Genomic DNA, 57,671 nt, shown 5'->3' with positions numbered 1-57,671 from the left:
CAGTGTTGCCCCACGCGATGTTTGAGCGCCGAAGGATGCTAAGCGGTACCAGTGGGTGCTGTGCCCTGTTTTCGATGCCGGCAAAGACGGCAAAGAGCACGACGGCGGCCGCAAGCGCACCGAGCGTGAGGGGATCGGTCCACGAGTGTTCGGCGGCATGGGTGAGCCCGAAGACCAAGGCCAGCAGGCCCGAGGTCACCGTGATGGCGCCGGGGACATCAAGCCGAAGCTTGATGGTTGGCTTGCTTTCAGCGAGTACAACGGGCGCGATGAGGAGCACGGCGGCAGCCACCGGGACGTTGATGAAGAAGGCCCAACGCCAGCTGAGCAGGTCCGTCAGCAGTCCGCCCAGGATGGCGCCGCTGGTGAATCCCGCAGCCATGAGGGCGCCATTCAACCCGAGTGCCTTGTCGCGCAATGGGCCTTCGGGGAACGAAACCAACAGCAGCGAAAGGGCCGCGGGCACCACCATGGCCGTGGCAACGCCTTGGCCCACTCTTGCCAGCAGCAGTAATGCCGGTTCGGTGGCCAAGCCACCCGCCAGGGACGCGGCGCCGAGGAGTGCCATGCCGATCAGGAACACTTTCCGCCGCCCGGCCACGTCGGCCACGCGCCCGAACAGCAGAGTGAGGCCGGCGGCGCACAGGGCGAATGCCGTGGCGACCCACTGGAGGTTTTCCAAGGAGAACCCCACGTCGGCGCCGATGGTGGGCAGGGCAACGTTCAGGATGGAGAAATCGACGGCGAGGGTGAAACCCGCTGTCAGGAGAACCACGAGCGCCAGCCGTTGCTTGCTGGTCATGCCCTTCGGCGTTGTTTCGGCTGAGGGATTTCGGACTTCACTGGTTGATGGCATGGGTTCAGCGTGGACGCGTTTCCGTCCGGCAACCACACCCCGCTGTGGGTACCACTGGCAGTGACAGGACAATCCCGGCCGGTGCCTGAACAATGGGGGCATGGGTACAAACAGTGAACTTGGGGAGTTCCTTCGCGTCCGCCGGGCAGCTTTGCAGCCCCAGGACGTCGGCGTCCTTAATTACGGCTTCCGGCGCGTTCCCGGTTTGCGGCGCGAGGAACTGGCCATGTTGGCCGGTGTCAGCACCACGTACTACACGCGGTTGGAGCAAGGGCTCAGCACAAATGCTTCTGAAGCAGTGATCGGTGCAATCGCGCGTGCCTTGAACCTGGATGCTGCAGAACGCGCCCATCTCTTCAACTTGGCGCGTCCTGTCAAAACCCGGCGACGGGCACCTGCCAAGCCCGACAAGATCAGGGCGGGAACGCTGCGCTTGATCCAGTCCATGTCCGGCACGCCGGCCATCGTCCTGGGACGCCGCAGCGAAGTGCTGGGGTGGAATACGTTGGGACATCGGCTCCTTGCCGGCCACCTCGACTACACCGCACCTGCTGCGCCTTCAACACGTCCGAACCTGACCCGGATGTTGTTCCTCGACCAGCACACCAGGGAGCTTTATGTGCGCTGGCCGGAGGAGGCCCGCCGTGCCGTAGCGTCATTGCGACTTGTCGCAGGAAAGTCCTCCGATGACCAGGAGCTTGCTTCCCTCATTGGGGAACTTTCTTTGGGAAGCGGGGAATTCGCTACGCTCTGGGCCAAGCACCCTGTGGAGAACTGCATGTCCGGACGGAAGTACATGCAGCACCCGGAGGTGGGCTACCTGGAACTGAATTTCGAGGTGCTGACACCGCCCGACGAGTCGGGGCACCGTGTCCTCATGTACGCCGCAGAGCCAGGAACCCCTGGGGCCGAGGCGCTGCAGCTCCTCCACAACACCACTGAAGGAGTGTCAGCTGTTCACCGCGTGCAGCGGACCTGATCGCCGCCAGCGCGAGCGGCGCGCAATCACTTTTTCCACATAGCGCTATTGGGAGCGAAAGATGGCCGACTGTCATGACAGGGTTTAGCCATGGGAATTATCGGGCAGATCGTGGCACGGCGGGCAAGTTCGCCGCGCGCCAATGACCTGCTGAGTCAACCGTCCCTGCGGTCTGTCGGCGGCCCCGCCCGGGTCGCGGCTTTCGAAGGCACGACGGCGGTTGGCACCGTCGCGTTGAGCTCCGAAGACGCTGGGCTGCTTGGCGGACTGGGCACGGAAACCGGGTCCTCGGAAATCGGGGCCTCGGACGTAGGACCCGGTGGAGGCGTGCACTCCGCTGACGTTGCTCCGGGCCTGCGTGTCATTCCGACGGCGGACAGCAAGCGCGTGGCTGGCTTGATTGAAGCGGGCCTGCCTTCTCCTGGAATGGCGGGCGTGTCGCTTGCGCAGGCGGATGAAGCCTTGAGGTCGCTTCGTGAATCGGCCTCGGATGAGGCTTCCGTGTTCGGCTTTGTTGAGGCTGCTGACTTTGCCGGCAAGGTCGAGGAGATTTCCCGATCAGTGGAGTACTTACAGATCGTCGCAGCCCACGCGGTGGAACGGACCCGGATTGAGGCACAAAACTCCCGGCCGGGCTCCTCGGCAGCAGCGCCGGAATGGCGGACGGGCTGGACGGAAGCACCCGAAGAGCCAACGAGTGGAACCGGCACCGGCACAACAGTTCCGGATTCAACGGTTCCGGAGGCACCAGTTTCCGCTGGTGAAGCACGTTCCACCAACGCACTGTCCGTGGATGGGGCCAGGTCCAAGGCCAGTGTTTTGGATGACGGGTACCGGAACGCGGCAGAGTTCCTGCGGGCCCGGTTGCGGATCGGCATCGGCGAGGCCCGTCGCAGGCTTGCCCTCGCCGCCGAGGTCCTCCCCCAAAAGAGCATGACCGGGCAGGAAATCCCGGCCCGCCGCGAAATCCTCGCCGAGGCCCTCGGATCGGCTTTGGTGCCGTCCCGGTCCGCGACCATCATCAGCACCGCCCTGGACAAAGTCCGGAACCTCACCGACGAAGACACCATCACCCGGATGGAACACGCCCTGACCACCACCGCCACCGAATCCGACCCGGACTTCGTCACCACAATGACCAAACGCTGGGCCGACAGGATCGACCACGACGGCCCCGAACCTTCCGAAGAAATCCTCCACCAACTCCAAGGCGCGTTCCTCCGCCGCCGACGCCGCCACGGACTCCACCACCTCGAAATCTTCGCCACCGACGAACAAATCGAAACCCTCACCACCACCATGAACGCCGCCACCAACCCACGACTCACCAACAGCAACAGCACCAGAACCAGCACCAGCACCGGGCCTGGCACCACGGACAACACCGATACCGGGCACGGCCCAGACAACGGCACAGGCACAGGCACCGGCCCGGACCTGGACCGCCGCTCCCGGGCACAGAAACTCCTCGACGGCCTCACCGGCGCCTGCGCCCTCGCCATGACCACCGGGAAACTACCCTCCAACGGCGGACTCCGCCCCCAACTCACCGTCACCATCGACCACCGCGACCTCCTCGAACAACTCACCGGCACCGGCCACCACCAGCCCGGCACCAGGACACAAACCGGCACAGGCATAGGCACCGGCACCGCCACAGGCACCGCCACGTTCATAGGGACAGGCACAGGCACTGGCACCGATCGCTTGAACACAGGCACCGCCACATTCACCGGCCCGATCCACCCGAACACCATCCGCAAAATAGCCTGCGACGCCGACATCATCCCCGTCCTGCTCGGCACCGACTCCCGCGTCCTGGACATCGGCCGCACCACCCGGATCTTCCCACCCCACATCCGCAAAGCCATCACCGCCCGCGACCAAGGCTGCGCCTTCCCCGACTGCACCATGCCCGCACCCTGGTGCGAAGCCCACCACACCACCTACTGGACCCACGGCGGCACCACCGGAACAGAAAACGGCACCCTGCTCTGCAGCCACCACCACCACCTCATCCACAAAGAACAATGGAGGATCGACATGACAACCGGGGTCCCCTGGTTCATCCCCCCACCCCACATCGACCCCCACCAAACACCCCGACGCAACCACCACCACACACCCCACAAAACATGAAGGGTCCTGATCCCGGGCGCGCCTGAAACAGACCCCGATCACGTAGGGATTTGGGCGCTGGCGTGCTGGTCAAGATGGCAAGCCGGTGCCGAACTTAGCGCGACGTCGGCCAGCCCGTGTACGACTCCGCGAGGTAAGCCTTGGCGTGCTCGGAAGTGACCACGGAGTGCAGCTCGCCGAGCTGGCGTGCGCGGTCGAAGTCGTCGGCCCCGGGAACGGTGTGCAGCATGGACGTCATCCAGTACGAGAAGTGCTGGGCCTTCCACACACGGTCCAGGGCGCGGTCGCTGTAGGAATCAAGAAGCGCAGTCGAGCCATTCGAGTAGAAGGAATCGAGCCCCTCGAAGAGGACTTTGACGTCGTGGATCGCCAGGTTGAGGCCCTTGGCTCCCGTGGGCGGCACTGTGTGCGCGGCGTCGCCGGCCAGGAAGAGGTTGCCGTGGCGCATGGGTGTGTGGACGAAACTGCGGAACGGGAGGACCATCTTTTCCAGGACGGGCCCCTCTTTGAGCTCAAACCCATTGCCATTGACGCGCTTCCGGAACTCCGTCCAGATGCGCTCGTCATCCCATTCGGCCACGTTTTCCTTGGGGTCGCACTGGAAATACATGCGCTGAACGGTTTCGGTGCGCTGGCTGATCAGTGCGAAGCCGTTTTCGGAGTTGGCGTAGATCAGTTCGTCGGCGCTGCGTGGGGCTTCGGCGAGGATACCGAACCAAGCGAAGGGGTACTCGTGGAAGTACCACTTGCGGTTGGCTTCGGGAATCTGGAAGCGGCAGTGGCTGCGGGATCCGTCAGCACCCACCAGGAAGTCGGCCTGGATTTCAAAGTCCTGGCCGTCCGCGTCAGTGAACCAGACTTTCGGCTTGCCTTCGAGGTCATGCACCGTGGTGTCCGTGACGCTGTAGCGGACGTCGCCGCCGTCGGCCTCGCGTTTCGCGGCGAGATCCATGAACACGTCGGTCTGTGGGTACAGCCACACTGATTCGCCCACGAGTTCCTTGAAGTTGATGCGGTGGCTTTCGCCGTTGAACCGCAACTCGATGCCATCGTGCCGGTCGCCTTCGCGCAGTACACGATCGGACACGCCGGAATCCACCAACAGGTTCACGGTGCCGTGCTCGAGGATGCCGGCGCGGACAGTCTCCTGGATGTCCTTGCGGCTGCGGATTTCCACCACTACGGACTCGATGCCCTGCTTGGCCAGCAAATGGGAGAGCATGAGGCCTGCGGGGCCTGCGCCCATGATGGCGACTTGGGTGGTGATCGGTGTGCGTGCCATGGTTGTTCCTCGCTTCGTTGCGGATCCCGGCTTGCTCGGAAGCGGGATGAATCTGAAATCAGTGTGGCCCGCAGCGGGTGATTGGCGTTACACGCATTCCGTTGAACGGAAGTTGGATTCAGTCGCCGAGTTGTCGGCCGATTCCCCTCGCAGCTGTTTGAAGCGCCGGGACAAGCGCCTGCAACCGCATCTCCGCCAGCGGGACAACAACACCGAGGGCCGCCACAGTACGGCGCTTCCCATTCACCACGGGAACAGCGATGCCCCACGTATCCGGATCCACCACGCCCGCGAGTTGTGCGTAGCCGTGCTGGGCCGCTTCCGCCAGGAAATGACGTACGACGTCGGCAGTCACCTTTCCGGTCGGATCTTCGAATTGTTCGAGGTACTCCGCCTGCAGCTCACGCGACTGGTGGGACATCAAGGCCAGTCCCGCAGAGGAAATGTGGACCGGCATACGCCCGGCGATCCGCGCCCTGTTGGCCACCGATCCCCTCCGGGAAAGTCGCTCCACAAAGAGCGCTTCCCAGCCATCGAGCACAGCGAGGTTCACGTTCTGGTTCAGGACCTGCTGTATGTCCTCCATAAACGGCATCGCCGCTTGGCGGAGGGCCAACGTGGGCGAATTGCGGTTGACCAGTTCCCACAACCTCAAGCCCAGGCGGACCGTCCCGCCGGCGCCAAGATCCAACAACCCATGCTCGGAGAGTTGACGGACCAGTCGATGCGCCGAGGACAGCGGGAGCCCTGCGCGGTCGGCCAACTCCGTCAACTGCAGGGACGTCACTCCCTCCGGGAAAGCCTCGATCACCCGCACGACGCGATCCACCACGGAATCACCGGACGCAGAGTTGGCCACGACGCTCTCCTTTGTTTCCGGCACCAGTTGTTACCGGCACCGGTGGGCACCTTCCATTCAATGGTAGAACGTGTGCCACGCTACATCGGGCGGTGATACAACTCTCATAACCGACCGAACGTTCTTTGGTTGGGACCAACCACAGAAGAAGTGCCGAGGACGCCATGCCAACGATGCCATCTGCCCGCCGCTCCCAATGGCCTGTTTGGCTCTGTTGGCTGGCCATGGTCCTGGACGGCTTCGATCTCGTGGTCCTGGGCACCGTCATTCCCACGCTCATCAAGACCGGCGAACTTGGATTCGACGCCGTGGGAGCTACTTTCGCGGCCACTATCTCCCTGGTAGGTGTGGGTTTGGGTGCGCTCTTCATCGCGCCGCTCTCGGACAAGTTCGGCCGCCGAAGACTCTTGATCGCCTGCGTGGCAGGCTTCTCGCTGTTCACCATCGGCGTTGCCTTCGCTCCGAATGTCGCAGTCTTTTCGATTCTCCGCCTGCTTGCGGGCTTGGGGCTTGGCGCATGCCTCCCTGCCGCTTTGGCATATATGAACGACTACGCCCCGGCCGGATCAGCCGGCAAGTCCACCACCCGGACCATGACCGGGTACCACGTGGGCGCCGTGGCCACGGCCCTGCTGGCCATTTTCATCGTTCCCAACTGGCGGCTCATGTTCATCATCGGCGGCGTTGCCGGGCTGGTGCTGTTGCCATTCCTGTGGGCAAAGCTGCCCGAGTCCCTGCCCGAGGCAGCCCCGGCCAAGGCGGGCGAACCCGCGAAGGCAACCCCCGCCGTCGAGCATTCCGCCGGCACCAAACAAAAGACCGGATTCCGCGACCTCCTGCAGAAGCCGTACCCCCTGGTGGCTGTTGGCATTGGCATCGCGTCGTTCATGGGGCTGCTGCTGGTCTATGGGCTGAACACGTGGCTGCCGCAACTGATGGCAGCTGCCGGATATCCCGTGAGCACCGGACTGACTCTGTTGCTGGTCCTGAACGTTGGCGCCGTGGCGGGGCTGTTCCTGGCCGGAATCCTGGCAGACAAACATGGGACCAAGAAGATCGTGCTGGTGTGGTTCGGCTTGTCAGCGGTCCTGCTGGCCATCCTCAGCGTCAAGATCCAGAACGAAATCCTCCTGAACGCGGCTGTGTTCGTCACCGGAGTCTTCGTGTTCAGCTCCCAGGTTTTGGTTTACGCCTGGGTCAGCCAGTTGTTCCCGGCCAGGCTCCGCGGAACCGCCCTGGGCTTCGCAGCAGGTGTTGGCAGGTTGGGCGCAATCGTTGGTCCTGCCGTGACGGGAACCTTGGTGGCCGCGAATATCGCCTACCCTGCCGGCTTCTACGTGTTCGCCGCCGCCGGCCTACTGGCGGTGGCCGCACTGTTCCTGGTGCCGCACGAGGTCAAAGCCGCCGATACAACCGTGCCGGCGGACCGCTAACCTTTCGGCCAAACCTGCGGGCGCTTGCACAAGGACTCCTGCGCCTTCGAGAGCAGCTGCGGCCCCGCCGCGAAGCAGCGGTCGGTGGATTTCTGAAGCTCCGGGAGCGCCTGGACTGCTGAATCGAAGTGGTCCTCGCGGATCATCGTTTCCATGGCCCGGCATTGGTTCTCTGTTTCCAAAGCTCCAACCATGGCCGAGGAAATCTTCAAGCTCAGGACCGCATCCATGCTCGCGTCGGGATCGTGCCTGCACAGGCCGTTGGAGATCCTCAGGATCCGGCCAGGCAACATGGACAGGTACGTGGAGAGGAAACGGATGGCCGGCGTGGAGTCTCCCAACTCGTCAGCCAGCGATTGCAGCCTGCACGGTTCCAGGACGGATGGCTCCGGCGCCTGGACCGGATCTGCTTCGTCAGTCACCGCTTGCTGCCTGGGGCTGTGCGGCGCCTTCCGGGGCTGACTTGTTGGGGTCCTTGGTCCAGATGGAGGCGAGCATTCCGATGACCAGGATGGCCGGTGCACCGTACATCAGGATGTTCATGACCATGGGTTCGCGGAGGGCGCGGATGGCGTTGCCGACGTAGGGGATGGTGGCGACCTGCTTGTCCACGGTTTTGCCTTCGAGGGTGGCGATCCAGGGGTCGATGCCGTTGTTGGCGTCACCTTTGGTCTGGACGGCTACGCCGCCGTCGGCGGTGGCGGTGATCTCGGTGATGCGGTGGGTCTCTACCCGCTGGTCCTCCACGGGGATGTGGTACGTGATGATGTCGCCCACTTTGACGTCCGTGATGGGTGTTGGGACGGTCACGACGACGTCGCCCGGGTTGATCAGGGGCGCCATGGAACCGGTCAGCATGGTGGAGGTCTGGTATCCGAAGACGCGCGGCCCAATCGCCAGCAGGACGAACGCCAAGGCCGCGAGAACCAGCGCGCCGATGCCGACGAACTTCACAGCCGACCCGGCAACCCGGCGGAAGGCGCCGGCTTTGGTGAACGTGGGGGCCGCTGCGGACGGCTTCACAGCGACAGACTCGGTTGCGGCGTCGACGACGGCGGTCTCGACGACGGCGGTCTCGACGACGGCGGATGCGGTCGCGGTTGCGGCGGCGGGCTTCGAGGCGGAACGCCGGCCGTGGAGAGCTGGTCCGTTGATGCTGGTGAGGGTGCTCATTGTCCTGGCGTTCCTTCCGAGTGTTGATCGTCTTCCGTAAAAGAGTCTGCGTGAGCTGGCTCAGGCTTTCCTACCGGAAATCCTCAAGTCTGGCTCAGGAAAAATACCGGCGGACCTGATCGGGCAGGGGGGCGCCCGACCAGGCCCGGCGGGGCTGGTGACCGGAGGCCCGGCCGTAAAGGGCGTAACGGCCGGCCTCCGGAGTTTCAGGTGGTGCTTACCTGGTGGTTTCGGTGCGCTGGGTGCCGGTGAAGGAGAATCCGACGGTGGAGGTGGCGCCCTGGAAGTCGTTGTTCGCGGCGGCGGGCAACGCGGTGGTGACCTTGAGGTTGTCGGTTTTGGTCGAGGTCAGGGAGGTCAGGTTGTTCAGGACCTTGTTCGCTGCGATCACGGGGCCGTTGGCCAGGACGGTGGTCTTGGTGCCGGCGCAGCTGTAGGGGGCGGCGGTGCCGGTCCAGGCGACGGAGCAGTTTTCGATGCTCAGCTGCAGGCCGTTGGTCACGTCGGTGGTGAGCAGGGATCCGGTGGCGCCGGCGGAGGTGGTGAGGGTGACGTTGTTCAGGTCCGAGTTGCCGGTGTTGGCCAGGGTGACGAGCTTTTCGACCTTGTCGCCGGGCAGGAGGCCGGCGACCGGGACGTTCAGCGTGTTGGAGGCTCCGGTGCCCAGGGCGATGGTGACGGTTCCTGCGGTGACGGCCTGGGAGGCGGAGGTCGAGGAGGTGAACGCGCCGTAGGTGCCCATGCCGGCGACGGCGGCTGCGGTGCCGACCAGTGCGACGGAGGCGAGGATCTTGCCGGAGGTGGTCTTGAGGGTGATGGCCATCTGAATCGGTTTCCTTTCGGGTGGCCACCGTGTTCGGCCGGCCGTCTTGTCAGCCTCTCTGGCTGACAAGAACTACTGTGCCGGGCCAGGATCAAGAACCAATCCTGCAAACCCGCAACACTTCCTCAGGAAAAACTCAAGACTCACCAAAGCCCCACCAGCCCCATATGAAACACTGCATGGTGCACGTGAAGGCCAATGAGAGGGCGCAATAAATGCCAATGTGGTTGCAAGCCCTGCTATGGGGAACACTGGCCGGCGGAGCCCTTGTCCTCGGAGCCGGTATCGCCTGGCTGTGGAAAGTCCCGCCCAAGATTGTTTCCACGGTGATGGCCTTCGGCGCCGGCGTCCTGATCTCCGCCCTTGCCTTTGAACTCGTGGACGAGGCTGTCCAAGGCGGCGGATTGGTCCCCACCATCCTTGGCTTCCTCCTGGGTGCCTTGATCTTTGTGGGCTCGAACGTTCTGCTGGCGCGCGCCGGGGCCAAACATCGAAAGCGCTCCAGCGGGCCCCAACCCTCCGAGAAGGACACGCCAGGCAGCGGAACGGCCATCGCCGTCGGAGCACTGATTGACGGCATTCCCGAATCGGTGGTCCTTGGCGTCGGGCTCCTCGCCGGCGGGGCTGTGAGCCCGGCGATGCTGGCAGCCGTCTTCATCTCCAACGTCCCGGAGGGCCTTTCCAGTACAGCCGGCATGAAGAAAGCCGGACGAAGCCCCGCGTACGTTTTTGGAACATGGATCGGCATCGCAGTTTTCAGCGGACTCGCTGCCCTGATCGGCTACACCGCCTTGGAGAACGCCCCCGAGACCGTGATTGCGTTCATCACCGCCATCGCTGCAGGCGGAATCCTTGCCATGCTTGCCGACACCATGATCCCCGAGGCCTTCGAAGAGCATCACAACCTCACGGGACTCACCGCCGCTGTCGGCTTCCTGAGCGCCTTCACCATCCATCACGTCGGAGGCTAGCGCTCCCGCCCACAGCAGTTAGTGCGGAAGCAGCCCCAACAGCGGCAAGGCAGCCGCCGTCGAGACCGCCATGGCTGCCGTGTTGCCGATCACCGGATGAAAACCGGCCGGCAGCCGGGCGGAAACTGCCTTGGCGATGGGCGGCGCGAGGATCGCTCCCAGCACGGCCCCGCCGACTATCGCGCTCCACGAACCTCCGTAAGCGAGCACGGCAGCAGGGGCCACGGATACCACGGAAGCATAGGTAGCTGCCCACCCTCCGCCGCGGTACCAGCGCTGCCAGAGGACGACGCCGATTGCCGACGTCAGCGCCTGGGCGAACAGTATGTGGGGCAGCAGGTTGGAGCCATATGACGGCAACCCCGGGTTCAGCACGAACGCTGCCGCGACGCCCAGGATCACGCCTATGCTGGCGAGTTCGTTGGCGAAGAAATGCGTTTCCGTGAAGTCCTTGAGGATCCGCCGGGCGGCCCACAGGGCGTCGTTGCGGAAAGTCAGGTTAGCGCCCGACGGCGGTTGGTGCTCTCGTGCGGGTTGGTGCGGCTCCCGCAGGGCAAGCCATGGCAGCTGCCGGGCCACGATGAATGACGCGACAGAACCGACGGACATCGCGAGGACATTCGCCACGACAACGGGCAGGCCAAACGGCGTGGACACCATGGGAATGAGCAGCAACGCCAAAGGTGTGGTGGTGCTTGCTCCGAGAATCGCAGCTGTCAGGCAGGTCTTCCAACCGGGCCCATAGACAAGGACCATGGCGGGCGCGACGCAAACAAAAGGAACGAACGTTGGTTGCCACCCGTCGTCGAGCATCCAACCGAATGCCAGATTGGACAGCAACAGACTCAGCGACGCAGACGCCAGCACCCAGGGCCAGAGCCCGGTCCCATAGGTCAGCGAGCCAGCCCATCCTTTCCTCCGGCGGCAGGCAAACCACGCCAGTGCCGCCCCTGCCAGCAGGCCGAGTGCTGCGAGATCCGACGCGAAGAACAAGGGCTCGGTCATGTCTCCCAGAAACCAGCGAAAGCCAGCCATCGGCGAGTCCATGACGGCCTCCGGCAACCCGGCATATATCGGGCCGACCCGCGGTGAGTGTTGAGCGAGGATGTGCAGGCACAGTGCAAACAGGCCGACGATAACCACCATGCCGAAAGCCCCGAGAGCGACGGCGGCCACGCTATGTTTGGGCGTTAGTTCCAGCGGTCGGATAACGGTGGGGTCGGCAGTGGTCCTGGCTATGGAAGAGTGCGTCATTGGTGCCCTAAGCGTGCGGTGTGGCGTGGCTTTGAGCAGCGTAACGGACAGTTCACAACCGCCTGCAACCGCGTCGTTACGGGGAATTTGTGACCGCCGGACCTTCAATTCCCCAACCCACTCCACTCACCCTTAGTAGGTGATCTTTCTATCCAATCGCTGCGGTTCCAGCGCGGGCATAGGCAAGAGGGAGCAGCCGAATCGAAAATGGTGTTGTGGCCCCGCAGGGGAACGGGTCCCTTGCCGGATGACGACGGGCCAGCCCCGGGCCGAACGAACGATGGGAAAGACACCATGAACTTCTTGGAATCGTTGTGGAGCATCATTGTTGCTTTTTTCTTCATTGCCTATTTGATCCTCCTCTTTCAGATCATTTCCGATCTCCTCCGCGACAAGGCCCTCAACGGCGGTGTCAAAGCATTGTGGATTTTGTGCCTGTTCATCGCCCCCTTTATCTCCGCATTGATTTACGTGATCATGCGTGGCAAGGGCATGGCTTTGCGGAGCGAAATGCGGGTCCGGGAATCTGTTGAAGAGGCCGAGAATTACATCCGTGACGTGGCCGGGGCCCCTTCGGCCACCCAGCAAATCGAAGCAGCCAAAGCGCTGCTTGCCGCTGGCGATATTACCGAGGCGGAGTACGCTCGCCTGAAGGAGATCGCTTTGTCCTGATCCGGGCTACGGTCTGCCACCCACGCACGGCCGAAAGGGACCGCATGACGCGATTGAAGGCATTCCCGTTGTTGGAAGGCGGACCGTTCCGATTCGGCCTCATAGCAGCCTTGGGCGTTCTTGTTGCCTTGGCTTTGGGCTCCGCGGTCATCACCCTGCGGTATTCGCTGACGTTGATCTTTGCAGCACTGTTCATCTCGCTGGGGCTCTACCCTTTGGTCCGCTGGCTGGAACGCCTGAAACTCTCGCGCGCCGGCGCCGTGCTTGCTGTCGCGGTTGGTTTCCTTGTGGTGGTGGCCATTCTCATCCGTTTTGTGGTTCCCATCCTGGTGGAGGAAGGCGCTGCCCTGGTCCGGTTGCTGCCATCCAGCTTCGATGCGGTGGGCGAACAGGAATGGTTCCAGGACTTTAATGGGTCGCTTGGCGGGGCACTGACCCCCTTGCTGGAATGGCTGGAAACGTCGGCCGCGGATCCGAACGTATGGCTCGCAATTGGCGGCGGCGCTGTGCAGGTGGGGTACAACGTGGTGAATGGCACCTTCGCCGTCATCTTCGTGGTGGTCCTGACGCTCTATTTCGTGGCCGGGCATGAGGTCATGAAATCCAGCCTCTACGCGCTGGTTCCGGCCTCCCGCAGGGAATCATTCGCGGATATATCCGAGACAATTATCGCTTCGGTGGGTAAATACCTGAGCGGCATGTCAATTCTCGCCCTGCTCAATGCGATCTTCACCTTCATTGTCTTATCTGTTGCCGGAGTGAGGTACGCGGCTGTTCTCGCGGTCCTGGCCTTCCCCATCACGCTCATACCGTTGGTGGGCAGCGCTATCAGCACGGCAATCATCACGGTGGTTTCACTTTTCACGTCTCCAACTACGGCGTTGGTGGTTTTCCTTGTCATGTTGGTCTATATGCAAGTGGAGGCCTACGTCCTGACGCCACGGGTGGTGGGGAAAGCGATCAGCATCCCGGGTTCCTTGGTGCTCATCGGCGCGATGGTGGGCGGGACCCTGCTGGGGCTCCTTGGAGCGTTGATCGCCTGCCCCACCACGGCATCGATTCTGCTGATCATCAAAAAGGTGGTCATACCGCAGCAGAACGCCAAGTAGCGCAGCATGCAAGGACTACTGCACGACGCCGATGCCGTCGCCTTGATCTTGTTGGCACTCCACATTGTGCTCGGATCAATCGCCGCAGTGATGGTCTCGGCAAACCGAAGGCCGTCCTCCGCCATTGCCTGGGTGCTGGCGATCATCTTCATTCCGTACCTCGGCATGATGGCGTTCCTTCTGGTGGGCCGCGGCAAGCTCCCCAAGGCCAGACGGGAAAAACAGCGCGCCGTCAACGAGCTCATGCTCGGACGCACCCCTGGCCTCTCAGCAGTCAGCCACAGTGACGACTGGCCCGCCTGGCTGCGCTCCGCCGTCGAACTTAATCTCAGGCTCGGCGCGCTGCCCATGGTGGGCGGCAACCGGGCCGAGTTGCTGGAGGACTACAACGGGAGCTTCGACCGCATGATCGCGGACATGGACGCCGCTGAAGAGTACGTGCATGTGGAGTTCTACATTCTTGCGTTGGACCCCACCACGGCTCCGTTCTTCGCGGCCATGGAGAGGGCGTGCAAGAGGGGCGTCACAGTCAGGGTCCTCTTCGACCACCTGGCCGCGGTGGGTGACCCCAAATACCGTGACATGCTGCAGGCTTTTGATGGGATGGGGGCCGAATGGCACGCCATGCTGCCCCTGCGCCCGTTCAAAGGACAATGGCAACGCCCGGATCTCCGCAATCACCGGAAATTGGTGGTTGTGGACGGAAGGGTGGGCTACACGGGCTCCCAAAACCTTATCGACGCTTCCTACAACAAGAAGCGGAACATCCGGCGCGGCCTTCGGTGGCACGAACTGATGGTGCGTCTGGAAGGTCCCGCGGTGCGGGAACTCAACGCGGTGTTCGTCACCGATTGGTACAGCGAGTCCGAGACCCTGCTGCCGTTGGATACCTCTCCTGTGGTCCTTGGCTCCGAGCCCGAGCTCATTGACGCCCAGGTCCTGCCCAGCGGTCCCAGCTTCGATAACGACAACAACCTCAAGCTCTACACCACCCTCATCTACAAGGCCGAGCATCGCGTCAGCATCACCAGCCCGTATTTCGTGCCCGATGAAGCCATCCAGCTGGCCATCATCACCGCCGCGTCAAGGGGATTGAGCGTTGAGCTCTTCGTCTCGGAGGTGGGTGACCAAGCCATGGTCTACCACGCCCAGCGTTCCTATTATGAGGTCCTGCTGCGGGCCGGGGTCCGCATCTACCTGTACCGGGCCCCGCAGGTCCTGCACGCAAAACACTTCACCATTGACGACGACGTAGCCGTCATTGGCTCGAGCAATATGGACGTCCGCTCGTTCAGCCTCAACATGGAGGTCTCGGTGCTGGTTCACGGGCGATCCATCGTGGACCGGATGCGGGCGGTCGAAGACAGCTACCGTGCGGCAAGCACGGAGTTGCTGTTGGAGGACTGGTTGCGACGTCCTGTGGGTCACGTTGCGCTGGACAACCTTGCCCGGCTCACGTCATCCCTGCAATAACACGGGCTCCTCACATAGCACGATCGGGTTAAGTCAGTCGTCCAGCTGCAGGTACCAGGTCACGGCGGCACTGATACCCCGGCCCAGCAGCAGCGAGAACGCAATGGCAATGACCACGGCGAACTCCGTGGACAGCCCGGGCAACAGCCCGGACAGGGCACCAATGCCCACGGAATACGCTGACCACAGGATGCCCGCGGCCATCGAGTAGAGCACAAACCTGCCCCGCGGCACCGGCGTAATGGCACTGGCAACGTTCATGGTGAGGCGCCCGAGCGGGACGAACCGGGACGTCAGAACCCATGAGGCAGCGTGCTTGGACAGCCTTTCCCGGGAGGCATGCAACGCCTTCTGCGTGCGGGGGCCCTGAAGAATCCTCCAGTTGGCCATGTCCCGACGCCGGACCAGTTCATAGGCGCCCAGGTCACCTGCTACTGCTCCCGCCAGCATCGCGGCCACCAGGAGGTACCCGTTGGGAAGGTTGTCGGTTGCTGACAGGGCCCCCAAGGCCACGAACAAGGACGTCGTGGGAATGGGAGGGAAGATTGCCGAGAACGCCACAAAGATCGCCCCGAGCGGGTAGACCCACCCGGAATCGGCGGCGCTCATGATGTCTTTGAAAGCTTGCACGGTGAAACCCCTTTCCGGGCCTCGCCCAAGCGTCTCACGGCGGCCACCACAATCCTTACGCCCAGTGGCCGCCGCGCGGATCGCCCTTACTGGGTGAATCCTCGATGCCCCGCCCCTACACTGAAGGAGTGGACGACCAAGGTGGTACCCGCCCGGACCTCTTGAGCCCCAAGCTGATCGCGGTGCCCAAACCGCCTTTGGACCTGCTGGCTCGAACCCGCCTTGTGGCAAAACTCAACGCCGCACGGGACGTCGTCCTCCTGTGTGCCCCCGCCGGGTACGGCAAAACGGTACTCCTTACACAATGGCTCTCCGGGCAAACGGACGCCGTCGCCTGGGTCAACACGGACCGGCTGGAATTCCCAGCCTTGTGGCCTGCAGTGCTTCAGGCACTGCGTCAGTGCTGCGCCATACCCCACGGTGCGCTCAGTGGATTTTCGGGAGCCGAGAGGAATGCCGCGGAAGTCATTCACGGCCTGGCTGAACAATTGGCCGCCGCGGGAACCACCATCCGCCTCGTCATCGACGGAATCGATCAATTCCCTGCGGATGAACTCAATCATTGGATGCCGGCCCTGCTGAACCACGCAGGGCCGGCCTTCCAATTGATCCTGGCCACGCGCGTCAGCACTGCCGTTGATCCAGGGCCTGCCCGGCTCAGCGGCCGGATCCTGGAACTTCACTCAAACGATCTCGCCTTCTCCTTGGATGAGATCAACTCACTCGCGGCAAGGACCATCACTTTGCTGGGAACGCAGCAACTGGGCGAGGTGTTCCGGCAGACTGCAGGCTGGCCCGCGTGCGTGGTCCTTGCGCTGCGTGCGCTCCGAGGTTCAGCCGATCCGGACATGCCTTTAGGCGACATCGCGGGCAACAACCGGGAACTCGCCGAATACCTGGGCCACGAAGTCGTCCGTACACTTTCCGGGGAAGAGCGGGACGTGCTGTCCAGTACCTGCGTGTGCCGGGTCCTGGTCGCTGCCCAAGCCAACGCCCTCGCTGGCCACCGACATGCCGGGAATGCCCTGGCCGTCCTTGGCGATGACCGTGACCTGGTGGAATCTGCGGGGAGTGGACGAAAGGTCTTTTTGGTTCGCCCCCTGATCCGCGAGTATTTCCGGGCGGAACTTGCCCGGAGGGACCCTGACGAACTCCTTCGACTGAACCGGATCGCCGCACAGTGGCACGAGCTGGCAGGTGAACCCGAAGCTGCGCTCAGGCACGCTATGGACTCGGCCGACTACGGGTTGGTCGGCGCAATCCTCGGGCGGCACGGAGCAGCACTCCTGGGCTCGGGCGGGGTCACCCTGGTCCGGCGGGCCATTGCCGTGCTGCCGGATTCCATCCTGGCGGCAAGCCCCAAGCTCTGCGTGGTTGCGGCATTGGCGCATGTGGAAAGCCGCCAGCCCACCACGGCTGCACGGTACCTGGCCGCCGCGAACCGCTATTGGGTAGACGATGCACCGCCTGATCTCCGTGAACTGCGGGCATTGGCAGAAGCCCGCCTGTCCTGGTTCAGCGGTGAATGGGAGAACCGCCACCCCACGGCCACCAGCGACTATGCCGACCTCCCTTTGTCGCGGCAGAGCGACATCCGGATTGAAGCGAGAATGGTTTCGCTCACCGCCGCTGTTGTCGAACAGGATTATGGGACTGCCGAGAACGAAGCCACGGAAGCACTGATCGAAGCCACCGAAGCAGGCAACAGCTATCTTGCCGGCAAGGTGTACCTCAAGCTGGCAGGCATCTCCTCCATGCGAGGCCAACTCCGCCGTGCCGGCGAATATCTGCAGCAGGCTGAGGAGAAACTACCCGCACACGCGTGGTCGGGGGGAGCTGGCCGGTCGGTTGGCGCCCTCATGCACGCCTCGGCCGCACTCCTGGCAGCCGAACCCGCCGCGGCCCTGAAGTTTGCGGCGGCGGGCGCTGCCGAACTTGGACAACTGGGGTCCTCCTCCAAAGGAGTCGGCGCCGCGATGCGTTCCACCTTGGAACTGGTCACCGCGTGCGCCCATCTGGATACGGGGGACAGGCGCCACTCCTTGGATGGCATGCGGCAAGCACGGCTGCGCATCGGCCAGGACCATCTGTTCGCCCAACCGATGGCAGCCTTCGTAGCGGTCATCGAGCATACTGCCGCCCTTGCCTTGGGGCATGCCGAGCGGGCACGCGAGGTCCTGGAATGGGCTGAGGAGCTTATCCCGGGTACGGGCGAATTGTGCCTGCTGCGCGCCCAGGGCCCAGCCGGCATCAGCCGCTTCGATGCCGCCACGGAACGCCTCCGTCCACTGCACACCGACGTGGTGGCGCCCCTCCTGGAATGGACGTGGCTTCACGTGAACGTCCTGGAATGCTCCATGGCCATCCGCACAGGCCGGCGGACACTTGCCGGAAAGCTCCTGGAGGACGCACTGGGCAAAGCCGAGGAACTTGGCGTGATCCGGCCCTTGGCCATCGCCCCCCAGGAGGTCATCGACCTGCTGGTGGAACGGGCGGGAGCACACGGCCCCCAAGAGGAACTCGCCAAGAAACTGTTGGCGTTGCGGTCCCCCGCCGATGCCAGGCGGGCACCGCTGCTGACTCCGCGGGAACGGGAGGTCCTCACCCTTCTTCCATCACATTTGTCGCAGGAACAGATGGCCTCGGAGCTCCATCTGTCCGTCAACACGGTCAAGACGCACATAAGGATCATCTACTCCAAGCTCGGGGCCGGATCACGCCATGACGCTGTGGCCGCCGCCTACAAATTCGGCCACTTACCGTAGGCCGTGACCTCGGAAGACGCCCATCACTCACCCGATTGGGGTGACCCTGCGGCATTAACCCGGATCTAGTCTGAAAGCATGCTGGCAGAAGACCCGGGGATTTGCCGAAGGCACACATGACAGACGTCGTCGTCACGTTGCTGGTGCTCGTCGTGGTGATCGCCGCGTTCGTCTGGAACCGCTTGCCGGTGGAGGTCGTAGCGCTGGGAGCAGCGTTGGCCTTATACGGCACCGGCATCGTTGGCCTTGAGGACACATTCGCCGGCTTCGGGAGCGGGACGGTGGTGTTGATCGCCGCGTTGTTCGTCGTGGCGGAGGCTATCGACGCCGCAGGAGTCACCACGTGGCTCGGGAGCCTGCTCATCAGGTTTTCGGGGACCAGCCGGACCCGGCTCATGGTGTTGATGATGGTCCTGACGGCCCTTTTGACGGCTCTCATCAGCGTCAATGGAGCTGTTGCGGCCTTGCTGCCCATGGTTGTCGTGCTCGCAGTCCGGCTGGGTCGCAGGCCTTCGGAGCTCCTCATGCCCATGGCTTTCGCGGCCCACGCCGGCTCCCTGCTGATACTCACCGGCTCACCGGTGAACATCCTGATCCTCAACGCGGCCCTGGACACTACGGGGACGGGGATCGGGTTCTTCGAGTTCGGGCTGGTTGGACTGCCGCTGCTCCTCGGCACCATCGGACTGACTCTCTGGCTTGGCCCTTCCCTGCTGCCCAGCCGCACCCCCGAAGCCCTTCCCAAGGACCTGGGTTCCCACGGCAAGACCCTCATGACCCACTACCTGGGTGAGGACGGACTGAGCAGGCTCACCATTCCGTCCGGTTCAGTGCTGGTGGGCCAGCCGGTTGCCTGCATCCAGGAAGATGATGACGACGGCGGCCACCTGCACCTCATCAGCGTGCAAGGACCGGACGGCAAACAGTCCACGAACGGGACATTCGAGCCGGGCGATGAGATTGTGGTGCGTGGCGGTCAACCAATCATTGACGCCTTCGCGGCCAAGCACGGCCTCATGCAGGACGACGATGCGACCTGCGGACTCATCAGCAGCAGTTACGGCGTGGCCGAGGTGGTGGTCGCACCGCGTTCCAACCTCGTCGGCACCGAGGCGTACCCCGGCATGGTGACTGACAGCGGTGCCTTGGTGGTGCTGGCCCATCAGCATCCGGGCGAACCGGAATCCTCTGGACGCTCACGTGTTACCGCCGGTGACAGGCTCCTGTTGCAGGGGACTTGGTCTGCGCTGGACCAGCACACCCTGGACCACAATGTGCTGCTGGTGGACTCGCCGGACACCATCCGCCGCCAGACAGTCCCGTTGGGACCGCGAGCGACGCCGGCCCTCATAGTCCTCGGGGTGATGGTGGTCCTACTGGCCACCAACATTGTGCCAGCCCCCATTGCCGCACTGTTGGCCGCGCTGGCCATGGTGGTGCTGCGGGTTGTCACGGTAAAACAGGCACACCAGTCCATGGCATGGACCACCCTCATCCTGGTGGCCGGCATGATTCCGCTGTCCACGGCCATCACGTCGACGGGTACCGCTGAGATCCTCGCTGAGGGCATGGTGTCTGTAGTAGGGAACGGCGGGCACTTGCTGCTCCTTGTTGGGCTCTTCGTGGTCACCGCCGTGCTGGGTCAGCTCATCAGCAACACCGCCACCGCCTTGATCATCATCCCGATCGCCCTTTCGGTGGCCCAGGAGTCATCCATCAACCCGTACGCGGTGCTGATGTGCGTCTCGGTGGCCTCATCCGCGGCCCTGCTGACACCGGTGGCGACGCCGGCCAACATGATGATCATGCAACCGGCCGGCTACAGGTTTGGCGACTACTGGAAGTTTGGCCTGGCCATCATGGCACTGTACGCGGCCGTGGCCATCCTGCTGGTTCCCGTGTTCTGGCCACTTCAGGCCTAGCCACCAAGAAATCCCATGCAACCACCAGAGCAACCAGGAGCAGACATGGCCAGTGACCACACCACCCAAACGACACCACCTACCGTCAAAGCGGCCTCCTGGCTGCCTTTGATCGTGGTGGTCCTCACCCAGATCCAGGCATCGTTCGCCGTGAACGCATTGACCGTCTCAATGCAGGGCATCACCACGGACCTGGACACGGCAGCAACCTCCGTGGGCACGGCCATCACTGCCGGCACGTTCTCGATGGCGGCCTTTATCCTTTTGGGAGCGAAGCTCGGCGCCCGTTTCGGAACGCGCAAGGTGTTCCAAATCGCCGTCGCCATCCATGCCGCCGCCATGGCGGGTGTGGCGCTCAGCCTAAGTCCCACGATGCTCTTCATAGCCCAGGCCTCCTCGGGCGCCGTCATTGCGCTGATCGCCCCCGCCCTCACGGTTTTCATCGCCACCAACTACAAGGACCAGCAGCAGGCAAAAGCCATCGGGCTCCTGGCTGCGGCCATCCCCGCGGCTGGCGTGCTGGCACTGCTGATTGCCGGCTGGTTCGCCACCACCATCGGATGGCGGTATTCGTTCGGCCTGATGGTGGTCCTCGGAGCCATCAACCTGCTGCTGAGCTTCAAGCTCAAGTCCGTCCCGGCGCAAACCCAGCTGAAGATCGATTGGACCGGCTCCATCATTGCCGCCGTGGCCATCATCTTTTTGAGCTTCGGCTTCAGCGGCCTCTCCGCTTGGGGCACGTGGTTTGCCACCCCGCAGGCACCCTTCGACATTTTGGGTCTCTCGCCGGCACCACTCCTGATCCTCCTCGGGGCCATCGCGGGACAGGTGTTCTTCATGTGGGTGCGGAAGCGCCAGGATGCCAAACTGCCCCGCATCTTTGACCTGAGGGTGCTGGCCTCCAGCTCCGAGCTCGCGGTCACTGCCTGCATGGCCACCATGTTGTTCGTGGGAACGGCCGCCAACTTCCTGATCCCCCTGTACATGCAGATCGTGCAGGGCCGCTCCGGCATTGAGACGTCCTTCTCGATCATTCCCTATACCTTGTCCATCTTCCTCGCGAGCACCTTCGTGGCATTCCTGTATGAAAAGTTCCCGCCAAGGACCATCGCGCAAGCCGGCTTCGTGGTGGTGGCCGGCGCGCTGGTCCTGCTCGCCTTCACCATCCGGAACGACTGGGGGCAGCTCTTTGTGGTGCTGGGCCTGATCCTGCTGGGACTCGGGCAGGGCGCGATCGTCGCTTTGGTGTTCAACACACTCCTCAGCGCTGTGCCCCGTGAGTTGGCCGGCGACGTCGGTGCGTGGCGCGGTCTGGTGCACAACCTTTCGGGCAGCGTTGGCATCGCAGTGGCGAGTGCGTTCGCCGTCGGCATGCTTTCCTCGCTGATAGCCAGCGGCGCCGCCGCGCATCCGGAAGTGTCCCAAGAGCTGATATCGAAGGTGAGCATCAACGACGCCGACTTCATGACCAACGCGCAAGTGGAGGCGGCCATCGGGGACAGGGTGAGCAGCCCCTCGGAGCTGGCCGCCGCGACGGAAGTCAACGCCGAGGCACGACTCCGGGCCCTGCAAATCTCCCTTCTGGGGTTGTCCGGCCTTGCCCTGCTGGCGATTGTTCCAGCGGGCCGCATGCCCGGCCGTATGAAGGGCGACCTGCCCGAACAGCTCGAACCCGACGATCCCGATGCCATCCCCGAGCCAAGCCTTCCGGCCGACCAGGCCGTCACAGCGCATCCCACTCCCAAAGAACAGGCGAAACGGTGAATCACGAACCCTACAAATTGATCGCGGAAGACTTCTCACCCGTTCCTTCCCTCGGCGGAACAGAGCCGGAGTTGCACTTCGTGGACGGCTTCGGCAACCTCGATGCGATCGGCGTGCTGGTCCCCTCGGAGGGTGACGTTCCGGCGTCCGTTGGCCTGCACCGCGAAACCCTGGAGAGCGCAGGCTTTGACGGCAAGCCCGGGACTAGCCTGCAGCTGGCAAATGCTTCGGGCACGCTGGTGGTGGCTGTCGGCGGTGGGAAACCGGGCTCCTTGGATTCCGACGGCTGGCGTAAGGCGGCGGCCACCTTGGTCCGGGCAACCCAGAGGCACTCGCGGATCGGCTTCGAGCTCTCCGACACGGCGGGGATGGATGCCGAGCGACTGGGCCAGGTGCTGGCCGAGGGCGTGCTGTTGGCCCGCTACAACTACGAGACGCTCAAGAGCAAAGCAAAGGGAAGCCCACTTGCCGAAGTGCAGTTCCTTGCTCCGGGGGTAGACACTGCGGCCGCTGAACGAGGCGTGGCGACGGGCCGGGTGAAGGTGCGCGCCACCACTATTGCCCGGGACCTGTGCAATGCGCCGCCGAGCCACTTGACCGCGGCCGGCTTGGCTTCGGCGGCGAAAGAGCTGGGGAACCGGTTCGGTTTTGGGGTTGAGGAGTTCGGCAAGCAACAGCTCATCGACCTCCGCTGCGGCGGGCTCCTTGGCGTCAACGCCGGCAGCGCCCAGGAGCCCCGGATGATCAAGCTGACGTACCAACCCGGGGGATCTCCCACGGGCCACCTCGGCCTGGTGGGCAAGGGCATCATGTACGATTCCGGCGGTGTCAGCCTCAAACCCAGCGACCCCATGCACCTGCTGATGAAGATGGACATGGGCGGAGCTGCGGCAGTCCTGGCCGTCTTCACCGCCCTGCGCGACCTCGGCTGCAAAGCCTCCGTCACGGGATTCCTGATGTGCACTGACAACATGCCCTCCGGCTCGGCCTACAAGCTGGGGGACGTCCTCACCACCCGCAGTGGACTCACCATCGAGGTGAAGAATACCGACGCCGAAGGCCGCCTGGTGATGTGCGATGCCCTGACGCTTGCGGTCGAGGATGGCGTGGACGGCATCGTTGATATCGCCACGCTCACGGGCGCCGCCCTGATGTCGCTGGGGCAGCTCACTGCTCCGGTGTTCGGCAACGATCAGCGGTTGGTTGACCTCGTCCTCGAGTCGGGCGGCCGTGCGGACGAGCAGCTGTGGCAGCTTCCGTTGGAACGGGCCTACCGTCCCCAGCTGGATTCTGACATCGCGGATATTTCCAATCTCGGTGGCCCGTATGCAGGCTCCACCACGGCCGCCCTGTTCCTGGCCGAGTTTGTTGGCGAAACCCCGTGGGCGCACATCGACATCGCGGGCACCATGCAGTCGGACAAGGACGATGCGTGGCGAAGCAAGGGAGCCACCGGCTTCGGCGCACGCCTCCTGATCGACCTCGCCCTCGGCTATTCAGCCGAATAACCCGAAACACCCAGCGAAGGGAGTCCATTGTGGGTCTATTCAGGACCGCAGGCCGTGCCGCCGTCGTCGGTTCGATCCTTGGCCGCACGCAACGCAGGCAACAACAACGCTTTGCCGCCGAGGATGCTGCTGCAGCCGCGGCAGCCGGCAACCAGCCGCCGCCCGCGTATCTGCCAGTGCCGCCGGCTGCACCGGCCGCCGTCGTCGATCCCACCGATCACATGCTCGCCCAACTCAAGCAGCTCGGGGAGCTGAAAAGCGCCGGCGTCCTCAGTGACAAAGAGTTCCAAGCGCAGAAGGCGAAGATCCTGGCCCGCTGATTGTCGCCTGCTTGAAGACAGCGAAGAGGCCCCGACGCAGCAGCGTCGAGGCCTCTTGGCATTCAGGCGGTTAGGCCTTCTTGCGCGTGAGCAGTCCCCAGATGATGAGGACGATCAGTGAGCCGCCGATTGCCAGCAGCCACGTGGACAGCGACCAGAACTGGTTGATGCCCACGTTGAAGAGGGCGCTGCCGATCCATCCACCCAGGACGGCGCCGACGATGCCGAGCAGCAGCGTAGCGATCCAGCCGCCGCCCTGGTTGCCAGGCTTAATGGCCTTGGCGATGGCTCCAGCAATCAAGCCCAAAACGATCCAACCGATGATTCCCATTTTTGTTCCCTCTTTCTTTCCGGTGTCTTCACGGCCCCGCGATCAGCGCGGACAGCCGCAGGTCAGGTCAGTGTTGCCGCAGGAGGGATTCGACGTCCCCCGCCGGCACCCCCGCGGCCTCGGCCAGTGCGTGAGGTTCGATACCTGCATCCACTGCCTTCTTGAAGGCCAGCTCCAAGGTGTTCTGTGCGATGGCAAGTTCGCGCTGCAGGCTCTGGCGGCGCAGCGCGGCAATCCACACGCCGCTCACGGGATCCAGCGCATCAATGTCCATCCGAAAGCCGCATCCACAGGCCCACTCGGGCCAGATTGGCTCCACGGAGACCCACTTCATGGAGTCGTGCGTGGGGCTGGCGGAGATGGCCATCCGTGAACCGCAGTGCACGGGACCCCGGGCATGGACTGTTTCCGTGAGTGCGGAGCTTGGTTCCTGCAGCGCAACCGTCATCGTCTTTCCACACATTCGCTAGTAAGTATCTTGGGTAACTAGTTATACGTGTACTTATCAATTTGTCCAAACCGAGGGCATGGGCATCGGCGTGGCGACCGGGATCGGCGTCGGGTCAACGAACCCTTGTTGCCCGGCCCGCCCGCAGCCGCCGCCATACCGCAGGAGCCACCACCACGGCCACGCCGACGGCGGCACCAATGACGGTCTCGATGATGCGGTCCCGGAGAAGCAAACCGGGGTCAACCGGCGCCGCCAACAGCGTGGCAATCAATGCGAGCGGAGTCACGAATACCTGCGCCACCAAGTACTGCCGGGCGATGAACATCTCCGCGCCGAACTGGCATGCCGCGATCACCATGACCATCGCCCAGGGCGCGGGGTTGAGCCACAGAATGCCGGCGAGCAGGACCAGCCCGATCACCGTGCCGGCAATTCTTTGGATGCCGCGGCTCACGCGGTGGCGCGTCGAATGACCCACCAATGGGACCACGGCCGCAACCATGGCCCAGTAGGTGTGCCCGAACCCGAGCCGCTCCCCCACCAGCGTCGCGATGGTACCCGCAAGACCGGCCGCCACAAGGTAGCCCCCGCCTTCGAGCCAGATCGCGCGGCGTTCGGCTGCGGTGTGCCGGATCCGGGGTGGCCGCTTCCACGGCGTCCGATGACTCTTGACCACGCGTGAGGACATGCCAATCAGCAGGCAGAACCCTGTGGTGAGTACCGACACCAGCATTGCTTCCCAGAGGGGTGGCTGGGCGGCAATGGAAGCGATGGCGGCAAAGGCAAAGATATGAAAGAGGGAGCCGCCGGGACGTAGCCGCCAGGCAGCCACCACCACGGAGCAGCCGCCGGCCACCACGGTGGTCGCAGCCGTCAAAAGCCACGAATATGCGGCACCTTCCATGCCCGCGCCCTGCGCAAAGCGGGCCATGAGGGTGGCCAGAAGGATGATGAAAAGCATGAAGCCGCCGGCGCGCAACTGGCTGCGGAAACGGACGCTATGTGGTTCGTTTCGGCCGTAAATTCCGGTGAAGGCACCGAACGAGGCAAACACTGCCAGGTCCAGTCGACCGATCAGCGTCAACGTAATCAGCGGGACAAATACACCTACTGCGCAGCGGAGGGCGGGATGGTGGTCCTTGTTTCCAGGGCCCATCGTGAACATTTCCGCTACAGCCTTCAAGGGGCGTCTCGCCTTTCGTCGCAGGATCAAACGTACGACGGCGGCACTGGCGTCCGCTTCCAACGTTACGCTCCGGGATCCGGGCTACTCCGGAATTGCGTACAGATAGTGCCTCGAATCACGGATGTTAGCTGCATACACCTCAGGAATGCCCGCGCCCTCGCAATCCCGCAGGATCCCCTTCAGCTGCTGTTGGCTTTCAACGCACTTCGCGGCAAGGCGCGGCAAGCAGGTGACGCTGAGGGTGGTGGAGCGGTGCCTAGCTGTGGGCGGCGAGGATGGTGGAGGCTTCCTGGCGGGTGGTGCCGGAGGACTCGATGTGGGCCAGGGCGGCCGGGATTTCCCAGCCCTTCTTCCGCATCGCGGTGGCCCAGAGGCGCCCGGCCCGGTACGAGGACCGCACCAACGGACCCGACATCACACCAAGGAAACCGATCTCCTGGGCTTCTTCCTGGAGGTCCACGAACTCCTGCGGCTTGACCCACCGGTCCACCGGCAAGTGCCGCTCGGACGGGCGCAGGTACTGGGTGATCGTGATCAAATCACACCCGGCCTCGTGCAGGTCCCGCAGCGCCTCGGAGATTTCCTCCCGGGTCTCGCCCATGCCCAGGATCAGGTTGGACTTGGTCACCATGCCCAAATCACGGCCCTGCGTGATGACATCCAGGGACCGCTCGTACCGGAACGCCGGACGGATCCGCTTGAAAATCCTCGGCACCGTCTCGACGTTATGCGCGAACACCTCAGGCTTGGAATCACAGATCGCCGCGATGTGCTCAGGCTTGCCGGAGAAATCAGGGATCAACAACTCCACCCCCGTGCCCGGGTTCAGTTCGTGGATCTTCCTCACCGTTTCGGCGTACAACCAGACACCCTCATCGGCCAGGTCATCACGGGCCACTCCGGTCACCGTGGCGTACCGCAACTGCATCGCCTGGACGCTCCGGGCCACCTTGGTGGGTTCGAACATGTCCACCGGGGACGGTTTACCGGTATCGATCTGGCAGAAATCACACCGCCGGGTACACTCGGAACCGCCGATCAGGAACGTCGCTTCCTTGTCTTCCCAGCACTCGAAAATGTTCGGGCAACCGGCCTCTTCACAGACCGTGTGCAGGCCTTCCTTCTTCACCAGGTTCTTGAGCTGGACAAATTCAGGACCCATCTGGACCTTGGCCTTGATCCACTCGGGCTTGCGTTCAACCGGGACCGCCGCATTACGCGCCTCAACGCGCAGCAACTTACGGCCTTCAGGTGCGAGTGTCATGACGTTCCTTCTTGTTTGTTGTCAGCAGTCTTTGTGCGGGTGCTCGTGTTGATCAGCATTCGACGACGTTGACGGCGAGGCCGCCCATCGCGGTTTCCTTGTACTTATGGGACATGTCCTTGCCCGTCTCCCGCATGGTCACGATCACCTCGTCCAGGGAAACCCGGTGCGTCCCGTCACCCCAGAGCGCCATCTTCGTAGCATTGATCGCCTTCGCCGCAGCGATCGCGTTCCGCTCAATACACGGAATCTGCACCAACCCCCCGATCGGATCACACGTGAGCCCCAGGTTATGTTCCATCGCGATCTCCGCAGCGTTCTCCACCTGCCCCGGCGTACCACCCATCACCTCAGCCAACCCAGCAGCAGCCATCGACGACGCCGAACCCACCTCACCCTGACAACCCACCTCAGCCCCCGAAATAGAGGCCTGCTCCTTATACAACACACCCACAGCACCAGCGGCCAGCAGGAACTTCACCACCACATCATCCCGGTCCTGCTGGGAGGCCTTGTCCATGCCCGGAGCATAATTCAACGCGTAATACAGCACCGCCGGGATAATCCCCGCCGCACCATTCGTCGGCGCCGTCACCACCCGGCCACCCGAAGCGTTCTCCTCATTGACGGCCAGGGCGATCAGGTTCACCCACTCCTGCCAATACTTCGGATCGTTCCGGTCCTTATCCTCCTTCAGCAACCGCTCCAACCAATCAGGAGCACGACGCCGGACCCGCAACCCGCCAGGGAGCACACCCTCACGCTTCAAACTGGTTTCAACACAGGCCTCCATCACCGACCAGATATGCAGCAAACCCTCCCGGATCTCCTCCTCCGACCGGGACGCCCGCTCGTTGATGAACATGATGTCGCTGATCCCCAAGCCCTTGGACGCACACCGGCCCATCAACTCCGCCGCCGTCCTAAAAGGCAACGGCAACTCCTTCTTGGACTCCTCCAACTCCTGCTGGGCCGCGTTCTCCTCACCCTCACGGACAATAAACCCACCACCGACCGAGAAGAACGTCGCCTCCCGCAGAACATTCCCCTCAGCATCAGAGACAGCAAACTTCATCCCGTTCGTATGCCGCGGCAACACCGTCAACGGATGCAACACCATATCCTCCACCGCATAATCCAGGAGCGCACCACCGGCCAGGTTGAGCTTTCCCGTCTCCGCGATCGTGGCCAACCGCTCCTCCACCTCCTCAGGCAGGATCAGCTCGGGGTGGTACCCCTCCAAGCCCAGCAGCGTGGCCGTCATGGTCCCGTGGCCACGCCCCGTCGCAGCCAATGAGCCGTACAGATCAACCCTCAAGCCCACCACGGAATCGAGCACGCCGGACTCACGCAGCTCGCGGGCAAACACCGCCCCGGCCCGCATCGGCCCCACAGTATGAGAACTCGACGGACCAATACCCACAGAGAACAGATCGAAGACCCCAACGGCCATGGCTATTTCCTCACTAAGTAAAACAACATTGAACCCGCCCCGCCCCCAACAAACGGAGCGGACCCCAAACCCCAAACCACCACCCCGGACGCCCACTCCGGCGCCATATGCGGCCCACTTCGCCGATTCGGGGCTTCGCTGCACAACATGCCGCGCTCTCGGCATGTCCGGCAGCAACCCCCCGAACCTGACAGAACACCAACGCCAGCCCAACGCCCGAAGAACACCTCCGGCAGCTGGACCTAGCCATCACAAGCGAATGATGGCTGAGCCAGGAGTCACCTACCGTCGACCGCGGCGTCCGGCAGCATGCGTCCAAGGGAGCTTCGCGTCCGCTCAGCGGGCGCTTTAGCGACCGAGCATGCAGAGGTCGTCGCGGTCGACGAGCCAAAACCCCCGATTAGCCGAGGTTCGCGACTCCCGGGTACAGCGGGTGCGCCTTCGCGAGGACATCAACGCGGTGACGCAGCCCGGAAAGGTCCGCATCGGCGTCGGCGATCAACACTTCGGCGATGATGTCCGCAACCTCGTGGAAGGCCGCTTCTCCGAAGCCGCGCGTGGCGAGCGCCGGAGTGCCGATGCGCAGGCCGGAGGTGACCATGGGCGGGCGCGGGTCGAACGGGACGGCGTTGCGGTTGACGGTGATGTCGATCGCGGCGAGGCGGTCCTCGGCCTGCTGGCCGTTGAGTTCGCAGTTGCGCAGGTCAACGAGGACCAGGTGTACATCCGTGCCGCCGGAGACAACGCTGATGCCCTTCGCCGCAACGTCTTCGCGGGTAAGCCGCTCGGCGAGGATCCGGGCGCCGGCCAAGACGCGTTCCTGACGTTCACGGAACTCCTCGGACGCGGCGATCTTGAACGCGACAGCCTTGCCGGCGATCACGTGCTCCAGCGGACCGCCCTGCTGGCCGGGGAACACTGCCGAGTTGATCTTCTTGGCGATGTCGGCGTCGTTGGAGAGGATGATGCCGCCACGGGGACCGGCGAGGGTCTTGTGTGTGGTGGAGGTGGTGACGTGGGCATGCGGGACCGGCGAGGGGTGCAGGCCCGCGGCAACCAAGCCCGCGAAGTGGGCCATATCGACCATGAGGTAGGCGCCCACGGAGTCGGCGATCCGCCGGAACTCAGCGAAGTCCAGCTGCCGCGCATAAGCGGACCAGCCAGCCACGATCAGCGCGGGCTTGTGTTCCTGCGCCAGGCGCTCGACCTCGGCCATGTCCACGGTGTGGGTGTCCTCGCGGACGCCGTACGGGACCACGTTGTAGAGCTTGCCGGAGAAGTTGATCCGCATGCCGTGGGTGAGGTGGCCGCCGTGGGCGAGGTTGAGGCCCATGATGGTGTCGCCCGGTTTTATGAGGGCGTGCATCACCGAGGCGTTGGCCTGTGCACCGGAGTGCGGCTGGACGTTCGCGAAGTCTGCGCCAAACAGGGCTTTGATGCGGTCGATGGCGAGCTGCTCGATCACATCCACGTGCTCGCAGCCACCGTAGTAGCGCTTGCCCGGGTAGCCCTCGGCGTACTTGTTGGTCAGGACTGAGCCCTGTGCCTGCATCACGGCAACGGCGGTGTGGTTTTCGGAGGCGATCATTTCCAGGCCGTCGCGCTGGCGACCCAGTTCGTCGTCGATCTTCGCAGCGATCTCAGGATCCAGCTCGGACAGCTGGGCATCCAACGACGCCGACACAACCTGCTGGTACTCAGTTACGGACACCGGGTTCACAGTTCTCCACCGTTCGTTGCAGCGTATTCTTCAGCCGACATGAGCGGCCCCTCTTCGGTTGCGGCCACCTTGAACAGCCAGCCTGCGCCATAGGGATCGTTGTTGATCAGGGCCGGATCGCTGACGACGGCGTCGTTGATCTCGGTCACCTCACCGGTCACGGGCGAGTACAGGTCAGACACCGATTTGGTGGACTCCACCTCGCCACAGGTCTCGCCCGCGGTCACGGTCGAACCAACCTCGGGCAGGTCCACGTACACAATGTCGCCCAAGGCGTCAGCGGCCACTGCGGAGATCCCGATCCCCACAGGTCCGTCACCCTCGACGGCAACCCACTCATGCTCAGCCGAGTATTTCAATTCAGCAACTACCTTGCTCATTCCACTTCCTTCTTTCTGAGAATTTTTGTACAGCTGATGCCCTCAACGGGGCGTCATTAGGGCGTTATGTGTACACAAAATCCCTATTTTTGGCGCTTGTAGAACGGGAGCTGAACCACTTCGAAAGGTTCGGCCTTGCCGCGCAAGTCCACTTCCACGATCGTGCCCGGCTCTGAATGCTCGACGTCGACATAGGCCATCGCTACCGGGTAACCGAGCGTCGGGCTCGGCTGGCCGGAGGTGACTTCGCCGATGAGCGAGCCGTCCTTGAGGACCGAATAATGTCCACGTGCGGCTCGGCGGCCGGTGCCTTTGAGGCCTACGAGCTTCTGCCCGATGGTCGACCCGACGCCGGCGGCCTTGATGGCGGTCAGTGCATCGCGGCCAATGAAGTCGCTTTCCTTGGCCAGGGAAACAACCGGGCCAAGGCCTGCCGCGTAAGCGTTGACGTGCTGGGAGAGCTCGTTGCCGTAGAGGGGCATGCCGGCTTCCAGGCGGAGCGAATCACGGGCGGCGAGTCCGGCCGGGATGAGGCCGTGGCCTTCGCCGGCTTCGAGCAATGCCTCCCAGAGACCGGGTGCATCAACGTTCGGGATGTAGATCTCGAAGCCGTCTTCCCCGGTATAGCCGGTGCGGGCGAGCAACAGGTCCTGCCCGTTGATGGACACCTCGACGGCTGCGTAGTACTTCAGCTCCGTCACCAGTGCGTACTGCTCGGCGGGGACCAGCTTCAGCAGGATGGCTTCAGCATTCGGGCCCTGCACGGCGATGAGTGACGTCTCGGAAGAAACGTCCTCGACGGCGACGTCGAAACCGGCCGCGCGCTTCAGGAGCGCCGCCGCGACCACCTTGGCGTTGCCCGCATTGGGGACCACAAGATACTTGTCCCCGCCCTCCTCGGGAGACGGGCGACGGTAGGTAATGAGGTCGTCGATGATTCCGCCGTCGGCATTGCAGATCAGCGAATACTTCGCCTTGCCCACGGCGATCGCCGACAGCTTGCCCACCAGGGCGTAGTCCAGGAAGGCCGCAGCGTCCGGGCCGGTGACCCAGACTTCGCCCATGTGGGAGAGATCGAACACGCCCGCTGCGTTGCGGACGGCGTGGTGCTCGGCGAGCTCGGACTCGTACTTCAGGGGCATCTGCCAGCCACCGAAGTCCGTGAAGGAAGCGCCGGCCTTTTTGTGCTGCTCATAGAGAGCGGTGTAGTTCTCAGACATGTCGGGAGTCCTTAGTTTTCAAAATCTTCAAGCGGAGGGCAGGAGCAGACCAGGTTGCGGTCACCGGCGGCGCCGTCGATGCGTCCAACAGGCGGGAAGTACTTGTCCTGCTTGAGGTGGTGGACCGGGAACGCGGCCTGCTCACGCGGGTAGTCGCGGTCCCAGCCGGAATTCACGACGGCGGCAGCCGTGTGCGGCGCGTTGCGCAACGGCGACTTCTCAACAGTGAAATCACCGATGGCCACCTGCTCGATCTCGGCGCGGATGGTGATCATGGCTTCGATGAAACGGTCGATCTCGGCCAGGTCCTCGGACTCGGTCGGTTCCACCATCAAGGTGCCGGCCACCGGGAAGGCCAGGGTAGGTGCGTGGAAGCCGAAGTCGATCAGGCGCTTGGCAACGTCTTCCGCAGTGACACCCGTGCGAGCAGTCAGCTCGCGGAGGTCCAGGATGCACTCGTGCGCCACGAGTCCGCCCTCACCCGTGTAGAGGATGGGGAAGTGCTCATCCAGGCGGGAGGCAACGTAGTTGGCTGCCAGCAACGCGGACTTGGTTGCTTCGGTCAATCCTTCGCCGCCCATGAGCTTCACATACGCCCAGGAAATCGGCAGCACACCGGCAGAGCCGTAGCGCGAGGCCGAGATGGCAACGCCAGTGTTGGAAGAGTCAGCGCTGTTCGCATCGCCCGGCATGAAGGGAGCCAAGTGGGCTTTGGCAGCAACCGGACCAACGCCCGGCCCACCGCCACCGTGCGGGATGCAGAAGGTCTTGTGCAGGTTCAGGTGGGACACGTCCCCGCCGAACTTGCCCGGCTGTGCCAAGCCAACCAAGGCATTCAGGTTGGCTCCGTCTACGTACACCTGGCCACCGGCGGCGTGGATCGCATCGCAGACTTCGCGAACGTCGGCGTCGTACACGCCGTGCGTGGAGGGGTAGGTGATCATGATGCAGGACAGGACGTCCTTGTTGGCCTCGATCTTGGCGGTCAGGTCCGCGTGGTCGATGGTGCCGTCGGCTGCCGTGGCCACCACAACAACCTTCATGCCCGCCAACACTGCGGAAGCTGCGTTGGTGCCGTGCGCCGACGCAGGGATCAGGCAGACAGTGCGCTGCTCGTCGCCACGGGACAGGTGGTAGCCGCGGATCGCCAGCAAGCCCGCCAGCTCACCCTGGGAACCGGCATTGGGCTGGATGGAGACCTGGTCATAGCCCGTGATCTCCGTCAGGTCCGCTTCGAGGTCGGAGATCAGTTCACGCCAACCAGCTGTCTGGTGGTCCGGTGCGAACGGGTGGATCGAGGCGAACTCCGGCCAGGAGATGGCTTCCATCTCAGCGGTGGCGTTCAGCTTCATGGTGCACGAACCCAAAGGGATCATGGTGCGGTCCAGCGCGAGGTCCCGGTCGGACAGCTTGCGGATATAGCGCAACAGCTGCGTCTCGGAACGGTGCGTGTTGAACACCGGGTGCTGCAGGAAATCGCTGCTGCGGACCACCTCGGAAGGCAGTTCGAACCCGGAAGCGTCCCCTACCGGACCGGCTCCAAAGGCGACGGCTACCGCGGAGAGGACCTCCGGCGTCGTGGTTTCATCAATGCTGATGCCAACGGTGTCCGCATCGATGAGCCGCAGGTTGATGCCACGGGCCTCGGCGGCGGCGATGACCTTGTCAGCCTTGCCGGGAACGCGGACGGTAAGGGTGTCGAAGAAGGCCTCGGAGACGAGTTCGCGGCCGGCCTTCTGCAGGGCAGAAGCCAAAACGCGGGCGTGGCCGTGGACGGTTTCGGCGATCGACTTCAGGCCCTCGGGGCCGTGATAAACGGCGTACATCGAAGCCACAATGGCGAGCAAAGCCTGGGCGGTACAGATGTTGGACGTGGCCTTCTCGCGGCGGATGTGCTGCTCGCGGGTCTGGAGTGCCAAACGGTAGGCGGGGACACCGGCATTGTCCTTGGAGACGCCCACGATGCGGCCGGGAAGGGTGCGTTCCATGCCTTCACGGACGGCCATGTACGCGGCGTGCGGGCCGCCGAAGAACAGCGGAACACCGAAGCGCTGCGCGGTTCCGACGGCGATGTCCGCACCTTGCTCGCCCGGGGGCGTGATGAGGGTGAGCGCCAGCAAATCCGCGGCCACGGTAACCAAGGCACCGCGTTCCTTGGCCTCGGCAATCACAGAAGTGTGGTCAAAAACCCGGCCGGAAACGCCCGGCTGCTGCAGGACGATGCCGTTGATGTCGCCGTCGGGAAGTCCGGCTGAGAGGTCGGCAATCTCGACCTCGAAGCCCAGTGCCTCGGCGCGACCCTTCACAATGGCGATGGTCTGCGGGAGGAGGTCTGCGTCCAGGACGGTCTTGCCGTCCTTGGCCGTCTTGGACTTGTTGGCGCGGCGCATCAGCAGCACGGCCTCGGCCACGGCGGTGGCTTCATCCAGGAGCGAGGCGTTGGCTACGGGAAGTCCCGTGAGGTCCTGCACCATGGTCTGGAAGTTGAGCAGCGCTTCGAGGCGGCCCTGGGAAATCTCCGGCTGGTACGGCGTGTACGCGGTGTACCAGGCAGGAGCTTCCAGGATGTTGCGGCGGATGACCGGCGGCGTGACGGTGTCGTAGTAGCCCTGGCCGATCATCTGTACTGCGGTCTTGTTCTTGGACGCGAGCTTGCGGAGCTGGGCGAGGACCTGCACCTCGGTGAGGGCGTCGTTTCCGCTCGAAAGCCTCAGTGCAGTTTCCTGCCGGATGGAATCGGGGACGGCGACGTCCACCAGCCCGTCGACAGAGTCGTAGCCGATGGCCTTGAGCATGGTGTCAACGTCGGCTTGGCGGCGGGCGCCGATATGCCGGTCCGCGAAGGCGGTGGGGGTTGATTGAACAGTCAAGAGGAACTCCATGAGTCAGGCGCCCAGTGAGCGCCACGATGATGTGGGGTTCCTCCCCGCTCTGTATTGGACCTGAGAGATTCCGCAGGGATGGTTGCCTGCTTGCACCGTCGGTGAGCCCGGTTACCCGGACTGCTTTCCAGAGTTGCCTAACCGCGGCGGTACATGGGCCTGAGAGATTCCTGGGGAGGATTTGCTCCTACGGCGCCTGACTGGATGTACCGGCAGGACTCTCCCGCCGCAGATCAAAAGCGTTGCGTCACCATAAGTGACACGCTTCACACCATAGCGGGTCATTTCGAAAAAGCGCAAGCAAGGTGACGCTACTGGTGCATCGCCTCGTGGATCTGCAGCGCAAACCAGAGCTGGGCAACAGTGGACGTTTCACCCATGTCCAGCCCCGTCAATTCACCGATTTTCCGTATCCGGTAGATGATGGTTTGCCGGTGCGCGAACAGGGCTGTCGCGGTTTTCTGCCACGAACGCTGCGAGTCCAAATACGTCCTCAGAGTGACAAGGAGATCGCCTTCCTGGCTCTGCTCGTAGTCAAAAATCGGGCCGAGAAGACGCCGGACCAGCGCCGTTCCTTCCTCAAAACCGGTGAGTCCCAGCCACGATGGCCCCTCCGCATAGCGGGACAGCCTGAGCCTGTTGGCCCGGGCTGAACCCAGCGCCCAGAGGGACTCCTGCAACGCGCGCTGGATGTTCGCAACGGCTGCAGGCGCGCTGATTCCGATCAGCGTTTCCAAGCCGGCGCAGTGCACCAGGATGTCGTCAGGCACGTCTGCCGGGACCACCACGTGGAGCCTGTTGTTCCGCTTCAAGGACGCAGACGCAACCCCATGCCGCCACAGTTCGATGTGCACGTTGGCCAGCCTGTCGCCGTCGTCCGCTGCTCGATCCGCGGCGTCCGCCGCCATCGAGGCGAGCAGGAATCCTTGCGGCGGAACCTCAAATGCGGCGAGCCGACTCTCCATTTCGGCCACTCCCAGGCGTCCATCCATGGCCTGCAGCAGGAACTCGCCGGCCAGCCGGTGGCGGCCCTCCAGCGACAGCACGATGCGCGAAAGTTGCAGTCCCAGCACGGTTGCGGCGTGGAGAAGTACGACGGCGTCCGGGTGCGGTTCACTGTTGGGCAGCACCACCAGGAGCGCGTTGGCGTGGGTGGGGATGTCCATGGTCAGCACATGCCTGCCCCGGATGCGGTGCCACTGGAAGTTCTTCCCTGCCGGCGACACGTGCCCGGACGACGGAGCCCAGGCATCGGCGAGGAACTCCGGAAGCGCCTTCCCCTCCGGGTGCCAAGGATGGAGGCAGCGGCGGTCCACCACGAACAGCTCTGCGTCGAGCTCGGTCGCCAGCCGCTGGACCAGGCTCTGCCAGTGGTCTTCCGAGGCACCCACGGTGCGCAGCAGATCGTAGACGCGCGCCGTCTGCCGGAGCCGGCGGGATTCTTCGAGCAGGGAGGACTCGGCAACCGACCGGGCGATGGCTATGAACGGCAGCGGGTACGGAATGTTGAGCAGGGGCAAAGGCAGCCGGTCGCAAGCGGCCAGGAATTCGGCGGTCAGCGGTGGCGCGTGCATCTTCTCGCCGATCGCCAATGCACTGGCGCCGCTGTCCATGAGGGCCTCGGCGAGCGCCACCTGCCCGTCCGCATCGGCAGGAATGGACAGGCCGTTGGTCATCATGAGTTCGCCGCCCGTGACCCACTCCCACAGCCTGGGCAGGTCCGAGGTGTGGGCCCAGGTGATGCGGTTGTCCGCGCCGGCCGATCCGGCCAGGAGCGTGAGTCCCAACTGCGGTTCGGCGACGAGTTCGGCGACGGTGATTGCCATCTCTTACGCTCCGGTTCTCTGCTGTGGCGGCGCGTTTTCCCGCCTCTTCCAGGGGCGGTTAGACATTCGTCTAAACGCCTCGACTATTTGTAGTCAATGTAGCGCTATCCGGAGTGATCCGCGTCACCAAGAATGGAATTACTACTTCCCGCTCAACGGCGAGCACCCCTCAACCCAAGGATCGGTCAATGACAACGCACAAGCCCATCGGCCCTGTCGACGCCACCAAAGTCCCCCGGTTTGCTGGCCTCGGCACCTTCGCCCGCCTCCCCCAAATCGACCGTGTTCCCGACTACGACATTGCGATCGTGGGCGTCCCGTTCGACGGCGGAACCTCCTTCCGGCCCGGCGCCCGTTTCGGCCCTGCCGCAGTCCGCGAGGCCTCGCGCCTCCTGCGCCCCGGGTACCACCCGGAGCTCGACGTTGAACCGGTGTACGAAGCCCAAGTGGTGGATGCCGGCGACATCGCCTGCACCCCCTACGACATCACCCGGGCGGTCCGGGAGATCGAAGAGCAGGCATTGCCTTTGATGAGCGAAGACAAGCGGCTCATCTCTATCGGTGGTGACCACACCATCGCCCTTCCCATGCTGCGGGCCCTGAACAAGGTCCACGGCCCGGTAGCGCTGCTGCACTTCGACGCCCACCTGGACACCTGGGATACGTACTTTGATCAGCCGATCACGCATGGCACCATCTTCCGGCGGGCGTTCGAAGAAGGCCTGTTGGTGGAGGACAAGTCCATGCACGTGGGTATCCGCGGCCCGGTCTATGACCGCAACGACTTCCTCCGCGACCACGAATTCGGCTTCCAGATCATCCGCTGCTCGGACCTGGACGTCATTGGCGTCCCGGCAGCAATCCAGCGTGTGAAGGACAGGCTCGGCGATACCCCCGTTTACGTTTCCATCGACATTGACGTGCTGGACCCGGCCTTCGCCCCCGGCACGGGCACCCCGGAGATGGGCGGGCTTCACTCCCGCGAGCTCCTGGCTTTGCTCCGCGGGCTGAACGGCATCAACATCGTGGGTGCCGACGTCGTGGAAGTCGCCCCGGCGTACGACCATGCGGACATCACCACGGTCGCCGCGGCCACCCTTGTCTTCGACCTCCTGGGGCTCATGGTGAACCGCAGCAAGGCAGACACCGCCGTTGTTCGTGAACTCGCTTCAGCATCCCGGACCGCGTCATGAGCACCGCGCCAACAACTGAGGTCCCGCGGCTCGAGGACAAGACCATCCAGCCGATCCCGGCCAACGAGCGCCATGGCAAAGCCCGCGACCTCTTCACCATCTGGTTCGGCTCCAACATCATGATCATGACCATCGTGACCGGCGGACTCGCCACCACGGTGTTCGGCCTGGGCTTCGTCCCGGCGATCGTGGGCATCATCATCGGCAACGTTGTGGGTGGCATCTTCATGGCGCTGCACTCGGCCCAAGGCCCTCAGCTGGGTGTGGCCCAGATGATCCAGACCCGTGGCCAATTCGGCTCCTTCGGGGCTCTGTTGATCGTGGTCATCGTGGTGGTCATGTACGTCGGCTTCTTCGCGGCGAACCTCGTGTTCGGCGGCGAAGCAATGGCAGCTGTGAGCCCAGGCATCAGTGTTGACGCGGGCATCATCATCATCGGCGTCGTCAGCGTCATCGCCACGATTTTCGGCTACCGGCTCATCCACGCCTATGCACGTGTCCTCAGCGTTGCCGCTGGGCTGGCACTGTTGCTGGCCTTCGGCTGGATCCTGGTGGTCCACGGATTGCCCGGCAACTTCCTGGAGACGGGCAACTTCAACTGGGTCGGCTTCATGGGGACCATCTCCGTCTCCGCCCTGTGGCAGCTGGCCTACGCCCCTTACGTCTCCGACTACTCCCGCTACATGCCGCAAGGCACGGGCTCGGCTCCGGCGTTCTGGGCCTCCTACTCAGGCTGTGTCCTGGGAACCCTGTTCCCCATGATTCTCGGCGCTTTGGTGGGAACGCTCGCCGTCTCCATGAACACCGGCGACGTCGAAATCGTCGGAAGCCTGGGCGCCCTGCTCCAACCATGGACACTGATCATCGTGGGCATCTTCTGCCTGGGCGTCGCGGCCTCGAACGCCATGAACCTGTACTGCGGCGTACTCTGCACCCTCACCATCGGGCAAACCTTCAAGCCCTCCTGGTTGCCACGGGCCAAGACGCGCAGCATTGCCGCGATCATCCTCTTCGTCGTCGCCGTCTCCATCGCCCTGTTTGCCCGCGACAACTTCATCCTCTTCTACACCAACTTCCTCTCCTTCCTCATGTACGTCCTGGTTCCCTGGACGGCCATCAACCTGGTGGACTACTACCTTCTGCGGCACGGCGACTACCGGGTTGAAGACTTCTTCAAGCGCGACGGCGGCGTGTACGGGCGGTTCAATTGGGTCGCCATCGGCTCCTACGTAGCAGGCGCCCTCATCCAGGTCCCCTTCTCGGCCACCGCCATCTACACCGGCCCGCTGGCCGCGGCGATGGGCGGCGTGGATATCTCATGGATCGTCGGCCTCGTCGTCGTCGCTCCCCTCTATTACTTCGCGGCCCGGCTGTTCGGCAAGAAGACAGAAGCCGCCCCCTTTCCCGCCACTGCACTCACCCCGGACCTGATCTGATCAGCCCTCATCCGACCACCCCCTGATCTGAAAGCGAATCATCATGACCACCCAGACCGAACAGTTCACCGTCCGACGCGCCACCACCGGTTCTTCACAGATCGACAGCGTCCCTGCCCTCCCGTTGCCCCTGCCTCCGGCGGGCCACTTCATCAACGGTTCCTTCGTCCCCGGCTCTTCGGGCCAGTCCATCGACGTCGTGGATCCCACCACCGAGGCTGTCATCGCTTCAGTGCAGGCCGGCACGGCCGATGATGTCGACGTCGCTGTTGCCGCCGCCGTCGTGGCCCAAAAGACCTGGGGTGCCACCACCCCGAAGGAACGCGCTGACGTCCTGAACCTCATCGCGAACATCATCGAGGAGAACCGCGTAGCCTTCGAGGTCATCGAGTCAGCCAACACCGGCAAACCGCAGGCCGTGTCCGAGGACGATGTCTCCAGCACCATCGACACCTTCCGGTTCATGGCCGGGGCCTCACGCACCCTGACCTCCATGGCCGGCGGCGACTACGCCACGGGCCACACCTCCGTGATCCTCCGTGAACCCGTGGGCGTAGTGGGCGTCATCACCCCGTGGAACTACCCGCTGCTGATGGCCGCATGGAAGATCGCGCCCATCCTCGCAGCCGGCAACAGCATCGTCATCAAGCCTTCCGAGCAGACTCCGCTGTCCACGTTGAAGCTGGTGGAAGTGCTGGCCGGACGCATTCCGGATGGCATCCTCAACGTCGTCACCGGACGCGGCCGGACTGTGGGGCAGAGGCTGTCCGAGCACCCGGACATTGCCTTGGTCGCACTGACCGGCAGCGTCGTCAGCGGCCAGGCAGTGGCCGAAACCGCCGCGAAGTCCGTCAAGCGCGTGCACCTGGAGCTCGGCGGCAAGGCTCCTGTTGTCGTCTTCCCCGACGCCGACCTCCGCGCAGCCGCTGCCGGTGTACGCAATGCCGGCTTCTGGAACGCCGGCCAGGATTGCGGCGCTGCCTGCCGCGTCCTGGTTCACGAGTCCGTGGCCGAAGAGTTCACGGAACACCTGGTACGCGAAGTCAGCACCTTGGTGGTCGGAGCCCCCGATGCAGGCGACGACGTCGAAATCGGCCCCATGATCTCCCTCCCGCACTACGAACGGGTCAAGGAATCGCTGGCTGAGGCCCGCGAGGCTGGCCTCAACGTGGCTCTTGGCGGTTCGGCGCTGGAAGGTCCCGGCTACTTTATCGAGCCCACGGTCATCAGCAACGTGCCGGCCGGGGCGCACATCGCCACGCACGAGATCTTCGGCCCCGTCGTCACGGTGGAGACCTTCAGCACCACCGAGGAAGCCGTGACCCGGGCCAATGAGAGCCCGTACGGCCTGTCAGCCTCGGTGTGGACGCGCGATTCAAGCCTTTCCCTCCGCATACCCAAGCAGTTGGACTTCGGCACGGTGTGGGTCAATGCGCACCTTGTCCTGGCGTGCGAGGTACCGTGGGGCGGATTCAAGGGTTCCGGCTACGGCCGCGACCTCTCGCTCTACGCCCTGGATGACTACTCGCGCACCAAGCACGTCATGATCAACCACGGCGCGTGAGCGTTCAGACAAGCAACGGAGCTTCAACCATGACAACTCATGTTTCCCGGGCATCGGGCGTACCGGCCGCAGCCACTCCCACAGCCCCCTTCGCCACAGACGCCACCTGGACCAACTGGGGCGGGAACCAAAGCGCGACCCCCGCCTTTACCGTTCGGCCCAGGAATGAACAAGAAGCGCTCGACGCCGTCCGGTTCGCCATCCGCGAAGGTTTGCCAGTGCGGGCGGTCGGCTCAGGGCACTCCTCCTCACCGTTGGTCCAGACCGGCGGCGTGCTGATGGACATGTCCGGGCTCTCAGCCATTACGGGCACTGACCAGCCCGGACGCCGGGCCCGTGCGCTTGCCGGCACCACCATCAACGCTTTCGGGGATGCCCTGTGGGAGAAGGGACTGGCGCTCAGCAACCAGGGCGACATCGACAAGCAGCAGATCGCCGGCGCCTTGGCCACCAGCACCCACGGATCCGGTAAGGATTTGGGCAGCTTCTCCTCCAAACTGCGCTGGGTGAAGCTGATCAACGGCTACGGCGAAATCGTGGAGATCGGCGAGGGCCAGCTCCGCGAACTCCGTGCCGCACAGACAGCGCTGGGAACGTTGGGGATCTTCCTGGAAGTCGAGTTGGCCGTTGAAGACAGCTATTACCTGCAGGAACAGATCACCTACCCAACGTGGGCGGAAACCGCGGCCACGTGGCAGGCCGACATCGACGACAACCGCCACTACTCGTTCCTCTGGTGCCCTGAGGACGACTCTTGTGAGCTGCTGGACCTCCCCGGCTCGCCGGACCACAGCATGGGTGGCCGCAGCTACACCAAGCGGTACAACGTCGCATCCGTCCAGGACGAAAGCCAGCTCTCCACCGTTGAGGGTGCCCGACTGGACCGTTCCTACCGGATCTACCCCGGCGGCTTCACCACACAGTTCCACGAACTGGAGTACTTCGTCCGCAGCGAGGACGGTTTGGTGGCCGTCGAGGCCATCCAGGACCTGATCCGCAGCAAGTATCCCGAGCAGAAGTACCCCGTTGAGGTCCGCTGGGTGAAGTCCGACGACGCCTACATGTCCCAATTCCAAGGCCGCGACAGCACCGTCATCACGCTGACCACCGAGCCCGGGACCGACTACTGGCAGTTCTTCCGCGACGCCGACGCCGTGCTCCAGGAATTCGAGCCGCGCGCCCACTGGGGAAAGATCCACTTCATGACCCGGAGCCGGCTGGAACGCCTCTACCCGGAGCTGGACACCTTCATCCAGGTCCGGCGCGAATTCGATCCCCGCGGGATGTTCCTCAACGACCACACGCGGGCCCTGCTCGCCTGACGGTCCGCCGACCTGATTGCCTGCCGGGGGTGAGGAGCAACCAACCCTCTCTCACCCCCGGGCCCCTCCCGCCAACCCTCGCTCACCCCCGGGCCCCCTCCCGCCAACCCTCGCTCACCCCCGGGCCCCCTCCCGCCAACCCTCGCTCACCCGCTTACACCCGCTTGAAACCCGGGAGTGGTAGTTTGATCTCTGCTGAGGCAGACACCCGCACTCAATCGGAGGACCATCCATGTTCAAGGGTTTCAAGGACTTCATACTTCGCGGCAACGTGATCGAGCTGGCCATTGCCGTCGTCATCGGCAGTGCCTTCACCGCCCTCGTGGCGGCTTTCACCAACCACATCATCAACCCCGTCATTGCAGCGGCCGGCGGCATGAACGCAGAGGGACTGGGCTTCCGCATCTGGCCGGACAACCCCGCCACCTTCATCGACTTTGGCGCGGTGCTGACCGCTTTGGTGACCTTTGTCATCACTGCAGCTGTGGTTTACTTCATCTTCGTGGCGCCAATGAACAAGATTAACTCCCTGGTCAAAGAACGCCTCTCCACCGAGGAACCGGAAGAAGAGCCGCTCCCGGCAGACACCGCCCTTCTGGCCGAAATCCGCGACCTCCTGAAGGAAGCTGCCGGCCACCGCGACGCAGACAACATCTCGGAGCTTGACTCCGACCTCGATTCCGACCGCACCCGCTAGGACGGACAGCTCATCGAGAGCACTCCCACTTAAGTTGCGTGGCCTGAGCCCGGCGTTCTCTCCGTGAGAACGCCGGGTTCTTGCGTGGCGGGCGTTCACCGGGCCGTTCCCGGAACGTGACGCACAAGCAATCGGTACGAAACAGGGTCAGGGCAGCATGAAAACATGAAGCCCAACGCGAGCACTCCCGTCACCGCGGACCTCCTCTGTGATGTCTGCGGCCAGCTGCCCGAACCGCCCAAGGCCCGACTCACCCTGGCCAACATTGCGGTCATGCTTCCCATCGAGCTGCTGGTCCACGCAGCAGTCGTGGAAACCCATCTGCCCTATGTAGCAAAGGTCCTGCTCCTGGCGGTCACCGCCACCGTTCTGGTCATCTGGGTGGCCGAACCCTCAGCAGCGAAAGTACTCAGGCGATGGTTGCACGCTCCGGCCCTCCGCCAACGACGCACGTTGAATCTGGCACCGTCCTTGTGGCGTGCCCGGACGGTGCTGCTCGACCAGCCCGGGTCCCTGCAGAAAATCACCCAATCCCTCGCCAAGCTGGATAGCAACATCCTCAGCCTGCACGTCCATCCGATGATGGCAACGGGGGCCGCTGTCGCCGCTCCAAGCGAGACCGTCATGGACGAGTTCGTCCTCTCGGCCCCGGGCAATGTCACCGAACAGGAACTGCTGAAAGCACTGCTCGACGGCGGCGGGCGCGAGTCCCACGTTTGGCCCACCACAGCTCTGGCCATGGCTGACGGCCAAACCAAGGCCCTGAGCCTCGCCACCCGCATCGCCGGTAACCCCAAGGAACTCCCCCACGCGGTCGCCGAGCTCCTTTCCGCCAAAGTCGTCCCCGTTGATCCCGAGCACCCGGCACCCCACACGAGTTCCGCCGTCGGGCTGTCCGCTGACATCCTCAAGATCCCGACGGCCTGGCACGGGCCCTTGGTGTTCTCGCGCCCGGGTGAGCCTTTCACGCCGGCAGAATCGGCGCGGGCGCACAGGCTGGCTGAATTGGCAGAGGTCTTGGCATACGGTCCGACGGTTTCCGCGGGTTCTTAGGACGGCGGGCGGACGGCCGGGAAGGTCCTGGCCGGTGCGCGATGCAGCTTAGTTGATCAGCTGGATTCGAAGGCGCGCTCCACGTTCCTTGGTCACCATCCGCCGTCCAATCGCTCCCTTTTGGGTGAGCCACAGAACGCTGCCGTCAGGAGTTACGGTCTCCACCGTGCCTTGGTCCACGATGTCGTCACCGCGCCAAATTTGAACAGTTTGGCCAACCAGCAACCTCCAGTTGGTGACGCTCTTACCCTGCGCCGGGACGAAGCGCGACCCAAACAACGACTCTTTCTTACGGTCTTGCACTCGACGACTCCTAGCCTGCTGTACATGGTTCTGTACAAGACCTGTGCCCCCACCAATCCGTACGTGACGCGGTTAAGGGGCCCAAAAAGGAGAAACACGGTTTCCCTAGAGTCCCTTCACTGCACCCAGGACCTTGGTCAGCGAATCCTTCGCGTCGCCGAACAGTAGGGTGGTTTGAGGCTCATAGAGGAGTTCATTTTCAATCCCGGCAAACCCGGGGCGCATGGAGCGTTTGAGGAACACCACCTGGCGGGCATCGGCAACCTCCAGGATGGGCATTCCGTAGATCGGCGAGCCCGAGGTGGTCTTCGCTGCGGGGTTGACGACGTCGTTGGCGCCCACCACCAAGGCAACATCGGCCGTCTTAAACTCGGAGTTGATGTCGCCCATTTCCTTAAGCGACTCATAGGGAACGTTGGCTTCAGCCAGGAGCACGTTCATATGCCCCGGCATCCTTCCAGCCACGGGATGGATGGCGAAATCCACCTCAATACCGCGTGCTTCCAGGGCCAAGGCAAGTTCGGCAGCTGTGTGCTGCCCTTGCGCTACTGCGAGACCGTACCCCGGCACAATGATGACCCGCTGCGCATAGCCGAGCAGGACTGCCACGTCCTCGGCGCTGGAGGACCGCACCGGCCGCTCACTCAGAGCGGTCGATCCCGCCGTTGATCCGCCCTTGAACGCCCCGAACATGATGCCTGCGACGCTGCGCCCCATCGCAGCCGCCATGGCCCGGGTAAGGATGGTGCCGGAGGCCCCCACCAAGGTGCCTGCAACCACAAGCAGGACATTGCCCAGCACCAGCCCCGAGGCTGCCACAGCCAGACCAGTGAAGGCGTTCAGGAGCGAAATGACTATGGGTACATCGGCGCCACCCACAGGGAGCACCAACAGGATTCCGGTAACAAGCCCCAAAACCAACAGGACCAGCGCCAGCACCAAGGATCCGTTGAGGATCACCACGACGCCGGCGCCCACGGCGGCCAGCAACACGACGGCCATCAGGACCGGCAGTCCCGGGAATGTGACCGGGCGTGTGGTCATGAGCCCTTGGAGCTTGGCGAAGGTGACGCCGGAACCCGCGAAGGAGACCGCCCCCACCAACAGCGTGAAGACGATTGCCACCCGAACCCAGGGCTCTTCCGTATGCGAGAGTTCCAGCAATGCCACGAGCGCCGCAGCGCCACCGCCCACACCGTTGAAGAGCGCCACGAGCTGGGGCATCTGGGTCATCTGTACCCTGCGGGCCACGGGGGCAGCCACACCGGAGCCCACCACGATGGCACCAAGAATCCAGGGAATATTGTCCAGTTTCACGGATACGAATACCGTCACCACTGCCAACAGGGCGCCAAATGCTCCGATCAGGTTGCCGCGCCGGGCGGTCCGTGGTGAGTTCAGGCCCTTCAGCGCGAGGATGAAGCACGCCGCCGCCGCAAGGTACAGAAGTGCCGTCCACGTGGGATTGAGCAGCGTCATGGGCGTCGCTCCTTAATTGCGGCCCCTGCGGCTCCAGCATCCGTCGGAGCAACTTTCGACGGCGGCCGTTGCCTTCCGCGGAACATTTCGAGCATCCGATCGGTCACCACAAAACCGCCGACGAGGTTGGCCGTAGCCAGGACAACCGCGAGGAGCGCGACCGCCAGCACCAACGGGTCTGCAGCCTGTCCAGCAACGATGATGGCCCCCACCAGGATGATGCCGTGGATGGCGTTGGCGCCGGACATGAGGGGTGTATGCAGTGTGCTGGAAACCTTGGAAACAACCTCGAAGCCCACAAAAACGGCCAGCACAGTGATCGTCAGCAAACTCATGCCATCCATCAGCGCACTCCTTCAGGTCCGGGATGAGTACTTCCAGCGGGTGCCGTTTCGCCGGCGGGCGCGGTGAGTGCCTCCGATGTGGGCGCATGCCGGACCTCGCCATCGTGGGTGAGGCAGGCGCCGGCCACTACTTCGTCGGCAAAGTCCGGGGCAACCACGCCATCCTTTGTCATGAGCGCCAGCAGGTTGGCCACGTTTTTGGCGTAAAGGCGTGAGGCGTCCGCGGGCATCGCTGACGCGGCATCCTTGATGCCCACCAGTGTCACCACTCCCTGACCGTCAGCGGTGGGTATGTGGATGTCCTGCCCGGGAATGCTTCCCTCAACATTGCCGCCGGATTCGGCCGCCAGGTCCACTACCACGGAGCCTGGCCGCATGCCCTGCACCATCTCGCGGCTCACCAGCAGCGGCGCCCTCCGGCCGGGGACGGCGGCCGTTGTGATCAACACGTCTGCCTGGGCAACGTGAGGTGCCAGGAGTGCGCGTTGCAAGGCACCGCGGTCCGCGCTCAATTCACGTGCGTACCCACCGGACGCCTCAGCGGTTTCGAGGTCAAGCTTGATGAACGTTCCGCCCATGGACGCTACTTCGTCAGCCGAAGCCGGGCGGATGTCGTTGGCGGAAACCCGGGCGCCGAGCCGCTTGGCTGTTCCGATCGCCTGGAGACCGGCCACACCGGCGCCCAACACCAACACGCGGGCCGGTGGGATGGTCCCCGCCGCCGTCATGTACAGCGGGAAGAACCGGGGTAGCCGCATGGCTGCTTCAAGGACGCACCGATACCCCGCCACCAAGGCCTGGGATGTCAACGCATCCATGGATTGTGCACGCGAAATACGGGGAACCAGCTCAAGGGCGAAGGATGTGATCCCACCGGCGGCGAGGGCCCTCACGGTAGGCAACTCCGAGGACGGCGACCCCAAGCCGACGGTGACAGAACCCCGGCGAAGGGCTCCCGCCGTCGACGGTTCCATGGGGCGTACGTGGCAGTAGACATCCAGTGTCCCGAGGTCCAGGGATTGGACCACGGAGGCGCCGGCCTGCCGGTAATCGTCGTCGCTATGACCGGAGGCTGATCCGGCCCCGGACTCGATCTGAACTTCCAGGCCCAACCCGGCCAATTGCTTGACCGTTTCAGGCGTGGCGGCCACACGTCGCTCGCCGTCGAGCGCCTCGCGCGCTATGCCTGCTTTCACCCGCCACCCCTCTTCCCGAACCCTCCAGAACCCAGTTGGCATGAGTCTATGACCGCGAAGGTCCGGGCGGGAGTAGGGGGCTGCGCTATGTGCACAACTCCACTAGGGTCGGTGGGAGCTGGGGGCAACCAGCCACCACACCGTCGACGGGCCGGTTCCGGCCGTGCCGTCGGAAAGGAACGCCACTATGGACACCTTCAAAATCGGTTACTTCGTGGGAAGCCTTGCAAGCAATTCCATCAACAGGGTCCTCTCCAAGGCGCTGATCAGCGTCGCGCCTCCGGAGCTTGAGTTCCATGAGATCGCCATCAAGGACCTTCCTTTGTACAGTTCGGATTACGACGCCGATTTCCCCCCGGCCGGCAGGGAATTGAAAGACTCCATTGCGGCGTCGGATGGGATCCTGTTCGTCTCCCCCGAATACAACCGCTCCATCCCGGGTGCGCTCAAGAACGCCATCGACTGGGGTTCGCGCCCGTGGGGCACCAATTCGTTCGCCCGGAAGCCCACCGGAATCATTGGCGCATCACCGGGCGGTATCGGAACCGCGGTGATGCAGTCGTCCATGCGGAGCGTATTGAGCTTCCTGGACGCGCCGCAGTTGAACGCGCCTGAGGCTTACATCCGCTTCGTCGCTGATGCGTACGACGACGACGGTTCGGTCAAGGACGAGGGAACCGCCGGCCTGTTGCGGCACTACATGGAGGAATACAGCGCCTTCGTGCAACGCGTCCTTGCCGCCAACGCCCCGGGCCACATCGGCGACCAGGAACCGGACTCCGCCAAGCTCACCCGCTAGGCGCTGGCTGTCCCCGCCGCCAACCGGCCGATGATACTGGTTTCCAGGTGCTCCAGCAGGTGCCGCGCGTTGTCGTAGACCTCCGCGGCACCTGCCTCGCGCAGCTCCGCCTCGCTGATCCCGCCGCAGGTCAGGGCAATCACGGGCATGCCGATGGCCGCGCCCGCCTTTACATCCCAGACTGCGTCACCAACAAAAACGGCATCCTCGGGGCTGACGCCGAGCTTCTCCAGGCACGCGACCAGGATGTCCGGCGCCGGCTTGCTCTCCTCGGCATCGTCGGAGCTGGTCCAGGCTTCAATGGAGGATCCGGCGTCGAGGATGTGGCGGCTCACTTCGAGGTCGCGCTTTTGCGCTGACGATGCCAGGCCCACAGCCAGGCCTGCCTCGGAGCATGCCGAGAGGAGGTCCCGAACCGATTCGAAGGGCCGCAGCGTGGGCCAGAATGTTGAGAAGACGGCCCCGTGGGCCGATTTCAGCTCCTCCTGCATGTCCCGCGGGCAATCAGGCACAAGGCTTTGAATGAGTTTGTCGCCTCCCATGCCTACGCGCCGGTGGATGGCGGACATTTCCACGTCCAGCCCTTCCCGTCGGAAGGCCTGCCACCACGCCATTGTGTGGAAATAGCTGGAATCAATCAGGGTCCCGTCCACATCAAAGAGCACGCCGCGTTTCTTTGTTGACGTCGCATCAGCTGCCACAGTTGACCACCTTCGCTTGCGCCTGTGCGCCCTGCGCTGCGAGCGCTGAGTCGATCACGGGCTCTTCCAGCATCAGGACAGCGTATCGCTCCGCGTCAGCGGTACGAACGAGGCCAGTTCCGGCTACTTCCCTGATGGCAGCTACTCCCTGAGCAGCCTCATCCACTGACGAAAACCGCTTGGAGAGGCCCATCAACACGTCCTCGCCGTCCACCATCAGAATCCGAAAATCCCCGTCAGGCGTTTCAACCAGTTCCAAATGCCCGGCCATCCCTACCTCCTCGTCTTCGATGCCAACCAGCATAGTAAGACTACTTAGTATAAGTCTTTCAGAAATATTGCGTAACGCGGGAAATAGGCGTCTGCAACTTGTTGTTGGCACCCACATGACAACAATTGGAATCATCGGTGCAGGACACATTGGCAGCCAAGTCGCCCGCAAAGCGGTGGAACTTGGCTATGACGTCGTCATCAGCAACTCGCGGGGGCCCGAAACGCTGAGCGAACTGGTCGCGGAACTTGGGCCGCGGGCCCGGGCCGCAACGCCGGCCGAGGCAGCAGCGGCGGGCGATTTCGCCGTCGTGACCGTGCCTCTCAAGAACTATCAAGGCATTCCCACGGAGCCGCTCGAGGGCAAGATCGTCATCGACACCAACAACTATTACTGGGAGCGTGACGGCCGCATTCCCGAGCTGGATAACGGCGAAGCCACCACCTCCGGCCTGCTCCAAAAGCACCTCCCCACGTCCAAGGTGGCAAAGGGCTTCAACCACATCTTCGCCAAGGAGATCACCACCGACGGCACCCCGTCCGGCACGCCCAACCGACGCGCCCTGGCCACCTCCAGCGACTTCCCGGAAGCCGCCCAACTCGTCACCAATCTCTACGACGAGTTCGGCTTCGACACCGTCAACATCGGCCCTCTGGAAGACAGCTGGCGCGTCGAACGGGACCGCCCCGCCTACGTCATCCGGCAGAACGCGGATGAACTCCGCGGGAACCTCGCCAGGGCCACGCGCACGGTCTGATCCCCAGCGCACGACGGCGGGCAAGCACCTTGCGCTTGCCCGCCACCCTATTCTTGGGCTGCTGCCAGCTGCCTGCCACGGAATAGCGGCGAAAACGGTGTCACGAAACGGGTCCAGGGCGCACTTTATGGGTGGCTGCTTCCTCAGATGCTTGGCGCATCGGGCATCTGGGGAAGCAGCTTCGCCCCAAGAGCCCCAATCCGAGGAGTCCCATGTCCACCAAAATCTCCAGCTGGCCCGCAGCAACTCCCATGTGGGTGGACCTGGGTGTTGACCACCTTGCCGAAGCTAAGGCCTTCTACGCAGAACTGTTCGGGTGGGAATTCGTGTCCGGCGGCAAGGAGGCCGGGGACTACACCCTGGCGTACGTGAGGGGCCGGGCCGTGGCCGGAATAGGTCCCAAACAGGAAGCGGGTATGCCCACCGCCTGGACCACGTACCTGGCCTCGGACGATGTTGACCTCACGGCCAAGAAGATCAGCGCAGCCGGCGGGCAGCTTCTCGCTCCTCCCTTTGATGTGATGGAATCAGGCCGCATGGCGTTGGCCCTGGACAGCGTCGGCTCGGTTTTTGGCGTCTGGCAGGCCGGAGCCCACATCGGGGCTGAACGCGTCAACGAGCACGGCGCCCTCTGCTGGAACGAACTCCACACGCGTGAGTACTCCACGGCCCGTTCCTTCTACTCGGAGGTCTTCGACGTCAGCTACCAGGACGTCACCGAGGAAGGCCTTGTCTACTCCACTGTGCGCAGGCCGCTGGATGGGCGGGAAGTCGGCGGAATGCACCACGACACCGCTCTTCCCGATGACGCGCCCAACCACTGGATGACCTGGTTCGCCAGCGACTACGTCGAAGGTACGGCCACCAGGGCAGTAGAGCTTGGCGCCACCCTGTTGGGCCCAGTGGAGGAAAGTGCCATGGGCCGGATGGTGGTCGTGCGGGCGCCCCAGGGTGAGGTATTCGGCGTCATCGACGCGCCACGCACCAGCGAGTAGGGCTGCGGGCGATGAGTCAGGCCGCAGCAGGATTCAAGGCCTCGGTGATGATCTCATGTGCGTGGGCCGCGGCGAGGGGTGCGGCCAGGCGGTGCACCGCTTGGAACGTGCGGCGAACAGCCGGTCCGTGCCACTCAGGCGGAAGGTAGTCGGCGGGCAGGTTCGGGTCCCGGTACGGGAACTTGCGCCACATGGTGAGCATCGGAATGTAGTAGCGGAAAGCGTCCCGCCGCAGCTCTGCCGTGGACTCAGCCAGAGCCTTTTCAGGATCGTCACCGACTCGCTCGGTCCATTGCCGCTCCGCACCTTCATACAACTCAAGGAACTCGGTGAACTGCTCATCGAGTTCCTTGAGGTCCCACCATTCCGAGATTTTGGGCCGCATGGGACCGTCGAAAACGTAGTCACTCCGGAACAGATCCACAAACTCGATCAGTCCCCCGGCAGTGAGCCGTTCCCGGGCTTGCTCCAGCTTGTGGGCCGGCGCGATCCACACGCCGTTGGCCACGGAACCAAACCCCAACGCCAGCAACGCGGAACGCAGTTGGTGCCTGCGGTTGCGCATCGATTCCGGCACCGAGAAGACAGCCAGCACCCACGTGTCCACCGGGGCGGGCGGTTCCGGTGCGAAGATCCGCCGGTCACCTTCACGGAACACATCGCTGATGGACTCGGAAATCTTGTACTTGGCGATTCCGCCTTCCCGGACACTCTTCAGCACGCCCTTGGCCTTGAGCCTGGAAACCGAGGACCTCACACCCGGAGCGTCGTAACCGAGCGAGCCCAGCATGGAGATCAGCGCGGAGACCGGCAAGGCATCGCCGGCGTTCCGGCCATAAAGGCCGAAGATCGTAACGAGCAGCTGCTGGTGGCGCACCGCGGGTGCCGGAACGGCGAACATCGAAAGAGCCTCATTTCCGCGCCCCCATCAGGCGCCAGTCCAGTTCATCATAGGTGCGGGACCGTGTGTGGTCGGCGTAGGCTGAGCGCCATCCGGCCACTTATTCCATGGAGGTCCCACGCCATGACCGATGCTGTTTCCTACGTCCCGGGTGAGCCCTGTTGGATCGAGTCACTTCAGCCCGACCTGGAAACAGCCGTCGCGTTCTACGGGCCGCTCTTCGGCTGGGAATTCGATGACCCCACTGTCCTTGGATACAGGGTGGCCCGGCTCGATGGGCGACCCGTAGCTGGAGTGGGGCAGGCCCCGCCAATGCTGGACCGCGGAGCATGGGCCACGTACTTCCTCGTGGATGACCTCGACACAACCGTGGGCCTCGTGGGTGAATCCGGGGGAACCCGGCTGGTTGGACCAGTCGAGGGAGGCGACGGTGAGCGTACGGCCTTGTTCGCCGACCCCAGCGGCGCACCTTTCGGGGTACGCGCCGGGAGTGCGCCCCTGGCGGCGGGAGTTCTTGACGCCCCCGGCGCATGGCAAATGAGTGCCCTGCATACCCCGGATATGGCCGCTGCAGAGAGGTTCTACGCAACCGTCTTTGGGTGGCGGTTGGAGATGGCACCCGCGGGCATCGGGCTGTGGCGCTTAGCCGGAAGTACACGCCGGGCCACCCACCCAACGCTGCCCGACGACGTCGTTGCCGTGGCGAACGGAGCCGACCCCGCGTCCGGCGTTCCGCCCCACTGGGCCGTCAACGTGCAGGTTTCGGACACAAACGCTGTGGCCCGCCGCGTTGTTGAGCTGGGCGGCTCTTTGTTGATGCCACCCACTGATGCCCCGGGCTTCCGAAACGCCGTGCTGGCTGATCCCAGTGGAGGCGTCCTGGCCATCAGCCAGGTCATCGGGTCGTAGATCAGGCACTTCGGCAAGGCACTATTCGGCTACCGGCACGTCGGCTGCCGGCACGCCCTTCACGGCGCGGACCAGATGCTCCGGCCAAGGCTGCGCCCTGGTGGTGCCGTTGGGGACGTGAACCGTGGTGACCGTCCCGTAAGCGGCTACCTCGCCGGCGTCGGACGTTACGTCGAAAGCCATGGTCAGCGAGGTGCGGCCGAGCGCGTGGATCTTCACCGTGGCGGTGATGCGCTGGCCGAACCACAGCTTGGCCTTGTAATTAATGACTTGCTGGACACGGGGAGCGCTGGGGAAGTAATCCGGTAGCTCCAGCTTCCGGAACAGCTCAGCTTCCGCAGCTTCAACCCAGCGCAGGATGGCCGAGTTGTGCTGGTGTCCGGAGGCGTCGGTGTCCACCCATTCCACCGTTCGCTCGATGCACGCCTCCGGAAACCTGTCCACGATCACTCCTAGCGGGCGCTGACGGTGGCGTCGTCGGCCTCGACGTCGACGGCGGTCACGGGCACCTCAGGCTGCGGCTTCGGAATCATCGCCACAGCGCCTGCCGCAAGTACTGCGATGCCGGCGAAGATCGCGAAGTTGGCCTCGAAAGGCAGCTTCGAGCCGGCGATCCAGCCACCGATCAACGGCCCGGAAATGGCACCCAGCCGGGCGAAGCTCAACGCCCACCCCGTAGCCGTGCCGCGAACCTTGGCCGGGTAGTAGTCGGCGATATAGCCGGTGAGGACCAGCGACGTGGAGATGGAACCGACGCCGGCGAAGGCGACGAACAGCAGGTTGACCACCATGGTGTTCGGGAAGACGAGGAGCATGATGCCCAGTCCGCCCAGGATGTAGAACACCACCAGGATGAGCTTCTTACCGTATTTGTCCGCAGCGCGGCCCAGGAGCAGGCCGCCGATGGCCGACGCCAGGCTGAAGACCAGGAGGAACGTCAGTGAAGAACCGAGGTCGTAGCCGGCCTTCTTCATGATGCTCGGCAGCCACGTGTTCAGGCCGTAGACGAGGACCAGTCCGCAGAAGAGGGAGATCCAGAAGAACACGGTGGACCGCAGGTACTTGCGGGAGAACATGGTGGTGATGGTCTTCCACCATGGATCCACAGGAGTGCCTTGGGCAGCGGGTGCCGCCTGGACCACGGGCCGGTAATTCGCGATCTGCAGCTTGGCGGCCAGTGCCTTGGCCTCGGATCGCCGTCCCTTGGACTCCAGATATTCGAGGGACTCAGGAAGGAACTTCCAGATGATCGGAATCAGCACTACCGGAGCAGCGCCGATCGCGATCACGGCGCGCCAGCCACCCATGGGGAGGACGAACAGTGCCGCAAGTGCCGCCGCTACAATCCCCAGCGAATAGCCGGAGTACATAAGGCCGTAGTTGTAGGACCGCTTGTTCGGAGCCGAATACTCGATGGTGAGGGCCGCTGCCACCGGGATGACGCCGCCCATTCCCAAGCCACCAATCAGGCGGAAGATGCCGAACAGTTCAGGCGTCGGAGCCCACGCCGCCCCGGCCTGGGTGAGCGTGAAGATCACCATGGAGGCCAGAAGCATCTTCTTGCGACCCACCAGGTCACTGAGTGTCCCAATGAACAAGGCCCCAATAAGCATGCCGATCAGGGCATACGATCCAAGGCCACCCAGAGCGAGAGGGCTGAGGTTCCATTCCTTGTACTCGGCAAGGGCTGGCAGGATGGCACCGAGAACGCCGACGTCGTACCCTTCGGCGAGGATCGCGAGCCAGCAGCAGAACAACACCAGTCCGGTGGTCTTCTTGGGCACGTTCCAGTCGTTGACTGGCGCGGCGGCCATGGCTACTTCACCAAAACCGATGCGGCGGCTGACTCAGGAGTCCAGCGGAGGTGGGTGTTGGCCTCTTCAATGTCCGCTTCCTTCAGCAAGGACAGGCGCGGACGAACGGCATCAGTGCGGGAGCTCGGCGGCTTGCGGCGACCGGCACGGAACTGCGGAATCCACTGGGCACCCGGGCCTTGGTACTCCTGTTCAGCGGCGGCGTGCAGGGTCCACTGGGGATCGTAGAGGTGCGTACGGCCCAGCGCGATAAGGTCCGCACGGCCCGCGAGCAGGATCGAATTTACGTCGTCGTAGCTGGAGATGGCGCCGACGGCGATCACAGCCACGCCTGCCGGAGCGGCAACTTCCTGGCGGATGCGGTCGGCAAACGGCGTCTGGTAGCTGCGGCCGAAGGCGGGCTTCTCTTCCTTGGCGACCTGACCGGTGGAAACATCCAGTCCGGCGGCACCGTGCGCCACGAAGGCGCGGGCAATCTCAACGGAATCGTCCGAAGTGTTGCCACCCTCGATCCAGTCGGTGGCGGAGACGCGCACCGTCACTGGCTTGCCGGCAGGCCATGCCGCGCGAACGGCGTCGAACACTTCCAAGGGGAACCGCAGCCGGTTCTCCAAGCTGCCACCGTAGTCGTCGGTCCGCTTGTTGGACACCGGCGAAAGGAAGGAGGACAGCAGGTAGCCGTGGGCGGCGTGGATTTCCAGGAGGTCGAAGCCTGCCTGCTCTGCGCGGACAGTCGAGGCAACGAACTCCGCCTTGATGGCATCCATGCCGGCGCGATCCAGCTCCACGGGTGTCTGGTTCTCCGGGCTGTACGGCAAGGCTGAGGGCCCGACAGCGGTCCAGTTGCCGGACTCCAGCGGCTGGTCGATGCCCTCCCACATGAGCTTGGTGGAACCCTTGCGACCTGAATGGCCCAACTGCGCACCGATCTTGGCAGTGGAACGGCTGTGGACGAAGTCCACGATTTCCTTCCAGCTGTCGCGCTGGTCGTCCGTGTACAGGCCGCTGCAGCCCGGGGTGATGCGGCCGGCCTCGGAGACGCAGACCATTTCGGTCATGACCAGGCCTGCACCACCGAGGGCTTTGGAGCCCAGGTGCACCTTGTGGAAGTCGCCCGGGATGCCATCCGTGGCTGAGTACATGTCCATCGGGGAGACGACAATGCGGTTCTTGAGCTCCAGCCCGCCTATGCGGAACGGTTGGAACATGGCCGGCGCAACCTCGGTGAGGCCCTGTGACTCTGCGAAGTCGCGGTCCACGGCGTCAGCGAACTCGGGATCACGCAAGCGAAGGTTCTCTTGGGTGATGCGGCGGCTGCGGGTCAGCAGGTTGAACGCGAACTGGGTGGGGTCCTGGTCCTTGTACTGGCCGATGCGCTCGAACCACTCCAGTGATGCCTGCGCTGCACGCTGGGTGGAAGCGACCACGGGCCGTCGCTCGGCCTCGTACGCCGCCAGGGCGGACTCAACATCCGCGTGCTCGTGCAGGCAGGCAGCCAGCGCCAAGGAATCCTCCATGGCCAGCTTGGTGCCCGAACCGATGGAGAAGTGAGCGGTGTGGGCAGCGTCGCCCAACAGCACCACGTTGTTGTGGCGCCAGCTCTCGTTGCGGACAGTAGTGAAGTTGATCCACTTGGAGTTGTTCGTCAGGACCTCGTAGCCGTTCAGCTCCTCCGCGAAGATCTCCCGGATTTTGGCGATGGCCTTCTCGTCCGAAACGCCGGGAGGGAAGACCTCGTTGGCGGTCTCGTCGAATCCTGCCGCGTGCCACACGTCCTGGTGCATTTCCACGATGAACGTGGAGCCCTCGTCGGAGTACGGGTAGCCATGGATCTGCATGACGCCCCATTCGGTCTCCTTCACGAAGAACTTGAACGCCTCAAATACCTGGTCCGTGCCAAGCCACATGAACTTGTTGGACCGCGGGTCCAGGTTCGGTTTGAAGGATTCGGCGTACTTGGCGCGGATCTGCGAATTGACTCCATCGGCGGCGAGTACAAGATCGTAGTTGGCTTCGAGTTCCTCGATAGCCGGGGCCAAGGTGCTGAACCGCACGTCCACGTTCAGTTCGATGCACCGGCGCTGCAGCAGTTCCAGTAGTTCCTTGCGGCTCATGGCAGCGAAGCCCTGGCCGCCTACCGTGATCATCTGGTCGCGGAAGTGGATGTCGATATCGGACCAGCGGGCAAAACGCCGGCTCATGTATTCGGCCACCACGGGATCGGCGTTGCCGATGCCGCCCAGTGTCTCATCGGAGAAGACGACGCCGAAGCCAAAGGTGTCGCTGGCAGCGTTGCGTTCCCAGAGCGTGATGTCGTGCGACGGGTCCAGCTGCTTCATGAGTGCTGCGAAGTACAGGCCGCCGGGGCCGCCTCCAACGATTGCGATTTTCATGGTGATGCTCCTTCTCAGGCCTGGCTCTGGCCGGCGGGGGTCAGTTGTTCGGTGTTGCTCGCGTTCCCGGTTGCGTCCTCTGAGAGGACTTTGTCGCGGAGCTTGAAGTGCTGGAGTTTGCCGCTGGGGTTCCGCGGCAGTTCGGTGACGAAGCGGACGTCCCGGGGGTACTTGTAGGGGGCGATGGTCTGCTTCACGAAGTCTTGGATTTCCTTGCGCTTGGCGGCGTCGCCGGTGACGCCTTCGCGCAGGACAACAAACGCGCAGACAATGCTGCCGCGCTCCTCATCGGGAATTCCGATGACCGCGTTCTCCACCACATCCGGGTGCTGGTCGATGGCTGTTTCAACCTCGGGCGCACCGATGTTGTAGCCGGAGGAGACGATCATGTTGTCCGAGCGGGCCTGGTAGGTGAAGTACCCGTCCGCGTCCATGGCGAACGTGTCCCCGGTGACGTTCCAGCCGCGGACCACGTAGTTCGCCTGCCGGGGATCGTCCAGGTAGCGGCAACCGGTGGGACCGATCACCGCGAGGCGGCCGATGGTGCCCGGGCCAAGTTCGTTGCCGTCATCATCAAGGATGGTTGCCCTGAAGCCAGGGACGGCACGGCCGGTGGTTCCGGGGCGGATATCGTCTCCGGCGGCAGAGATGAAGACGTGCAGCATCTCCGTAGCCCCGATTCCGTTGACCAACCGGAGGCCCGTGGCTTCATGGACGGCTTCCCAGGTTTCCTTGGAAAGGTGTTCGCCCGCCGAGACAGCGATGCGCAGGCCGCGGAGGAGATCGCCGCGCTTCTCCTTGAGAATGGCCCGGTAGGCCGTGGGGGCGGTAAAGAGGATAGTGGCTCCGGCCTTTGAGGCGTGCTCGGCCAGCTCCACCGGGCCAGCCTTTTCGGTCAA

Annotated in this window: 51 protein-coding genes and 1 riboswitch (2 of these 52 cut by a window edge); of the genes, 22 read left to right on the top strand and 29 right to left on the bottom strand. The window is 63.8% G+C overall.

All coding sequences use genetic code 11. From position 1 onward, the window contains the following. On the bottom strand, positions 1-802 hold the 5' portion of the coding sequence (locus tag ACSSVG_RS11450) for an MFS transporter (RefSeq protein ID WP_492419185.1). It extends 581 nt beyond the left edge of the window; the window shows 802 of its 1,383 coding nt (coding positions 1-802); its start codon is at positions 800-802; its stop codon lies off the left edge, out of view. Between the two features lie 154 nt (positions 803-956). On the opposite strand from ACSSVG_RS11450, the gene ACSSVG_RS11445 reads away from it, so the two are divergent. After that, the gene (locus tag ACSSVG_RS11445; protein ID WP_492418996.1) at positions 957-1,835 is read left to right on the top strand and encodes a helix-turn-helix transcriptional regulator; all 879 of its coding nucleotides are present in this window, start codon (positions 957-959) and stop codon (positions 1,833-1,835) included. A gap of 90 nt (positions 1,836-1,925) precedes the next feature. Beyond that, complete coding sequence (locus tag ACSSVG_RS11440) at positions 1,926-3,974, top strand: HNH endonuclease signature motif containing protein (RefSeq protein WP_492418994.1); 2,049 nt, start codon at positions 1,926-1,928, stop codon at positions 3,972-3,974. A 94-nt stretch (positions 3,975-4,068) separates the two neighbouring features. On the opposite strand, the gene ACSSVG_RS11435 is transcribed toward ACSSVG_RS11440, so the two are convergent. Next, positions 4,069-5,256 (bottom strand): 4-hydroxybenzoate 3-monooxygenase, encoded by a 1,188-nt coding sequence (locus tag ACSSVG_RS11435; RefSeq protein ID WP_231342276.1) that lies wholly within the window; start codon positions 5,254-5,256, stop codon positions 4,069-4,071. A 118-nt stretch (positions 5,257-5,374) separates the two neighbouring features. Continuing rightward, positions 5,375-6,115, bottom strand: a complete 741-nt coding sequence (locus ACSSVG_RS11430; protein WP_231342274.1) for an IclR family transcriptional regulator — start codon at positions 6,113-6,115, stop codon at positions 5,375-5,377. A 164-nt stretch (positions 6,116-6,279) separates the two neighbouring features. On the opposite strand from ACSSVG_RS11430, the gene ACSSVG_RS11425 reads away from it, so the two are divergent. Beyond that, the gene (locus tag ACSSVG_RS11425) at positions 6,280-7,548 is read left to right on the top strand and encodes an MFS transporter (protein WP_492418991.1); all 1,269 of its coding nucleotides are present in this window, start codon (positions 6,280-6,282) and stop codon (positions 7,546-7,548) included. Here the strand turns inward: ACSSVG_RS11425 and ACSSVG_RS11420 are convergent. The 3 genes from ACSSVG_RS11420 to ACSSVG_RS11410 all read right to left on the bottom strand — a co-directional run bounded on the left by ACSSVG_RS11420 (position 7,545) and on the right by ACSSVG_RS11410 (position 9,544). Next, positions 7,545-7,970, bottom strand: a complete 426-nt coding sequence (locus ACSSVG_RS11420; protein ID WP_231342269.1) for an Hpt domain-containing protein — start codon at positions 7,968-7,970, stop codon at positions 7,545-7,547. The two genes, ACSSVG_RS11425 and ACSSVG_RS11420, sit on opposite strands and share 4 nt — an antisense overlap. Next, positions 7,963-8,721 carry a signal peptidase I gene (locus ACSSVG_RS11415; RefSeq protein ID WP_492418989.1) on the bottom strand — a complete coding sequence of 253 codons (759 nt, stop codon included), beginning with the start codon at positions 8,719-8,721 and terminating at the stop codon, positions 7,963-7,965. Before ACSSVG_RS11415 ends, ACSSVG_RS11420 begins: the two co-directional genes overlap by 8 nt. Before the next feature lie 217 nt (positions 8,722-8,938). Then, positions 8,939-9,544, bottom strand: coding sequence for a TasA family protein (locus tag ACSSVG_RS11410; RefSeq protein WP_492418987.1), 606 nt, complete (start codon positions 9,542-9,544; stop codon positions 8,939-8,941). 215 nt (positions 9,545-9,759) lie between these two features. Between ACSSVG_RS11410 and ACSSVG_RS11405 the strand changes: the two genes are divergently transcribed. Beyond that, entirely contained in the window at positions 9,760-10,515 is a 756-nt protein-coding gene (locus tag ACSSVG_RS11405; protein WP_492418985.1) for a ZIP family metal transporter, read from the top strand. 18 nt (positions 10,516-10,533) lie between these two features. Here ACSSVG_RS11405 and ACSSVG_RS11400 read toward each other — a convergent pair whose 3' ends face one another. Then, positions 10,534-11,769, bottom strand: a complete 1,236-nt coding sequence (locus tag ACSSVG_RS11400; RefSeq protein ID WP_492418983.1) for a hypothetical protein — start codon at positions 11,767-11,769, stop codon at positions 10,534-10,536. 294 nt (positions 11,770-12,063) lie between these two features. Here ACSSVG_RS11400 and ACSSVG_RS11395 point away from each other — a divergent pair, with 294 nt between their 5' ends. The 3 genes from ACSSVG_RS11395 to cls are packed head-to-tail and all read left to right on the top strand — an operon-like array spanning position 12,064 to position 15,023. Continuing rightward, a complete protein-coding gene (locus ACSSVG_RS11395) occupies positions 12,064-12,441 on the top strand; it encodes a hypothetical protein (protein WP_492418981.1) in 378 nt (125 codons plus the stop codon). 44 nt (positions 12,442-12,485) lie between these two features. After that, the gene (locus tag ACSSVG_RS11390; protein ID WP_492418979.1) at positions 12,486-13,550 is read left to right on the top strand and encodes an AI-2E family transporter; all 1,065 of its coding nucleotides are present in this window, start codon (positions 12,486-12,488) and stop codon (positions 13,548-13,550) included. Positions 13,551-13,556: 6 nt separating this feature from the next. Next, complete coding sequence (gene cls / locus ACSSVG_RS11385) at positions 13,557-15,023, top strand: cardiolipin synthase (RefSeq protein WP_253465061.1); 1,467 nt, start codon at positions 13,557-13,559, stop codon at positions 15,021-15,023. A gap of 33 nt (positions 15,024-15,056) precedes the next feature. Here cls and ACSSVG_RS11380 read toward each other — a convergent pair whose 3' ends face one another. Next, a complete protein-coding gene (locus tag ACSSVG_RS11380; RefSeq protein WP_231342247.1) occupies positions 15,057-15,653 on the bottom strand; it encodes a DedA family protein in 597 nt (198 codons plus the stop codon). 128 nt (positions 15,654-15,781) lie between these two features. On the opposite strand from ACSSVG_RS11380, the gene ACSSVG_RS11375 reads away from it, so the two are divergent. From ACSSVG_RS11375 to ACSSVG_RS11355, 5 genes are all read left to right on the top strand, one after another. Continuing rightward, positions 15,782-18,418, top strand: a complete 2,637-nt coding sequence (locus ACSSVG_RS11375) for a LuxR C-terminal-related transcriptional regulator (protein ID WP_492418977.1) — start codon at positions 15,782-15,784, stop codon at positions 18,416-18,418. A gap of 116 nt (positions 18,419-18,534) precedes the next feature. After that, positions 18,535-20,340, top strand: coding sequence for an SLC13 family permease (locus ACSSVG_RS11370; RefSeq protein ID WP_492418975.1), 1,806 nt, complete (start codon positions 18,535-18,537; stop codon positions 20,338-20,340). A 45-nt stretch (positions 20,341-20,385) separates the two neighbouring features. Further along, the gene (locus ACSSVG_RS11365; RefSeq protein WP_231342235.1) at positions 20,386-22,104 is read left to right on the top strand and encodes an MFS transporter; all 1,719 of its coding nucleotides are present in this window, start codon (positions 20,386-20,388) and stop codon (positions 22,102-22,104) included. Then, positions 22,101-23,612, top strand: coding sequence for a leucyl aminopeptidase family protein (locus tag ACSSVG_RS11360; RefSeq protein WP_231342234.1), 1,512 nt, complete (start codon positions 22,101-22,103; stop codon positions 23,610-23,612). The genes ACSSVG_RS11365 and ACSSVG_RS11360 overlap by 4 nt, the downstream gene beginning before the upstream one ends. A 29-nt stretch (positions 23,613-23,641) precedes the next feature. Next, positions 23,642-23,932 (top strand): SHOCT domain-containing protein, encoded by a 291-nt coding sequence (locus ACSSVG_RS11355; RefSeq protein WP_231342232.1) that lies wholly within the window; start codon positions 23,642-23,644, stop codon positions 23,930-23,932. A 70-nt stretch (positions 23,933-24,002) separates the two neighbouring features. Here ACSSVG_RS11355 and ACSSVG_RS11350 read toward each other — a convergent pair whose 3' ends face one another. The 10 genes from ACSSVG_RS11350 to ACSSVG_RS11305 all read right to left on the bottom strand — a co-directional run bounded on the left by ACSSVG_RS11350 (position 24,003) and on the right by ACSSVG_RS11305 (position 36,645). Then, positions 24,003-24,263, bottom strand: coding sequence for a GlsB/YeaQ/YmgE family stress response membrane protein (locus ACSSVG_RS11350; protein WP_159708952.1), 261 nt, complete (start codon positions 24,261-24,263; stop codon positions 24,003-24,005). A gap of 67 nt (positions 24,264-24,330) precedes the next feature. After that, positions 24,331-24,711 carry a hypothetical protein gene (locus tag ACSSVG_RS11345; RefSeq protein ID WP_492418972.1) on the bottom strand — a complete coding sequence of 127 codons (381 nt, stop codon included), beginning with the start codon at positions 24,709-24,711 and terminating at the stop codon, positions 24,331-24,333. Between the two features lie 115 nt (positions 24,712-24,826). Then, entirely contained in the window at positions 24,827-25,897 is a 1,071-nt protein-coding gene (locus ACSSVG_RS11340; RefSeq protein ID WP_492418970.1) for an FUSC family protein, read from the bottom strand. A 259-nt stretch (positions 25,898-26,156) separates the two neighbouring features. Beyond that, positions 26,157-27,164 carry a lipoyl synthase gene (gene lipA / locus ACSSVG_RS11335; RefSeq protein ID WP_253465067.1) on the bottom strand — a complete coding sequence of 336 codons (1,008 nt, stop codon included), beginning with the start codon at positions 27,162-27,164 and terminating at the stop codon, positions 26,157-26,159. Between the two features lie 52 nt (positions 27,165-27,216). Next, a complete protein-coding gene (locus ACSSVG_RS11330) occupies positions 27,217-28,617 on the bottom strand; it encodes an L-serine ammonia-lyase (RefSeq protein ID WP_492418967.1) in 1,401 nt (466 codons plus the stop codon). A 400-nt stretch (positions 28,618-29,017) separates the two neighbouring features. Beyond that, entirely contained in the window at positions 29,018-30,337 is a 1,320-nt protein-coding gene (gene glyA / locus ACSSVG_RS11325) for a serine hydroxymethyltransferase (protein WP_492418966.1), read from the bottom strand. Further along, on the bottom strand, positions 30,334-30,717 hold the full coding sequence (gene gcvH, locus ACSSVG_RS11320) for a glycine cleavage system protein GcvH (RefSeq protein WP_492418965.1): 384 nt from the start codon (positions 30,715-30,717) through the stop codon (positions 30,334-30,336). The genes glyA and gcvH overlap by 4 nt, the downstream gene beginning before the upstream one ends. An 83-nt stretch (positions 30,718-30,800) precedes the next feature. After that, a complete protein-coding gene (gene gcvT / locus ACSSVG_RS11315; RefSeq protein WP_492418964.1) occupies positions 30,801-31,937 on the bottom strand; it encodes a glycine cleavage system aminomethyltransferase GcvT in 1,137 nt (378 codons plus the stop codon). A gap of 11 nt (positions 31,938-31,948) precedes the next feature. Further along, positions 31,949-34,807: an aminomethyl-transferring glycine dehydrogenase gene (gene gcvP, locus ACSSVG_RS11310; protein WP_492418962.1), complete on the bottom strand. Its 2,859-nt coding sequence runs from the start codon at positions 34,805-34,807 to the stop codon at positions 31,949-31,951. A 149-nt stretch (positions 34,808-34,956) separates the two neighbouring features. After that, positions 34,957-35,055, bottom strand: a riboswitch (glycine riboswitch). Positions 35,056-35,130: 75 nt separating this feature from the next. Beyond that, on the bottom strand, positions 35,131-36,645 hold the full coding sequence (locus ACSSVG_RS11305; protein ID WP_492418960.1) for a PucR family transcriptional regulator: 1,515 nt from the start codon (positions 36,643-36,645) through the stop codon (positions 35,131-35,133). A 188-nt stretch (positions 36,646-36,833) separates the two neighbouring features. Between ACSSVG_RS11305 and speB the strand changes: the two genes are divergently transcribed. The 6 genes from speB to ACSSVG_RS11275 all read left to right on the top strand — a co-directional run bounded on the left by speB (position 36,834) and on the right by ACSSVG_RS11275 (position 43,910). Next, positions 36,834-37,838, top strand: coding sequence for an agmatinase (gene speB, locus ACSSVG_RS11300; RefSeq protein ID WP_231340407.1), 1,005 nt, complete (start codon positions 36,834-36,836; stop codon positions 37,836-37,838). Then, entirely contained in the window at positions 37,835-39,274 is a 1,440-nt protein-coding gene (locus ACSSVG_RS11295; RefSeq protein WP_492418958.1) for a purine-cytosine permease family protein, read from the top strand. Before speB ends, ACSSVG_RS11295 begins: the two co-directional genes overlap by 4 nt. A gap of 43 nt (positions 39,275-39,317) precedes the next feature. Then, entirely contained in the window at positions 39,318-40,838 is a 1,521-nt protein-coding gene (locus ACSSVG_RS11290; RefSeq protein ID WP_492418957.1) for an aldehyde dehydrogenase family protein, read from the top strand. 29 nt (positions 40,839-40,867) lie between these two features. Continuing rightward, positions 40,868-42,160, top strand: a complete 1,293-nt coding sequence (locus tag ACSSVG_RS11285; protein ID WP_492418955.1) for a D-arabinono-1,4-lactone oxidase — start codon at positions 40,868-40,870, stop codon at positions 42,158-42,160. A gap of 232 nt (positions 42,161-42,392) precedes the next feature. Next, entirely contained in the window at positions 42,393-42,857 is a 465-nt protein-coding gene (gene mscL / locus ACSSVG_RS11280; protein ID WP_231340403.1) for a large conductance mechanosensitive channel protein MscL, read from the top strand. 165 nt (positions 42,858-43,022) lie between these two features. After that, on the top strand, positions 43,023-43,910 hold the full coding sequence (locus tag ACSSVG_RS11275; RefSeq protein ID WP_253465075.1) for an ACT domain-containing protein: 888 nt from the start codon (positions 43,023-43,025) through the stop codon (positions 43,908-43,910). A gap of 48 nt (positions 43,911-43,958) precedes the next feature. Here the strand turns inward: ACSSVG_RS11275 and ACSSVG_RS11270 are convergent, their stop codons facing one another. The 4 genes from ACSSVG_RS11270 to ACSSVG_RS11255 form a co-directional block, all read right to left on the bottom strand. Beyond that, on the bottom strand, positions 43,959-44,213 hold the full coding sequence (locus ACSSVG_RS11270; RefSeq protein ID WP_231340401.1) for a hypothetical protein: 255 nt from the start codon (positions 44,211-44,213) through the stop codon (positions 43,959-43,961). Positions 44,214-44,318: 105 nt separating this feature from the next. Then, positions 44,319-45,692, bottom strand: a complete 1,374-nt coding sequence (locus ACSSVG_RS11265) for an NAD(P)(+) transhydrogenase (Re/Si-specific) subunit beta (protein ID WP_231340400.1) — start codon at positions 45,690-45,692, stop codon at positions 44,319-44,321. Then, the gene (locus ACSSVG_RS11260; protein ID WP_492418952.1) at positions 45,689-46,036 is read right to left on the bottom strand and encodes an NAD(P) transhydrogenase subunit alpha part 2; all 348 of its coding nucleotides are present in this window, start codon (positions 46,034-46,036) and stop codon (positions 45,689-45,691) included. Before ACSSVG_RS11260 ends, ACSSVG_RS11265 begins: the two co-directional genes overlap by 4 nt. After that, on the bottom strand, positions 46,036-47,232 hold the full coding sequence (locus ACSSVG_RS11255) for a Re/Si-specific NAD(P)(+) transhydrogenase subunit alpha (RefSeq protein WP_492418950.1): 1,197 nt from the start codon (positions 47,230-47,232) through the stop codon (positions 46,036-46,038). The genes ACSSVG_RS11260 and ACSSVG_RS11255 overlap by 1 nt, the downstream gene beginning before the upstream one ends. A 187-nt stretch (positions 47,233-47,419) precedes the next feature. On the opposite strand from ACSSVG_RS11255, the gene ACSSVG_RS11250 reads away from it, so the two are divergent. Beyond that, entirely contained in the window at positions 47,420-48,031 is a 612-nt protein-coding gene (locus ACSSVG_RS11250) for an NADPH-dependent FMN reductase (RefSeq protein ID WP_159708033.1), read from the top strand. Here ACSSVG_RS11250 and ACSSVG_RS11245 read toward each other — a convergent pair. Both ACSSVG_RS11245 and ACSSVG_RS11240 read right to left on the bottom strand, forming a co-directional pair. Further along, positions 48,028-48,732 (bottom strand): HAD family hydrolase, encoded by a 705-nt coding sequence (locus tag ACSSVG_RS11245; protein WP_492418947.1) that lies wholly within the window; start codon positions 48,730-48,732, stop codon positions 48,028-48,030. The genes ACSSVG_RS11250 and ACSSVG_RS11245 overlap by 4 nt on opposite strands. Then, entirely contained in the window at positions 48,722-49,036 is a 315-nt protein-coding gene (locus ACSSVG_RS11240) for a hypothetical protein (RefSeq protein WP_231340395.1), read from the bottom strand. The genes ACSSVG_RS11245 and ACSSVG_RS11240 overlap by 11 nt, the downstream gene beginning before the upstream one ends. Positions 49,037-49,118: 82 nt before the next feature. On the opposite strand from ACSSVG_RS11240, the gene ACSSVG_RS11235 reads away from it, so the two are divergent. Together ACSSVG_RS11235 and ACSSVG_RS11230 are read left to right on the top strand one after the other, a co-directional pair. After that, entirely contained in the window at positions 49,119-49,760 is a 642-nt protein-coding gene (locus ACSSVG_RS11235; protein WP_492418945.1) for an NADPH-dependent F420 reductase, read from the top strand. Positions 49,761-49,972: 212 nt separating this feature from the next. Next, entirely contained in the window at positions 49,973-50,755 is a 783-nt protein-coding gene (locus tag ACSSVG_RS11230; protein WP_492418943.1) for a VOC family protein, read from the top strand. Between the two features lie 16 nt (positions 50,756-50,771). Here ACSSVG_RS11230 and ACSSVG_RS11225 read toward each other — a convergent pair whose 3' ends face one another. After that, positions 50,772-51,656, bottom strand: a complete 885-nt coding sequence (locus tag ACSSVG_RS11225; protein WP_231340392.1) for a PaaX family transcriptional regulator — start codon at positions 51,654-51,656, stop codon at positions 50,772-50,774. Positions 51,657-51,779: 123 nt separating this feature from the next. Between ACSSVG_RS11225 and ACSSVG_RS11220 the strand changes: the two genes are divergently transcribed. Next, positions 51,780-52,565: a VOC family protein gene (locus ACSSVG_RS11220; protein WP_492418941.1), complete on the top strand. Its 786-nt coding sequence runs from the start codon at positions 51,780-51,782 to the stop codon at positions 52,563-52,565. 21 nt (positions 52,566-52,586) lie between these two features. On the opposite strand, the gene ACSSVG_RS11215 is transcribed toward ACSSVG_RS11220, so the two are convergent. The 4 genes in view from ACSSVG_RS11215 to ACSSVG_RS11200 are tightly spaced (at most 14 nt apart) and all read right to left on the bottom strand, a layout consistent with a single transcriptional unit that may run on beyond the window. Then, positions 52,587-53,009, bottom strand: a complete 423-nt coding sequence (locus ACSSVG_RS11215) for an acyl-CoA thioesterase (RefSeq protein ID WP_492418939.1) — start codon at positions 53,007-53,009, stop codon at positions 52,587-52,589. 8 nt (positions 53,010-53,017) lie between these two features. Then, on the bottom strand, positions 53,018-54,379 hold the full coding sequence (locus ACSSVG_RS11210; protein ID WP_492418937.1) for an MFS transporter: 1,362 nt from the start codon (positions 54,377-54,379) through the stop codon (positions 53,018-53,020). Between the two features lie 2 nt (positions 54,380-54,381). Beyond that, positions 54,382-56,772: a bifunctional salicylyl-CoA 5-hydroxylase/oxidoreductase gene (locus tag ACSSVG_RS11205; protein ID WP_492418935.1), complete on the bottom strand. Its 2,391-nt coding sequence runs from the start codon at positions 56,770-56,772 to the stop codon at positions 54,382-54,384. A gap of 14 nt (positions 56,773-56,786) precedes the next feature. Beyond that, on the bottom strand, positions 56,787-57,671 hold the 3' portion of the coding sequence (locus tag ACSSVG_RS11200; RefSeq protein ID WP_492418933.1) for an AMP-binding protein. The gene runs 810 nt beyond the window's last position; the window shows 885 of its 1,695 coding nt (coding positions 811-1,695); its start codon lies off the right edge, out of view — the gene reads right to left on this strand; it ends in the stop codon at positions 56,787-56,789.

It is taken from the genome of Paenarthrobacter sp. E2MeOHC11 (assembly GCF_058744955.1).
Note: the sequence above shows the minus strand (reverse complement) of the source record. Positions and strands in the feature narration are given on the sequence as shown.

What these genes read in the sequence shown, in the direction of transcription:
- ACSSVG_RS11285 (WP_492418955.1), top strand. Translation starts at nt 40,868, where the DNA reads ATGACAACTCATGTTTCCCGGGCATCGGGCGTACCGGCCGCAGCCACT.
- ACSSVG_RS11425 (WP_492418991.1), top strand. Translation starts at nt 6,280, where the DNA reads ATGCCAACGATGCCATCTGCCCGCCGCTCCCAATGGCCTGTTTGGCTC.
- mscL (WP_231340403.1), top strand. Translation starts at nt 42,393, where the DNA reads ATGTTCAAGGGTTTCAAGGACTTCATACTTCGCGGCAACGTGATCGAG.
- ACSSVG_RS11405 (WP_492418985.1), top strand. Translation starts at nt 9,760, where the DNA reads ATGCCAATGTGGTTGCAAGCCCTGCTATGGGGAACACTGGCCGGCGGA.
- lipA (WP_253465067.1), bottom strand. Translation starts at nt 27,164, where the DNA reads ATGACACTCGCACCTGAAGGCCGTAAGTTGCTGCGCGTTGAGGCGCGT.
- ACSSVG_RS11395 (WP_492418981.1), top strand. Translation starts at nt 12,064, where the DNA reads ATGAACTTCTTGGAATCGTTGTGGAGCATCATTGTTGCTTTTTTCTTC.
- ACSSVG_RS11275 (WP_253465075.1), top strand. Translation starts at nt 43,023, where the DNA reads ATGAAGCCCAACGCGAGCACTCCCGTCACCGCGGACCTCCTCTGTGAT.
- ACSSVG_RS11365 (WP_231342235.1), top strand. Translation starts at nt 20,386, where the DNA reads ATGGCCAGTGACCACACCACCCAAACGACACCACCTACCGTCAAAGCG.
- ACSSVG_RS11295 (WP_492418958.1), top strand. Translation starts at nt 37,835, where the DNA reads ATGAGCACCGCGCCAACAACTGAGGTCCCGCGGCTCGAGGACAAGACC.
- gcvT (WP_492418964.1), bottom strand. Translation starts at nt 31,937, where the DNA reads ATGTCTGAGAACTACACCGCTCTCTATGAGCAGCACAAAAAGGCCGGC.
- ACSSVG_RS11440 (WP_492418994.1), top strand. Translation starts at nt 1,926, where the DNA reads ATGGGAATTATCGGGCAGATCGTGGCACGGCGGGCAAGTTCGCCGCGC.
- ACSSVG_RS11435 (WP_231342276.1), bottom strand. Translation starts at nt 5,256, where the DNA reads ATGGCACGCACACCGATCACCACCCAAGTCGCCATCATGGGCGCAGGC.
- ACSSVG_RS11220 (WP_492418941.1), top strand. Translation starts at nt 51,780, where the DNA reads ATGACCGATGCTGTTTCCTACGTCCCGGGTGAGCCCTGTTGGATCGAG.
- gcvH (WP_492418965.1), bottom strand. Translation starts at nt 30,717, where the DNA reads ATGAGCAAGGTAGTTGCTGAATTGAAATACTCGGCTGAGCATGAGTGG.
- ACSSVG_RS11415 (WP_492418989.1), bottom strand. Translation starts at nt 8,721, where the DNA reads ATGAGCACCCTCACCAGCATCAACGGACCAGCTCTCCACGGCCGGCGT.
- ACSSVG_RS11290 (WP_492418957.1), top strand. Translation starts at nt 39,318, where the DNA reads ATGACCACCCAGACCGAACAGTTCACCGTCCGACGCGCCACCACCGGT.
- ACSSVG_RS11210 (WP_492418937.1), bottom strand. Translation starts at nt 54,379, where the DNA reads ATGGCCGCCGCGCCAGTCAACGACTGGAACGTGCCCAAGAAGACCACC.
- ACSSVG_RS11230 (WP_492418943.1), top strand. Translation starts at nt 49,973, where the DNA reads ATGTCCACCAAAATCTCCAGCTGGCCCGCAGCAACTCCCATGTGGGTG.
- ACSSVG_RS11330 (WP_492418967.1), bottom strand. Translation starts at nt 28,617, where the DNA reads ATGGCCGTTGGGGTCTTCGATCTGTTCTCTGTGGGTATTGGTCCGTCG.
- ACSSVG_RS11370 (WP_492418975.1), top strand. Translation starts at nt 18,535, where the DNA reads ATGACAGACGTCGTCGTCACGTTGCTGGTGCTCGTCGTGGTGATCGCC.
- ACSSVG_RS11260 (WP_492418952.1), bottom strand. Translation starts at nt 46,036, where the DNA reads ATGGATGGCATGAGTTTGCTGACGATCACTGTGCTGGCCGTTTTTGTG.
- speB (WP_231340407.1), top strand. Translation starts at nt 36,834, where the DNA reads ATGACAACGCACAAGCCCATCGGCCCTGTCGACGCCACCAAAGTCCCC.
- ACSSVG_RS11235 (WP_492418945.1), top strand. Translation starts at nt 49,119, where the DNA reads ATGACAACAATTGGAATCATCGGTGCAGGACACATTGGCAGCCAAGTC.
- ACSSVG_RS11350 (WP_159708952.1), bottom strand. Translation starts at nt 24,263, where the DNA reads ATGGGAATCATCGGTTGGATCGTTTTGGGCTTGATTGCTGGAGCCATC.
- ACSSVG_RS11390 (WP_492418979.1), top strand. Translation starts at nt 12,486, where the DNA reads ATGACGCGATTGAAGGCATTCCCGTTGTTGGAAGGCGGACCGTTCCGA.
- ACSSVG_RS11400 (WP_492418983.1), bottom strand. Translation starts at nt 11,769, where the DNA reads ATGACGCACTCTTCCATAGCCAGGACCACTGCCGACCCCACCGTTATC.
- ACSSVG_RS11205 (WP_492418935.1), bottom strand. Translation starts at nt 56,772, where the DNA reads ATGAAAATCGCAATCGTTGGAGGCGGCCCCGGCGGCCTGTACTTCGCA.
- ACSSVG_RS11345 (WP_492418972.1), bottom strand. Translation starts at nt 24,711, where the DNA reads ATGACGGTTGCGCTGCAGGAACCAAGCTCCGCACTCACGGAAACAGTC.
- ACSSVG_RS11445 (WP_492418996.1), top strand. Translation starts at nt 957, where the DNA reads ATGGGTACAAACAGTGAACTTGGGGAGTTCCTTCGCGTCCGCCGGGCA.
- ACSSVG_RS11305 (WP_492418960.1), bottom strand. Translation starts at nt 36,645, where the DNA reads ATGGCAATCACCGTCGCCGAACTCGTCGCCGAACCGCAGTTGGGACTC.
- ACSSVG_RS11410 (WP_492418987.1), bottom strand. Translation starts at nt 9,544, where the DNA reads ATGGCCATCACCCTCAAGACCACCTCCGGCAAGATCCTCGCCTCCGTC.
- ACSSVG_RS11250 (WP_159708033.1), top strand. Translation starts at nt 47,420, where the DNA reads ATGGACACCTTCAAAATCGGTTACTTCGTGGGAAGCCTTGCAAGCAAT.
- ACSSVG_RS11265 (WP_231340400.1), bottom strand. Translation starts at nt 45,692, where the DNA reads ATGACGCTGCTCAATCCCACGTGGACGGCACTTCTGTACCTTGCGGCG.
- ACSSVG_RS11225 (WP_231340392.1), bottom strand. Translation starts at nt 51,656, where the DNA reads ATGTTCGCCGTTCCGGCACCCGCGGTGCGCCACCAGCAGCTGCTCGTT.
- cls (WP_253465061.1), top strand. Translation starts at nt 13,557, where the DNA reads ATGCAAGGACTACTGCACGACGCCGATGCCGTCGCCTTGATCTTGTTG.
- ACSSVG_RS11240 (WP_231340395.1), bottom strand. Translation starts at nt 49,036, where the DNA reads ATGCTGGTTGGCATCGAAGACGAGGAGGTAGGGATGGCCGGGCATTTG.